Origin of the sequence: Oceanicella actignis, assembly GCF_900111545.1 — a bacterium.
GTDB lineage: Bacteria > Pseudomonadota > Alphaproteobacteria > Rhodobacterales > Rhodobacteraceae > Oceanicella > Oceanicella actignis.
On the sequence record NZ_FOHL01000008.1, the window covers coordinates 113,821 to 171,491 of the forward strand.

At 67.6% G+C, this 57,671-nt stretch carries 48 protein-coding genes and 1 tRNA gene (2 of these 49 only partly in view); 21 read left to right on the forward strand and 28 right to left on the reverse strand.

Features of this window, described 5'->3' with window-relative positions; translation table 11 throughout:
* From rpsI to BMW67_RS12595, 3 genes are all read left to right on the forward strand, one after another.
* A protein-coding gene (rpsI, locus tag BMW67_RS12585; protein ID WP_072747898.1) for a 30S ribosomal protein S9 crosses the window boundary here: on the forward strand, positions 1-483 show its 3' portion. It extends 9 nt beyond the left edge of the window; the window shows 483 of its 492 coding nt (coding positions 10-492); its start codon lies beyond the left edge, outside the window; it ends in the stop codon at positions 481-483.
* A 207-nt stretch (positions 484-690) separates the two neighbouring features.
* Positions 691-1,182 carry a CreA family protein gene (locus tag BMW67_RS12590; protein ID WP_072747899.1) on the forward strand — a complete coding sequence of 164 codons (492 nt, stop codon included), beginning with the start codon at positions 691-693 and terminating at the stop codon, positions 1,180-1,182.
* A 41-nt stretch (positions 1,183-1,223) separates the two neighbouring features.
* Positions 1,224-2,792 carry a DNA recombination protein RmuC gene (locus BMW67_RS12595; RefSeq protein ID WP_072747900.1) on the forward strand — a complete coding sequence of 523 codons (1,569 nt, stop codon included), beginning with the start codon at positions 1,224-1,226 and terminating at the stop codon, positions 2,790-2,792.
* 153 nt (positions 2,793-2,945) lie between these two features.
* On the opposite strand, the gene BMW67_RS12600 is transcribed toward BMW67_RS12595, so the two are convergent.
* Entirely contained in the window at positions 2,946-4,139 is a 1,194-nt protein-coding gene (locus BMW67_RS12600; RefSeq protein WP_072747901.1) for a BaiN/RdsA family NAD(P)/FAD-dependent oxidoreductase, read from the reverse strand.
* An 86-nt stretch (positions 4,140-4,225) separates the two neighbouring features.
* Positions 4,226-4,312 (reverse strand) — tRNA-Leu (locus BMW67_RS12605).
* Between the two features lie 149 nt (positions 4,313-4,461).
* Here BMW67_RS12605 and lipB point away from each other — a divergent pair.
* The 4 genes from lipB to BMW67_RS12625 all read left to right on the forward strand — a co-directional run bounded on the left by lipB (position 4,462) and on the right by BMW67_RS12625 (position 7,997).
* Entirely contained in the window at positions 4,462-5,118 is a 657-nt protein-coding gene (gene lipB, locus BMW67_RS12610) for a lipoyl(octanoyl) transferase LipB (protein ID WP_072747902.1), read from the forward strand.
* A gap of 107 nt (positions 5,119-5,225) precedes the next feature.
* Complete coding sequence (locus BMW67_RS12615) at positions 5,226-5,645, forward strand: c-type cytochrome (protein ID WP_072747903.1); 420 nt, start codon at positions 5,226-5,228, stop codon at positions 5,643-5,645.
* Positions 5,646-5,812: 167 nt separating this feature from the next.
* Complete coding sequence (gene ctaD, locus BMW67_RS12620; RefSeq protein WP_072747904.1) at positions 5,813-7,459, forward strand: cytochrome c oxidase subunit I; 1,647 nt, start codon at positions 5,813-5,815, stop codon at positions 7,457-7,459.
* 4 nt (positions 7,460-7,463) lie between these two features.
* Positions 7,464-7,997 (forward strand): DUF2244 domain-containing protein, encoded by a 534-nt coding sequence (locus BMW67_RS12625; RefSeq protein ID WP_072747905.1) that lies wholly within the window; start codon positions 7,464-7,466, stop codon positions 7,995-7,997.
* Here BMW67_RS12625 and BMW67_RS12630 read toward each other — a convergent pair.
* Positions 7,985-8,410, reverse strand: a complete 426-nt coding sequence (locus BMW67_RS12630; protein WP_125459043.1) for a hypothetical protein — start codon at positions 8,408-8,410, stop codon at positions 7,985-7,987. The genes BMW67_RS12625 and BMW67_RS12630 overlap by 13 nt on opposite strands.
* A 233-nt stretch (positions 8,411-8,643) precedes the next feature.
* Here BMW67_RS12630 and mgtE point away from each other — a divergent pair, with 233 nt between their 5' ends.
* The 5 genes from mgtE (at position 8,644) to BMW67_RS16245 (ending at position 15,124) form a co-directional block, all read left to right on the forward strand.
* Positions 8,644-10,023, forward strand: a complete 1,380-nt coding sequence (gene mgtE / locus BMW67_RS12635) for a magnesium transporter (protein ID WP_072747907.1) — start codon at positions 8,644-8,646, stop codon at positions 10,021-10,023.
* Between the two features lie 129 nt (positions 10,024-10,152).
* On the forward strand, positions 10,153-11,025 hold the full coding sequence (locus BMW67_RS12640; RefSeq protein ID WP_245728528.1) for an AAA family ATPase: 873 nt from the start codon (positions 10,153-10,155) through the stop codon (positions 11,023-11,025).
* On the forward strand, positions 11,026-12,282 hold the full coding sequence (locus BMW67_RS12645) for a vWA domain-containing protein (RefSeq protein ID WP_072747909.1): 1,257 nt from the start codon (positions 11,026-11,028) through the stop codon (positions 12,280-12,282). It abuts the gene before it with no gap.
* A gap of 108 nt (positions 12,283-12,390) precedes the next feature.
* Positions 12,391-13,470, forward strand: coding sequence for an XdhC family protein (locus tag BMW67_RS12650; protein WP_072747910.1), 1,080 nt, complete (start codon positions 12,391-12,393; stop codon positions 13,468-13,470).
* A 10-nt stretch (positions 13,471-13,480) separates the two neighbouring features.
* Positions 13,481-15,124, forward strand: a complete 1,644-nt coding sequence (locus tag BMW67_RS16245) for an NTP transferase domain-containing protein (protein ID WP_072747911.1) — start codon at positions 13,481-13,483, stop codon at positions 15,122-15,124.
* A 439-nt stretch (positions 15,125-15,563) separates the two neighbouring features.
* Here BMW67_RS16245 and BMW67_RS12660 read toward each other — a convergent pair whose 3' ends face one another.
* Positions 15,564-16,634, reverse strand: coding sequence for an alcohol dehydrogenase family protein (locus BMW67_RS12660; protein WP_072747912.1), 1,071 nt, complete (start codon positions 16,632-16,634; stop codon positions 15,564-15,566).
* A 696-nt stretch (positions 16,635-17,330) separates the two neighbouring features.
* Here BMW67_RS12660 and BMW67_RS12665 point away from each other — a divergent pair.
* Positions 17,331-18,515, forward strand: coding sequence for a M24 family metallopeptidase (locus tag BMW67_RS12665; RefSeq protein ID WP_091764253.1), 1,185 nt, complete (start codon positions 17,331-17,333; stop codon positions 18,513-18,515).
* Positions 18,516-18,817: 302 nt separating this feature from the next.
* Positions 18,818-19,984 carry an acetylornithine deacetylase gene (gene argE / locus BMW67_RS12670; protein WP_072747914.1) on the forward strand — a complete coding sequence of 389 codons (1,167 nt, stop codon included), beginning with the start codon at positions 18,818-18,820 and terminating at the stop codon, positions 19,982-19,984.
* Positions 19,985-20,382: 398 nt separating this feature from the next.
* Here the strand turns inward: argE and BMW67_RS12675 are convergent, their stop codons facing one another.
* Positions 20,383-21,822, reverse strand: coding sequence for a DUF6880 family protein (locus tag BMW67_RS12675; RefSeq protein ID WP_072747915.1), 1,440 nt, complete (start codon positions 21,820-21,822; stop codon positions 20,383-20,385).
* A gap of 219 nt (positions 21,823-22,041) precedes the next feature.
* On the opposite strand from BMW67_RS12675, the gene BMW67_RS12680 reads away from it, so the two are divergent.
* From BMW67_RS12680 to mcrC, 7 genes are all read left to right on the forward strand, one after another.
* Positions 22,042-23,196 (forward strand): tyrosine-type recombinase/integrase, encoded by a 1,155-nt coding sequence (locus BMW67_RS12680; RefSeq protein WP_072747916.1) that lies wholly within the window; start codon positions 22,042-22,044, stop codon positions 23,194-23,196.
* A 120-nt stretch (positions 23,197-23,316) separates the two neighbouring features.
* On the forward strand, positions 23,317-24,228 hold the full coding sequence (locus BMW67_RS12685; RefSeq protein WP_072747917.1) for a BrxR family helix-turn-helix transcriptional regulator: 912 nt from the start codon (positions 23,317-23,319) through the stop codon (positions 24,226-24,228).
* On the forward strand, positions 24,225-27,074 hold the full coding sequence (locus BMW67_RS12690; RefSeq protein WP_072747918.1) for an SNF2-related protein: 2,850 nt from the start codon (positions 24,225-24,227) through the stop codon (positions 27,072-27,074). Before BMW67_RS12685 ends, BMW67_RS12690 begins: the two co-directional genes overlap by 4 nt.
* 29 nt (positions 27,075-27,103) lie before the next feature.
* The gene (locus BMW67_RS12695) at positions 27,104-30,346 is read left to right on the forward strand and encodes a DNA methyltransferase (protein WP_072747919.1); all 3,243 of its coding nucleotides are present in this window, start codon (positions 27,104-27,106) and stop codon (positions 30,344-30,346) included.
* 3 nt (positions 30,347-30,349) lie between these two features.
* Complete coding sequence (locus BMW67_RS12700; RefSeq protein WP_072747920.1) at positions 30,350-33,604, forward strand: DEAD/DEAH box helicase family protein; 3,255 nt, start codon at positions 30,350-30,352, stop codon at positions 33,602-33,604.
* A gap of 15 nt (positions 33,605-33,619) precedes the next feature.
* A complete protein-coding gene (locus tag BMW67_RS12705) occupies positions 33,620-35,824 on the forward strand; it encodes an McrB family protein (RefSeq protein ID WP_072747921.1) in 2,205 nt (734 codons plus the stop codon).
* Complete coding sequence (gene mcrC, locus BMW67_RS12710; protein ID WP_072747922.1) at positions 35,818-36,969, forward strand: 5-methylcytosine-specific restriction endonuclease system specificity protein McrC; 1,152 nt, start codon at positions 35,818-35,820, stop codon at positions 36,967-36,969. The genes BMW67_RS12705 and mcrC overlap by 7 nt, the downstream gene beginning before the upstream one ends.
* A gap of 43 nt (positions 36,970-37,012) precedes the next feature.
* Here the strand turns inward: mcrC and BMW67_RS12715 are convergent, their stop codons facing one another.
* The 23 genes from BMW67_RS12715 to BMW67_RS12810 form a co-directional block, all read right to left on the reverse strand.
* Positions 37,013-38,089: a DUF2793 domain-containing protein gene (locus BMW67_RS12715; protein ID WP_072747923.1), complete on the reverse strand. Its 1,077-nt coding sequence runs from the start codon at positions 38,087-38,089 to the stop codon at positions 37,013-37,015.
* 10 nt (positions 38,090-38,099) lie between these two features.
* Positions 38,100-42,065, reverse strand: coding sequence for a baseplate multidomain protein megatron (locus BMW67_RS12720; RefSeq protein WP_072747924.1), 3,966 nt, complete (start codon positions 42,063-42,065; stop codon positions 38,100-38,102).
* A gap of 9 nt (positions 42,066-42,074) precedes the next feature.
* Positions 42,075-42,509: an NlpC/P60 family protein gene (locus BMW67_RS12725; protein ID WP_072747925.1), complete on the reverse strand. Its 435-nt coding sequence runs from the start codon at positions 42,507-42,509 to the stop codon at positions 42,075-42,077.
* Positions 42,506-43,390, reverse strand: a complete 885-nt coding sequence (locus BMW67_RS12730; protein ID WP_072747926.1) for a DUF2163 domain-containing protein — start codon at positions 43,388-43,390, stop codon at positions 42,506-42,508. The genes BMW67_RS12725 and BMW67_RS12730 overlap by 4 nt, the downstream gene beginning before the upstream one ends.
* Before the next feature lie 126 nt (positions 43,391-43,516).
* The gene (locus tag BMW67_RS15540) at positions 43,517-43,747 is read right to left on the reverse strand and encodes a hypothetical protein (protein ID WP_125459044.1); all 231 of its coding nucleotides are present in this window, start codon (positions 43,745-43,747) and stop codon (positions 43,517-43,519) included.
* Positions 43,740-43,970: a hypothetical protein gene (locus tag BMW67_RS12735; protein WP_072747927.1), complete on the reverse strand. Its 231-nt coding sequence runs from the start codon at positions 43,968-43,970 to the stop codon at positions 43,740-43,742. Before BMW67_RS12735 ends, BMW67_RS15540 begins: the two co-directional genes overlap by 8 nt.
* A 3-nt stretch (positions 43,971-43,973) precedes the next feature.
* Positions 43,974-44,633: a lysozyme gene (locus tag BMW67_RS12740; protein WP_072747928.1), complete on the reverse strand. Its 660-nt coding sequence runs from the start codon at positions 44,631-44,633 to the stop codon at positions 43,974-43,976.
* A gap of 4 nt (positions 44,634-44,637) precedes the next feature.
* Positions 44,638-44,769, reverse strand: coding sequence for a hypothetical protein (locus tag BMW67_RS16185; RefSeq protein WP_256598395.1), 132 nt, complete (start codon positions 44,767-44,769; stop codon positions 44,638-44,640).
* Positions 44,762-45,109 (reverse strand): hypothetical protein, encoded by a 348-nt coding sequence (locus BMW67_RS12745; RefSeq protein WP_072747929.1) that lies wholly within the window; start codon positions 45,107-45,109, stop codon positions 44,762-44,764. Before BMW67_RS12745 ends, BMW67_RS16185 begins: the two co-directional genes overlap by 8 nt.
* Positions 45,106-45,732: a DUF2460 domain-containing protein gene (locus tag BMW67_RS12750; RefSeq protein WP_072747930.1), complete on the reverse strand. Its 627-nt coding sequence runs from the start codon at positions 45,730-45,732 to the stop codon at positions 45,106-45,108. The genes BMW67_RS12745 and BMW67_RS12750 overlap by 4 nt, the downstream gene beginning before the upstream one ends.
* Complete coding sequence (locus BMW67_RS12755) at positions 45,732-48,149, reverse strand: phage tail tape measure C-terminal domain-containing protein (RefSeq protein WP_072747931.1); 2,418 nt, start codon at positions 48,147-48,149, stop codon at positions 45,732-45,734. Before BMW67_RS12755 ends, BMW67_RS12750 begins: the two co-directional genes overlap by 1 nt.
* Positions 48,130-48,270 (reverse strand): DUF7697 family protein, encoded by a 141-nt coding sequence (locus BMW67_RS16255; RefSeq protein ID WP_023851451.1) that lies wholly within the window; start codon positions 48,268-48,270, stop codon positions 48,130-48,132. The genes BMW67_RS12755 and BMW67_RS16255 overlap by 20 nt, the downstream gene beginning before the upstream one ends.
* Positions 48,271-48,368: 98 nt before the next feature.
* Entirely contained in the window at positions 48,369-48,806 is a 438-nt protein-coding gene (locus tag BMW67_RS12760) for a hypothetical protein (RefSeq protein ID WP_072747932.1), read from the reverse strand.
* Positions 48,806-49,750, reverse strand: coding sequence for a phage tail tube protein (locus BMW67_RS12765; protein ID WP_072747933.1), 945 nt, complete (start codon positions 49,748-49,750; stop codon positions 48,806-48,808). Before BMW67_RS12765 ends, BMW67_RS12760 begins: the two co-directional genes overlap by 1 nt.
* Before the next feature lie 24 nt (positions 49,751-49,774).
* The gene (locus tag BMW67_RS12770; protein WP_072747934.1) at positions 49,775-50,194 is read right to left on the reverse strand and encodes an acyl-CoA transferase; all 420 of its coding nucleotides are present in this window, start codon (positions 50,192-50,194) and stop codon (positions 49,775-49,777) included.
* Between the two features lie 74 nt (positions 50,195-50,268).
* Positions 50,269-50,862, reverse strand: coding sequence for a hypothetical protein (locus BMW67_RS12775; protein WP_072747935.1), 594 nt, complete (start codon positions 50,860-50,862; stop codon positions 50,269-50,271).
* A gap of 77 nt (positions 50,863-50,939) precedes the next feature.
* Positions 50,940-51,572: a DUF6441 family protein gene (locus BMW67_RS12780; RefSeq protein WP_072747936.1), complete on the reverse strand. Its 633-nt coding sequence runs from the start codon at positions 51,570-51,572 to the stop codon at positions 50,940-50,942.
* Between the two features lie 5 nt (positions 51,573-51,577).
* Positions 51,578-51,889, reverse strand: coding sequence for a head-tail joining protein (locus BMW67_RS12785; protein WP_072747937.1), 312 nt, complete (start codon positions 51,887-51,889; stop codon positions 51,578-51,580).
* Positions 51,889-52,224 carry a DUF2190 family protein gene (locus BMW67_RS12790; RefSeq protein WP_072747938.1) on the reverse strand — a complete coding sequence of 112 codons (336 nt, stop codon included), beginning with the start codon at positions 52,222-52,224 and terminating at the stop codon, positions 51,889-51,891. Before BMW67_RS12790 ends, BMW67_RS12785 begins: the two co-directional genes overlap by 1 nt.
* 76 nt (positions 52,225-52,300) lie before the next feature.
* On the reverse strand, positions 52,301-54,364 hold the full coding sequence (locus BMW67_RS12795; protein ID WP_072747939.1) for a prohead protease/major capsid protein fusion protein: 2,064 nt from the start codon (positions 54,362-54,364) through the stop codon (positions 52,301-52,303).
* A gap of 13 nt (positions 54,365-54,377) precedes the next feature.
* Positions 54,378-55,889 (reverse strand): phage portal protein, encoded by a 1,512-nt coding sequence (locus BMW67_RS12800; RefSeq protein WP_072747940.1) that lies wholly within the window; start codon positions 55,887-55,889, stop codon positions 54,378-54,380.
* On the reverse strand, positions 55,889-56,092 hold the full coding sequence (locus BMW67_RS12805; protein ID WP_072747941.1) for a phage head-tail joining protein: 204 nt from the start codon (positions 56,090-56,092) through the stop codon (positions 55,889-55,891). The genes BMW67_RS12800 and BMW67_RS12805 overlap by 1 nt, the downstream gene beginning before the upstream one ends.
* A gap of 83 nt (positions 56,093-56,175) precedes the next feature.
* Positions 56,176-57,671, reverse strand: the 3' portion of a protein-coding gene (locus BMW67_RS12810; protein WP_072747942.1) for a phage terminase large subunit family protein. 499 nt of this gene lie beyond the right edge of the window; the window shows 1,496 of its 1,995 coding nt (coding positions 500-1,995); its start codon lies off the right edge, out of view; it ends in the stop codon at positions 56,176-56,178.

The window sequence follows — 57,671 nt, forward strand, 5'->3', positions numbered from 1 at the left end:
GAGATCAAATCGCTCGACGAGCTGAAGGACGCCGTCGCCGGCGCCGAGGCCCCGGCCCAGGCCGCTCCGACCCCGCGCGAGCCCGTGCGCGACGAGCTGGGCCGCTCCTACGCCACCGGCAAGCGCAAGGACGCCGTGGCCCGCGTCTGGGTCCGCCCCGGCTCGGGCAAGGTGGTGGTCAACGGCAAGCCCATGGACGTCTATTTCGCGCGCCCGGTGCTGCAGATGGTCATCCGCCAGGCCTTCCAGGTGGCCAATGTGGACGGCCAGTTCGACGTGATGGCCACCGTCAAGGGCGGCGGCCTGTCGGGCCAGGCCGGCGCGGTCAAGCACGGCATCTCGAAGGCGCTGTCGCTGTATGACCCGGCGCTGCGCCCCGCGCTCAAGGCCGCGGGCTTCCTGACCCGCGACCCGCGCGTGGTCGAGCGCAAGAAGTATGGCAAGCGCAAGGCCCGCCGCAGCTTCCAGTTCTCGAAGCGCTGACGGCCCGAACAGGCGGCCATCGGATGCAGGGGCGCGGCTTCGGCTGCGCCCCTTTTCGTCGCGCCGACGCGCTCTTGCGCGACATCCCGGGCGCGGGCGCCGGCGCGGGCGAGCCGGGGCGCGCGGCGCCCCTTGCCTCGGGACCGCGCCTCTGCTTCAACCGGGGCGGGCGCCGCTGCCGGGCGTCCGCAGCCGGGAGGCCTTGCCATGCGTCGCGCCGCTCTTGCCCTCGCCGCCCTGACCTGCGCCGCCGCGGGCGCGCGCGCCGAGCAGATCGGCGAGGTCTCGACCGCCTTCAAGCTGATCGGGCCCAATCACAAGGTGGTGGTCGAGGCCTTCGACGATCCCAAGGTCCAGGGGGTCAGCTGCTTCGTCTCGCGCGCGCGCAAGGGCGGGCTGTCCGGCGCGCTGGGCGTGGCCGAGGACACCTCGGACGCCTCGATCGCCTGCCGTCAGACGGGGCCGATCCGCTATCTTGCGCCGCTCGAGGCGGGCGAGCAGGTGTTCCGCAAGCGCACCTCGCTGGTCTTCAAGACGCTGCAGGTGGTGCGATTCTACGATCCGGCGCGCAATACGCTGGTATATCTGACATATTCCGACCGGCTGATCGACGGCTCGCCCAAGAACGCGATCTCGGCCGTGGTCGCGGCGCCATGGGGGGCCGAACCCGCGCCCCCGCCGCCCGAGTATCGGGAGTGACGCCGGGATTTTCTGAAGTTCGTCCCTCAAGGCTCTGAAATATGCAGGAAGTTCTTGTTCTCGTCACCATTCTCGCCCTTCTCGGCCTGCTGGCCGCGCTGTTCTGGGCGCGCGGGCGCGCGAACGAGCCGGGCGAGCTGCGCGCGCGGCTCGGCCAGCTCGAGGCCGCGCATGAGGTCGCGCAGGCCGAGCTGCGCCGCCTGGCGCAGGCCGAGACCGAGGCCGCCGAGCTGCGCGAAAGGCTGAGCGAGTCGCGCGCCGAGGCCGCCGCCGCCGCCGCCGCGGTCGAGCGGCTGACCGAAGAGCGCGCGCGCGCCGAAGCCGACCAGGCCCAGCGCCGCGCCGAGCTGGCCGAGCGCCTGGCCGCCGCCGAGACCCGCGTCGACGAGCTGCGCGCCGAGCTCGAGGCGGCGCGGCGCGAGCTGGCCGCCCAGCGCGCCGCCGCCGAGCAGGAGCGCCTTGCCGCGCAGGAAAAGCTGACCCTGCTGCAGCAGGCGCGCGACGCCATGACCAAGGAGTTCAAGCTGCTGGCCGAGCAGGTGGTGCGCGCCCAGGGCGAGGATCTGACGCGCGCGCATCAGGAGCGCCTCGAGGCCGTGCTGGCGCCGCTGCGGCAGAATCTGGGCGCCTTCGAGAAGCAGCTGCGCGAGGCCCATGGCGACGCCGCCAAGGAGCGCGCGGCCCTCGCCGCCGAGATCCGCTCGCTGACCGCGCGTTCGGAAAAGGTGTCGAAAGAGGCCGAGAACCTGGCCCGCGCGCTCAAGGGCGACAACCGCGCCGCCGGCGCCTGGGGCGAGATGGTGCTGTCCTCGCTGCTCGAACGCTCGGGTCTGCGCGAGGGCGAGGAATACCTGCTCCAGCCCGGCCATCGCGACGACGAGGGCCGCGCCCTGCGCCCGGACGTGGTGGTGCTGCTGCCCGGCGACCGGCGCCTGGTGATCGACAGCAAGGTTTCGCTGCTGGCCTATGAGCGCGCCATGTCGGCCGAGGACGAGGCCGAGCGCAAGAAGGCGCTGGACGCGCACGCGGCCTCGATCCGCCGGCATGTGGATCTGCTCTCGTCCAAGGAATACCACGCGCTGGACGATGGCGCGGCGAATTACGTGGTGATGTTCATGCCCGTCGAGGGGGCGCTGGCCGAGGCGTTGCGCGCGCGCCCCGACCTGACCGCCTACGCGGCGGAAAAGCACGTGATGATCGCCACGCCCACCACGCTGATGATGACGCTGCGAACGGTCGAGAACGTCTGGCAGGCCGAGCGGCGCAACCGCAACGCGGACGAGATCGCCCGCCGCGCCGGGCTGCTCTACGACAAGCTGGCCGGCTTCGTCGAGGATCTGAAGAAGGTCGGCGCGCATCTGGACAAGGCGCAGGCGGCGCATGGGCAGGCGCTGGACAAGCTGGCGCGCGGCCGCGGCAATGCGCTGGGGCAGATCGACAAGCTCAAGGAGCTGGGCGCGCGCACGCAGAAATCGCTCGGCCTCGATTACGACGAGCTTCCCGACGCGCTGCCCGGCCGTCCGGCCGCGGGCGCGCTGCCGCCGGCGTCCGAGCCCTCGGCCGAGGCGGAAGAGGGGGCCGCCCCCGGCGCGGCGCGCGCGCGCGGCTGACTGCGGGGCTGGCTGCGCGGGCGGGCGCGGCCGGCGCCTTCGCGCCCTCGCCGCCTCGGGCCGTCGCCCCGACCTGTCGCCCTCGGCCAGTCGCGCTTGGCCAGTCGCCCTCGGGCGATCGCGCGTGGCCAGGCGCCCCCCGGCCGATCGCCCTCACACGGCCTGGCCCGCGGCCCAGCCGCTGGACCAGGCCCACTGAAAGTTGTAGCCGCCCAGCCAGCCGGTGACGTCGGCCGCCTCGCCGATCACATGCAGGCCGGGGACGGCGCGCGCCTCCATGGTGCGCGAGTCGAGATCGCGGGTGTCGACGCCGCCCAGCATCACCTCGGCCGTGCGCCAGCCTTCCGAGCCGACCGGCTTGACGCGCCAGGCGTGGACCGCCTCGGCCAGCGCGCGCAGGCTGCGGTCGGGCAGGGCGGCGAGCGGCGCCTCGGCCAGGCCGGCGCCTTCGGCGACGAAGCGCGCAAGGCGGCGGGGCATGTGCTCGGCCAGGACCGCCGCGGCGCTGCGCCGCCCGCCCTGCGCGCGGGCCTGGCGCAGCGCGTCGAACAGCTCGGCGCCGGGGGCGAGGTCGATGCGCAGCGCGTCGCCCTCGCGCCAGTAGGACGAGATCTGCAGGATCGCCGGGCCGCTGAGGCCGCGATGGGTGAAGAGCAGCGCCTCGCGAAAGGCGGTCTTGCCGCAGGCGGCCTCGGCCTCGACCGAGACCCCGGACAGGGGCGCCGTCCGGGCCAGCGCGGCGGCATCGAAGGTCAGCGGAACCAGCCCCGGCCGCGTGGGCGTGACGCGCAGCCCGAAGCGCCGCGCCAGGCGCAGGGCGAAATCGGTGGCGCCCATCTTGGGGATCGACTTGCCGCCGCAGGCCAGCACCAGGCGCCGCGCGCGCAGCTCCTGCCCGTCGACCTGCAGGACGAAGCCGCCCTCGACCGCCCGCGCGTCGCCGACCTGCGCGCCAAGGCGCAGCTCGGCGCCGGCCTCGCGCATGTCGTCGGTCAGCATCGCGACGATGTCGCGCGCGCTGCGGTCGCAGAACAGCTGGCCCAGCTTCTTCTCGTGCCAGGGGATGCCGCGCCGGTTGACGCGCGCGACGAAGTCGCGGGCGGTGAAGCGGCGCAGCGCCGAGACGCAAAAGCGCGGGTTCTCGGACAGATAGGCGTGCGGCGCGGCGTTGAGATTCGTGAAGTTGCAGCGCCCGCCGCCCGAGATGCGGATCTTCTCGCCCGGGGCGCGGGCGTGATCCAGCGCCAGCGTGCGCCGGCCGCGCCGCGCCGCCTCGATCGCGCACATCATTCCCGCCGCGCCTGCGCCCAGAATGACGACGTCCCAGCTTTGCGTCGGCCGGTTCATCGGCGGGCGCCCTCGCATTGGTTCGAGTGAAAAGCAAAAACGCCCCGAAGCGGGGCGTTTTCACGGGTTTCCCGCCTTGCGGGAGATGGTGCGGTCGAGAAGACTCGAACTTCCACGGGTTTTACCCCACAGCGACCTCAACGCTGCGCGTCTACCAATTCCGCCACGACCGCATCGTGCCGTGGGGCGCGATATATCAAGGCGACTCGGCTTTGTGAAGAGGCGCGCCGCGCCTTGCGGGCATTTTCCGCGCGGTCTTGAATCGCGCCCGCGCGGGGGCTAGCACGCATGGAGGCTGCGGGGGCCGCGCGAAGGGGACGAGATGGTCGAGTGGCGCATATCTGACGAGCCGGTTCCCTATCAGGAGGCGCTGGAATTCATGGAGGCGCGCGCCGCGGCGATTCGGGATCGGGGCGCGCCCGAATGCGTGTGGCTGCTCGAGCATCCGCCGCTCTACACCGCCGGGACCAGCGCCCGCCCCGAGGATCTGATCGCCCCGGACCGTTTTCCGGTGCACCAGGTGCGCCGCGGGGGCCAATACACCTATCACGGGCCGGGCCAGCGGGTGGCCTATGCGATGCTGGACCTCGACCGGCGCGGGCGCGACGTGCGCCGATTCGTCTGGTCGCTGGAGGAGTGGCTGATTCGCACCCTCGCCGCCTTCAACGTGGTCGGAGAGCGGCGCGAGGGCCGCGTCGGCGTGTGGGTGCGCCGGCCCGACAAGGCGCCCGGCCCCGACGGCGCCCCGGCCGAGGACAAGATCGCCGCCATCGGCGTGCGCCTGCGCCGCTGGGTCTCGTATCACGGGGCGGCGCTGAACGTGGACCCGGACCTGTCGCATTTCGAGGGCATCGTGCCCTGCGGCATCCGCGGCCACGGGGTGACCAGCCTTTGGGACCTGGGCGTGTGCGTCGGCATGGCCGAGGTGGACATGGCCCTGCGCGACGCCTTCGCGCAGGTGTTCGGCGCCGAGGCGTGACGAAACGTCCCTGCCATTTTTCGCGCGCCGCGTTATCATTCTTTGGCGCAACGAATATCGAAACCAGCCCCGGCGCCCGCGCGGCGCCGGCCGACAAGGAGAGACAGATGAGCTTTCGCGTTCTGACCGCCCTGGCGGGCCTCGCGCTTTCGGCCTCGCTCGGCACGGCCGCTCTGGCCGGCGACCCCGCCGCGGGCGAGAAGCTGTACAAGAAGTGCAAGGCCTGCCACGCCATCTCCAATGGGGACGAGGTGATCCAGAAGGGCGGCAAGACCGGCCCCAACCTTTACGGCGTGATCGGGCGCAAGGCGGGCTCGGTCGAGGGCTTCCGCTATGGCGACGATCTGAAGGCCGCGGGCGAGAAGGGCCTGGTCTGGGACGAGGCGCTGCTGGCCCAGTATGTGGCGGACCCCAAGGGCTTCCTTCAGGAGTATCTGGGCGACAAGTCGGCCAAGTCGAAGATGTCGTTCAAGCTCAGCAAGGGCGGCGAGGACATCGCGGCCTATCTGGCCTCGGTCGCCAAGTGACGCCGGCCGGCCCCGCCCCGAGGCGGGCGGGGCCTTTGGCCGCATGAAGGGTTTCGGATGCGAACGGTTGTTGTCCGAAACCCTGCGGGCGGTTAAACCCAGACCACGAAGCCCCGCCGCCGCCCGGCGTCGGGGCGTGCACGTTCAGATGCGGCAGGAGTGCAGACATGGCCGACGCAGCGGTTCATGCGCATGACGAACACCCCAGGCCGGGGTTCTTCACGCGCTGGTTCCTATCGACGAACCACAAGGACATCGGAATTCTTTACCTGATCACCTCGGCGGTGCTGGGGCTGATCTCGGTGGCGTTCACCATGTACATGCGGCTCGAGCTCATGGAGCCGGGCGTGCAGTACATGCTGATGGAAGACGGGGTGACCCCGAACGGCCACCTGTGGAACGTGATGATCACCGCGCACGGCATCCTGATGATGTTCTTCGTGGTGATCCCGGCGCTTTTCGGCGGCTTCGGCAACTACTTCATGCCGCTGATGATCGGCGCGCCGGACATGGCGTTCCCGCGCATGAACAACCTCAGCTACTGGATGTACGTCGCCGGCTCGACCCTGGCGGTGCTGTCGGTGGTCAGCCCCGGCGGCAACGACCAGCTGGGCTCGGGCGTGGGCTGGGTGCTGTATGCGCCGCTGTCCACGCTTGAGGGCGGCTACTCGATGGATCTGGCGATCTTCGCGGTGCACGTCTCGGGCGCCTCGTCGATCCTGGGGGCGATCAACATGATCACCACCTTCCTGAACATGCGCGCCCCGGGCATGACGCTGCACAAGACGCCGCTCTTCGCCTGGTCGATCTTCGTCACCGCCTGGCTGATCCTGCTGTCGCTGCCCGTTCTGGCCGGCGCCATCACCATGCTGCTGACGGACCGCAATTTCGGCACCACCTTCTTCGACCCGGCGGGCGGCGGCGATCCGATCCTGTATCAGCACCTGTTGTGGTTCTTCGGCCACCCCGAGGTCTACATGATCATCGTGCCGGGCTTCGGCGTCATCAGCCACGTGATCTCGACCTTCTCGAAGAAGCCGATCTTCGGCTACCTGGCGATGGTCTACGCGATGGTGGCGATCGGCGTGCTGGGCTTCGTCGTGTGGGCGCACCACATGTACACCGTCGGCATGAGCCACACCCAGCAGGCCTACTTCATGCTGGCGACCATGGTCATCGCCGTGCCCACGGGCATCAAGATCTTCTCGTGGATCGCGACCATGTGGGGCGGCTCGATCAGCTTCAAGACGCCCATGCTCTTCGCCATGGGCTTCCTGTTCCTGTTCACCGTCGGCGGCGTGACGGGCGTGGTGCTCAGCCAGGCGGGCGTGGACCGCTACTATCACGACACCTACTACGTGGTGGCCCACTTCCACTACGTGATGAGCCTGGGCGCGGTGTTCTGCATCTTCGCCGGCATCTACTACTGGATCGGCAAGATGTCGGGCCGCCAGTATCCGGAATGGGCCGGCAAGCTGCACTTCTGGCTGATGTTCATCGGCGCGAACCTGACCTTCTTCCCGCAGCACTTCCTGGGCCGGGACGGCATGCCGCGCCGCTACATCGACTACCCCGAGGCCTACGCCCTGTGGAACGAGGTGTCTTCCTACGGCGCCTTCCTGTCGGGCCTGTCCTTCGTGTTCTTCTTCGGCGTCGTCATCTACACCGTGTTCTACGGCAAGCGGGTGACCGAGAAGGCCTATTGGGGCGAGCATGCCGACACGCTCGAGTGGACGCTGCCCAACCCGCCGCCCGAGCACACCTTCGAGACGCTGCCCACCCCCGACATGTGGGACAAGCAGCACGCGCACTGACGCCATGGCGCGACAGAGCCCAATTCATGCGGCGGCCGGGGATTCCCCGGCCGTTCGCCGTCAGGACCCCCCGCTTTACGAGGCGCGGCTGTGGCCCAACCGCTCGCTCTCGTCCCGCGGCTTCCGCTGGGTGATGGGGGGCGCGGCGGCGATGATGGCGCTGCCCTTCATCCCGCTGGCGGGCACGCCCGTGGCGGCGGGGCTGGCGCCCTTCGCGCTGGGCGCGCTGGCGCTGCTGTGGCTGATGATCCGGCGCAACTACCGCGACGGGCGGCTGACCGAGACGTTGCGCCTGTGGCCCGAGCTGATCGAGGTCGAGCGCCGCGAGCCCGACGGGCGCGTGCTGCGCTGGAGCGCCAATCCCTACTGGGTCAAGCTGCGCCTGCACCCCGAGGGGCGCCCCGAGAATTACCTGACGCTGGAAGGGGGCGGCCGCGTGATCGAGCTTGGCGGCTTTCTCAGCCCCGAAGAGCGGGTTGCGCTGGCGGCCCAGATCGAGGATGCGCTGGCGCGCGCGCGGCGCGCTCAGCCGCGGTAGAACTTGCCGATGCCGGGGCCGGCGCCGGCCAGTTCGTCGGCGCGCCGGATCAGCTCGGCGCGCCGGTCGCGCAGCGCCAGCGCGGCGCGCGCCAGGGCCACGAAGCCGGCTCCGAAATCGCCGCGCGCGTCGAAGGCGCGCAGGTCGTTCTCCAGCTCCCACAGATCCTCGTTCACCTCGCGCAGCTCGGCGATCAGCGCCTCGATCTCGGGCGTGTCGGGCAGGGCGGCGTGGCGCGCCTCGGTCAGCGCGGCCAGCCGGCGCCCGGCCACGGCGCGCTGGGCGGCGCCGGGCAGGCGCGCGGCGCGCAGCTCGTGAATCGTCATCCTGTCGAGCAGCTCGCCGGGCGACAGCTCCGCCAGGACCGCGCCCGGCGCGGCCCGCCGGTCGCTTGCCATCCGCTCACCGTTCATGTTCCGCATCTCCCCTTGCGCTTCGGGCGCGATCGGCGCGCCCCAGCGAACCGCCCTTTCGACCGATAACATGACCGGCGCGCCCTTGCAGTCGTGTAAATCCGCCCCTGGGGCGGCGCGCGCGCTTTTCAAGAGGGGCCGGGCTGCGTTATCCGTGGTCGGCGCGAAGCGGCCCGGCGCCGCGGCGCCGTCCGATTCTCCACCGCCCCGCACAACGACGAAAGGACCGGACCATGGCAGCCGACGACGCGCAGGACCACGAGGGCGCCTCGGCCTTCGAGCTTGACGCCGATCTTGTCCAGGCGGTGCGCGAGGCGCTGGAGCAGGGCGCGCGCGAGCGCGTTCTGGAACTGGTCGAGCCGCTGCACGAGGCCGACCTTGCCGACCTGCTCGAGCAGCTGGACGCGGACGAGCGCGCGATGCTGGTGCGCGTGCTGGGCCGCGATCTGGACCCCTACGCCCTGACCGAGCTGGAAGAGGGCGTGCGCGACGAGGTGCTCGAGGCCATGGCGCCCGAGGATCTGGCCGCCGCGGTCAAGGAGCTGGACGCCGACGACGTCGTCTACCTGGTCGAGGATCTGGACGAGGACGAGAAGGCGCGCGTCCTGCAGGCGCTGGACCCGGTCGAGCGCGTGGCGGTCGAGAAGTCGCTGACCTATCCCGAGGACACGGCCGGCCGCCTTGCGCGGCACGAGATCGTCACCGCGCCGCCCTTCTGGACGGTCGGGCAGATGATCGACGCCATGCGCGAGGCCGAGGAGCTGCCCGACGATTTCCACGACGTGGTTCTGATCGATCCCAAGGTCGAGCCGGTGGGCCTGGTGCCGCTGTCGCGCATCATGGCCGCCCCGCGCGCGACCCGCCTCGAGGACATCAAGCGCGAGGAGATGCACGTCCTCAGGGCCGACACCTCGGTCGAGGACGTGGCCTACGCCTTCCAGAAATACCGCATGCTGACCGCGCCGGTGGTCGATGCGGACGGCCGCCTTGTGGGCGTGATCGAGTTCGAGGACGCGGCCGAGCTGATCGACGATGAGGCCGAGGAGGACCTCAAGCTGCTAGCCGGCGTCGGCGACGAGGAGCTGTCCGACAGCGTGTTCGAAACCGCCAAGGCGCGCTTTCCGTGGCTGTTCGTCAACCTACTCACGGCCATTCTCGCCTCGATCGTGATCGCGCAGTTCGACCGGGTGATCGAGCAGATCGTGGCGCTGGCGGTGCTCATGCCCATCGTCGCCTCGATGGGCGGCAACGCGGGCACGCAGACGCTGACGGTGGCGGTGCGCGCGCTGGCCACGCGCGACCTGACGCCGGCTAACGCATGGCGAATCATTCGCCGCGAGGCGCTGGTGGGCCTGGCCAACGGCCTTGCCTTCGCGGTCATCGTCTCGGGGGTGGGGCTGATCTGGTATGGCGATCCGACGCTGGGGCTGGTGCTGGCGGCGGCGATGGTCATCAACCTGGTGGCGGCGGCGCTGGCGGGCATCCTGATCCCGATCGGGCTCGACAAGCTGGGCGCCGACCCGGCCCTGGCCTCGGGCACCTTCGTCACCACGGTGACGGACGTGGTGGGCTTCTTCGCCTTCCTGGGGCTTGCGGGCGCGCTCATGCTCTGACGTCGACCGGCGCCTTGGCAGGGGTTGATTTTGCGCCGGCAAGCCCTTCCATTGTGTGCACGCATGAACAAGGAGCCCGCCGTGACCAAGGCCGCCGCACTTCCCGCCTCGATCGACGAAACCCAGCGCATGCTGGCCGAGGTCGGCTACGTCGCCGACCGGGCGCTGAGCACCGTGGTGTTCCTGGCGCTGAAGCTGGGGCGGCCGCTCCTGCTCGAGGGCGAGGCGGGCGTGGGCAAGACCGAGATCGCCAAGGCCCTGTCGGCGGCGCTCGAGCGCCGGCTCATCCGCCTGCAGTGCTACGAGGGGCTGGATGCGGCCTCGGCGGTCTACGAGTGGAACTTTCCCGCGCAGATGGTCGCCATCCGCACCGCCGAGGCGGTGGGGACCGAGGATCGCGAGGCGCTGACCGAAGAGCTGTTCTCGTCCCGGTTCCTGATCGAGCGGCCGCTGCTTCAGGCCATGCGCCCGCAGCCGGGCGGCGCGCCGGTGCTGCTGATCGACGAGCTCGACCGCACGGACGAGCCCTTCGAGGCCTTCCTGCTCGAGGCGCTGTCGGATTTCCAGGTCACGATCCCCGAGCTGGGCACGATCAAGGCCGAGACGCCGCCCATCGTCATCCTGACCTCGAACCGCACGCGCGAGATCCACGACGCGCTCAAGCGACGCTGCCTTTATCACTGGGTGGACTATCCCGATTTCGAGCGCGAGCTGCAGATCCTGCGCGCCCGCGCGCCCGAGGCGCAGGAAGAGCTGTCGCGCCAGGTGGTGGCCTTCATCCAGACGCTGCGCACCGAGGATCTGTTCAAGAAGCCCGGCGTGGCCGAGACCATCGACTGGGCCAAGGCGCTGGTGGCGCTGGACGTGGTGGCGCTGAGCCCGCAGGTCATCTCGGACACGCTGGGCACGATCCTCAAGTATCAGGACGACATCGCCAGGATCCAGGGATCCGAGGCGCAGCGCCTGCTGGACGAGGCCAAGCGCAAGCTGGAGCCGGCGTAAGTGGCGACCTACGCGGATCTGCCGCTGCCCGAGGACGGCAAGCTGGCGCACAACATCCTGCATTTCGCGCGGGCGCTGCGCGCGGCGGGCGTGCCGGTGGGGCCGGGCCGCGTGGTGGACGCGGTGCGCGCCGTCGAGGCGGCGGGCTTCTCGAGCCGCGCCGATTTCTTCTGGACGCTGCACGCCTGCTTCGTCAGCCGCCCCGAGCACCGACAGGTCTTCGCGCAGACCTTCCGCCTGTTCTGGCGCGACCCGCAGTTTCTCGAGCACATGATGTCGCTGCTCATGCCCATGGTCCGCGGGGCGGCCGAGCCGCACAAGCCCAGGGACGCCGAGCGCCGCGCCGCCGAGGCGCTGCTGGCCGGCGCCGAGGCGCCGCCGCCGCCGGCCGTCGATGAGAAGGACGAGGCCGAGATCCAGATCGACGCGCGCCTGACCTTCTCGGCCGACGAGAAGCTGCGGCAGATGGATTTCGAGCAGATGACCGCCGCCGAGCAGGCGCGCGCGCGCGCGGCCATCGCGCGGCTCGAACTGCCGGTCAAGCCGCTGGCCTCGCGGCGCACGCGGCCCTCGGCGCGCGGGCGCGGGCCCGACTGGCGCGCGACCATGCGCGACGCGATGCGCCATGGCGGCGACGTGCGCGCGCTGAAGATGCGCGCGCGCCGCACGCGCTGGCCCAATCTGGTGGCGCTGTGCGACATCTCGGGCTCGATGTCCTCCTACAGCCGCATGTTGCTGCACTTTCTCCACGCGGCCTCGAACGCGCGCGGCGCCGGCTGGGCCAAGGTGCACAGCTTCACCTTCGGCACGCGGCTGACCAACATCACCCGCCACCTGCGCCAGCGCGACGTGGACGCGGCGCTGAACGCCGCCGGCGCCGAGGCCCGGGATTGGGAGGGCGGCACGCGCATCGGCGAGTGTCTGCACGCCTTCAACCGCGACTGGTCGCGCCGCGTTCTGGGGCAGGGGGCGGTGGTGCTGCTGATCACCGACGGGCTGGACCGCGACGATCCCGACCGCCTGGCGCGCGAGGCCGAGCGGCTGCGCCTGTCGTGCCGCAAGCTGATCTGGCTCAACCCGCTGCTGCGCTGGGAGGGCTTTGCGCCCAAGGCCGGCGGCGTGCGTGCGCTGCTGCCGCATGTGGACAGCTTCCGCGCCTGCCACAATCTCGACAGCCTGACCGACCTTGCCGACGCGCTGACGCGCGCCGACGACCAGGGCGACAAGCGGCGGCTGATGAAGCTGCTGCAGGACTGATCGCGGCCCGCGCGCCATCGGCCTTTGTGAGGGGTGGAAACGGCTCGGCGCCGGGGCCATAGTGAAGGTGGGCGCAAGGATGCGCGCCGCAACGCGAGGATCGGGCCAATGTCCGCCAGCCATGACGACATCATCGAAGCGGCGCTGGGCTGGATCGACGCCGGCAAGGGCGCCGCGCTGGCCACCGTGATCGAGACCTGGGGCAGCGCGCCGCGCCCGGTGGGCAGCCAGCTGGCCGTCTCTTCCGAGGCCGAGCTGATGGGCTCGGTCTCGGGCGGCTGCGTCGAGGGGGCGGTCGCGGCCGAGGCGCTCGAGGCCATGCAGGACGGCCGCTGCCGGGTGCTGGAGTTCGGCGTCTCGGACGAGGACGCCTTCGCCGTCGGCCTGGCCTGCGGCGGAACGATCCGCGTTCTGGTCGAGCCGATCGGCGTGGGGCAGGGGCCCGACGCGGCGCTGCTGCGCGATCTGGCCGCGGCGCGGGCGGCGCGCCGGCCGATCGCCTATGTGGTGGCCCCTTCGGACTGGAGCCGCCTTCTGCTCGACGCGGCCTGCGGCACGCCGCTGGGCGAGGCGGTGCGCGAGGGGATGCGCGCCGACCGCTCGGGCTTCGCCGTCGTCGAGGGCGAGGAGTGGTTCATCAACATCCACAACCCGCCGCTGCGCATGATCGTGGTCGGCGCGGTGCACATCGCCCAGGCCCTGGCGCCGATGGCGCGGCTGGCCGGCTATGACGTGACCCTGATCGACCCGCGCGACGCCTTCGCCGCCGAGGCCCGCTTTCCGGGCGAGCGGATCGTGCGCGCCTGGCCCGACGAGGCGATCGACGCGCTGGGGCTCGATGCGCGCACGGCGGTGGTGACGCTGACGCACGATCCCAAGCTGGACGATCCCGCGATCCGCCGCGCGCTGCGCTCGGATGTGTTCTATCTGGGCTGCCTCGGCTCGCGCAAAACCCATGCCAAGCGCGTCGAGCGCCTGCGCGCGGCGGGCTTCTCGGATGACGAGATCGCACGCATCGACGCGCCCGTGGGCCTTGACGTGGGCGCGCGCACCCCGGCCGAGATCGCCGTCGCGGCGCTGGCCCAGGCGACCGAGCGCCTGCGCCGCCCGCACACCCGGCCCGGCGCGGCGCATGCGTCCGGCCCCGAGGGCGCCGCGCGCGCGCCCGCCCCGGCCGAGACGGCATAGGAGGGCGGGCGTGCAATTCGGCCCGATACCGCTTGACCAGGCGCGGGGCTGCATCCTGGCCCATTCGATGAATGTGGGCGGCCGGCGCCTGCGCAAGGGGGCGCCGCTGAGCGACGACGACCTGGCCGCCTTGCGCGCGGCGGGCCACGAACGGGTCGTGGCCGCGCGGCTTGGCCCCGAGGACATGCCCGAGGACGCCGCCGCCGCGCGCGTGGCCGCGGCGCTTGCGCCCAATCCGACCGCGGCGGGGCTGAGCGTCTCGGCGCCCTTCACCGGGCGGGCGAACCTTTACGCGCTCACGGGCGGCGTGCTGCGGGTGGATGCGGCGCGCATCCACGCGCTCAACGCCGTGCATGAATCGGTCACCGTCGCGACCTTGCCCGACATGACGCGGGTCGAGCCGCGGCAGATGGTGGCGACGGTCAAGATCATTCCCTACGCCGCCCCGCGCGCGGCGGTCGAGGCGGCCTGCGCCGCGCTTGGTGGGGGCGGGGCGCTGCGGCTGCATCCGCCGCGCATCGGCTCGGCCTCGCTGATCCTGACGCGCACGCCGGGCATGAAGGAAAGCCTGATCGGCAAGGGCGCAGAGGCGGTGCGCCGGCGCCTTGCGGCGCTTGGGGTGAGCGAGCTGGAGGTGACGAGCGTTCCGCACGAGGTCGCGCCCCTGGCCGAGGCGCTGCGCGCCGCGCGCGGCGAGCTGGCGCTGATCCTGGGCGGCTCGGCCACCTCGGACCGGCGCGACGTGGGCCCCGCCGCCGTCGAGGCCGTGGGCGGCGAGATCGAGCGTTTCGGCATGCCGGTTGATCCGGGCAACCTGCTGTTCCTGGCGCGCCTGGCCGACGGCCGGCCGGCGCTGGGCCTGCCGGGCTGCGTGCGCGCGCCCGCGCTCAACGGGGCCGACTGGGTGCTCGAGCGGCTGGTCTGCGCCGTGCCCATCGGCGCCGAGGACATCGCGCGCATGGGGGTCGGGGGGCTCTTGAAGGAGATCCCCTCGCGCCCGCAGCCGCGCGCGGGCGGCGCGCGCGCGGCGGCGCGGCCGGTGGTCTCGGCGGTGGTGCTGGCGGCCGGGGCGGGGCGGCGCATGGGCGGGCGCGACAAGCTGCTCGAGCGCGTCGGCGCCGAGCCCCTCTTGCGGCGCATCGTGCGCGCGATGCTCGATTCGGACGCGGACGAGACGATCGTGGTCCTGCGCCCCGAGGACGAGGCGCGACGCAAGGCGCTGGAGGGATTGGACGTGCGCATCGTCGAGAACCCGGTGGCGGCCGAGGGCATGGCCTCGTCGATCCGGGCCGGGCTGCGCGCGCTGCGCCCCGACGCCGACGCGGTTGCGCTGGCGCTTGCGGACATGCCCGAGATCGGGCCGGCGCACATGAACGCGCTCATCGCCGCCTTCGATCCCGACGAGGGGCGGGCGATCGTGCGCGCGGCCGACGAGGACGGCCGCCCCGGCCATCCGGTGCTGTTCGGCCGCCGCTTCTTCGAAAGCCTGTCGCGGCTGACGGGGGACGAGGGCGCGCGCGAGGTCCTGCGCGAGAACGCCGATTTCGTCCTGGCCGTGCGCACGCCGGGCCATGGCGCGCGCATCGACCTGGACACGCCCGAGGCATGGGCCGCCTGGCGCGCCGACGCCGCGCCGCCGCTGGCCGGAGGGTGACGCGCGCAGCCCGCGGCGGATGGCGGGGCGCGCCTGCCGCCGCCGCATCGGCCGCAATGCGCCTCGAAGGCGAAGATCGCGCCTTCGTCGTCTCGGCTGCGGCGCGCGGCCAGGGCAGGGAGGCGCGATGGGCCATCGCTCATGAGGAGGGCGGAGGCCATAGCGGTTCGGCGCCGGCGCCCTGTCCAAGCCCGCCCGCGGCCAAGGCGGCGCGTCCTTGCCAGCGCCTTGCGCATCGGCGCCAAGGCGGTGGCCGTGCCACGCGGCGGCGATCGGCGCCGGGTCGCATGCGCGATCGGGCCGGGCGCGTCAGGGGGCCATGGCGCGTTGGCTGGTCGATGGCCGAGGGAACCGGCGTTGCGCTCGGCCTTCCAGCAATTCGCCCGTCCGCAACGCCCGTGCGGGCCCTTCGGGGCGTTTTCGCAAGCCGCCGCCGTCCCTAGGGAATCGAGAGGGCGATCTTTCCGATATGGCCTTTCTTCAGAAACGCCTCCTGCGCGCTTCGGATCTTGGACAATGGATGGACGTCGCCCACAACCGGGCGAATTTCGCCGCGTTCGACATAGGCGACCAGATCGGTGAAGACCCGCGGGTCCTGCCGGGTGCTGCCGATCAGGGTCTGATCCTTCAGATACAGCGTCCGCAGGTCCAGCTCGACGATCGGCCCGGCGATGGCCCCGGAGGTCACATAGCGCCCCCGCACCCTCAGCGCCTCGAGCAGTTCGGGCCAGCGCGGCCCGCCCACCAGGTCGAGCACCACATCGAATGAGTCCGTAGGAAGCGCGTCCTCGCGCCCCAGTATGGCGTCGGCGCCAAGTTCGCGCAGGGCCTCGGCCTTCGACGGGGAGGTGACCGCGGTCACATGGGCGCCGCGCCGTTTGGCCAGCTGGATCGCCGCCGATCCCACCCCGCCGGAAGCGCCGGTGATCAGAACCCTTTCGGGCCCGAGATCGGCGCGCTGGATTGTGCCCTCGGCGGTCGAGAACGCGCAGGGAAAGGAGGCCAGCTCGACGTCCGTCAGCGGGCTGTCGATCGCCACGGCATGCTCGGTCTCGATGACCGTGAACTGCGCGAAGGCGCCGTCGCGCTCCGAGCCGAAGGTATGAAGCGCATGGGGATCCTCGCTGCCGGCTGGGCGGTGGATGGGGCGGACCAGCACCCGTTGGCCCACGCGGCCGGCGTCGACGCCTTCGCCCACCGCGACGATCTCGCCGCAACAATCCGCGCCCTGGATGCGGGGAAACGAAAGAGCGCCCGACCAGGCGCCATCGGCGTCCGACGCGCCGCCGCAGCCCGTCGTTGCGGCGGAATTCGTGTCGCCGCGCACGGCCTTGGAATACCAGCCCGTCCTCGTGTTCACGTCGGTGTTGTTCACGGCCGAGGCGCGCACGCGGATCAGCACCTCGCCGGGTCCCGGCCGCGGCACGGGGACGTCCTCGCGATAGACCAGCTTCTCGAGGCCGCCATGGCCGGTCAGAAGGACGGTTTTCATCGTGGCGGGCAGGGTCATGTCGGTCCTTTGGCGAGTTGTGGCGAACGATCGGCATGGTTGCGGCGGAACGTTGTGCCGGCTCGCGCAGGATCAAAAGCGAAAAGGGATCGCCGCCGCGCCCATGCGGCGCATCCGCTTCGGCATGAACGCCGCGGCCGCCGATGGCGGCATTTTCCACGAGGCGACGGCGGAGCCGACGATGCCTTGCGCGCCTGCGCCTCCGGCCGGCGACGGCGGCCTCACGGGGCAGAGATCCGATGTCGGGATCGCGCGCGGTCGGCGTCGGTCAGGGCGCGGACGGCCCGCATGAAACGGGCGCCGAAGGCCGCATGGCGCGTGCGCCGGGCGAAGATCTCCTTGGCGGCAAGGCGGCCCTGATCCGACATGGCCGGCGCGAGGCCGCCAGGCGGCGCCTGCGCTTGCTTGGCTCGGTCCGCGCATCGGCGGCGGCAAGGAAGCGCCCGATCCGGGCGGTCGCGGAGAAGGGCAGGGGGGCCGCAACGCCCACCCAAGCGCAATCTCCTCATGGGCCTCGATGGCGGTCGCGAGCAGGCGAAGGCTTGCGGCGGCGCGGTCCGCATGCCGTCGAAGGCGAAGTCCTCGACATGCAGGACAGAGGCGGCGGCGCCGATCGCGCCGGGCGAGGCGCGCATGTCTGTTGACCGCGCCCATCGTTCGATCCTACCGTCAAAAGGCCCTTCCGCGGAGTTGGCCATGCTCCAACGCGCCCTTCCTTTCGGCCTTGAGGAATACGCCGACCGTCTGGCGCGGACCCGCGCGTCGATGGCGGCGCGCGGCATCGATCTGCTGATCGTCGTCGATCCGGCCAACATGGCCTGGCTGACGGGCTATGACGGCTGGTCCTTCTACGTGCACCAGGGCGTGATCGTTCCCATGGACGGCGACCCGATCTGGTGGGGCCGCGGGATCGACGAAAACGGCGCGCGCCTGACCACCTGGCTTGCCGACGACAACATCCGCGCCTACGCCGACGACTTCGTGCAGTCGCGCGAACGCCACCCGATGGAGGATCTTTCGCGCCTGATCGCGGCCGAGGGCTGGGACAAGGGGCGCATCGGCGTCGAGATGGACTGCTTCCAGTTCCCGGCCGCCGCCTTCGCGGCCCTCAGGCGCGGCTTGCCCGACGCGCGCTTCGTGGACGCCGGCGGGTTGGTGAACTGGCTGCGCAGCGTCAAGTCGGCGCAGGAGATCGCCTTCATGCGCAAGGCGGCGCGGATCGTCGAGTCCATGTATGACGTCATCTTCGCGCGCGCCCGCCCGGGGCTGAGAAAGAACGAGCTGGTGGGCGATCTGGTGCGCGCGGGCATCGTCGGAACGGACGCCTTCGGCGGCGATTATCCGGCGATCGCGCCGATCGTGCCGTCGGGCGAAGAGGCCTCGACCTCGCATCTGACCTGGAACGACAAGCCGTTGCGAAAGGGCGAAGCGACCTATTTCGAGATCGCCGGCTGTCATCGGCGCTACCACGCGCCGCTGTGCCGGACGATCCATCTGGGCAAGCCGCCCGCGCATGTCCTGAACGCCGAAGCCGCGCTGCTGGATGGGCTCGCCGCCGGGATCGAGGCCGCGCGGGCGGGCAATCGCGCCTGCGACGTGGCCGCGGCGCTCTTCGCCGTCTTCGAGCGGGCGGGGATCGCGAAGGATTCGCGCTGCGGCTATTCGGTGGGGCTGGGCTATCCGCCGGACTGGGGCGAACGCACGATTTCCTTCCGCCGTTCGGACGAAACCGAGTTGAAGCCCGGCATGACCTTTCATTTCATGCCCGGCATCTGGGCCGATGGCTGGGGCGTCGCGATCACCGAAACCATCCTGATCCGCGAAACCGGCGCGGCCGAGCCCCTTGCCGACGTGCCGCGCGCGATCTGCGTGATCGAGTAGAGAAGGGGGCGCGATCCGATGCAGCGCGTGCGGGGACGGCTTGCGGCGCCAGGGGCGCGGAGCCCGGATGCAGGCGCATCGCGGCGCGCGACGGACCGGGGCCTCGGCCGCCGAAGCGCCGCCCGCAGGAGGGGCACGCGGCACGCCGCGCCCGCAAGCGGCGCCTGGGCGCGTGGGGCGGGGGCGCTCGGCCGCGGTCATGGCGTCGCATGGCCAAGCGCAAGCCATCGTTCCCGCCGGGGGCAGGGCGCCGAACATGACCGCCCCCACGCGCCACGACACGCATGAGCAAGGATCGCGACATGTCGCTCCCGGTCTCCGACGCCATCGCCATCCTGGCCGATCTTGTTCGGTTTCGAAGCCTTTCGGGGCGCTCGAATCTCGACATCATCGGCTACATGACGGACATCCTGCGCCGTCATGGCGTCGCCTTCTCGCTGGATTTCGACGACCAGCGCCGGCGCGCCAATCTGTTCGCGACGATCGGACCCAGAGTCGACGGCGGCGTCGCGCTGTCGGGGCATACCGACGTCGTGCCGGTCGAGGGCCAGGCCTGGACCCGCCCGCCCTTCGAACTGACGCGCGAGGGCGAACGCCTCTATGGTCGCGGGGCGACGGACATGAAGGGTTTTCTCGCCTGCGCGCTGGCGATGGTTCCGCGCTTTGCCCGCGCCGATCTTGCGCGCCCCGTGCACCTGGCCTTCACCTATGACGAAGAGCCGGGCTCGATCGGCGCGCCGGGGCTGGCCCGTCACATCATCGCGCATGGGCCGCGTCCGGCCGCGGTGATCGTCGGCGAGCCGACCGAGGGAAAGCTGGTCGTGGGCCACAAGGGCGGATTCGAGATGCGCACGCGCTTTCGCGGCGTTCCGGCCCATTCCTCGGATCCGGCGCGCGGCGTCAGCGCCATCCACTGGGCGGCGCGCTTCGTCGTCTATCTCGAGAAGCTGGGGCGGCGGATGGCGGCGGATGCGGATCCGGCCAGCGCCTTTCGCCCGCCCTGCAACACGGTGAACGTCGGCGTCATGCGAGGCGGCGCCGGACGCTCGATCATCGCCGAGGACTGCGCGCTGGATTGGGAGCTGCGCGTGACGCCGCCCGATGACGGCCGCGCGGCCATGGCCCGGATCATGCGATGGCTCGCGCGGGCCGAGGCCGAGATGCAGGCCGCATGCCCGCGGGCCGCGATCATGACGGAAACGATTTCCCGCTACCCCGGCCTCGCCTTCGATCCGACATCGCCCGCCCTGGCGATCGTGCGGGCGGCGAGCGGCGTTGACGCATGCGAAACCGTCCCCTTCGGCGCCGATGCCGGCTGCTTCGCCCGCGAGGGTCTGCCGGCGGTCCTGTTCGGCCCGGGCAGCATCCGGCAGGCCCATGTTCCGGACGAGCATATCGAGATCGCCGAGATCGCGTCGTGCCTTCGTTTTCTCGAACGGCTCGGCGAAAGGCTCGCCGCAAGCGCGTGAAACGGCGGCCTGCGCGCCCCCCGCTTCTTCGCTGTCGATGATTGTATCATGAGTTGCTCCTCCTTTCCCCCGGGCGCACGGAAAGAAGGTTAAGTGAACACACGAGCGCGGAGCACAACAGGCCTCCCGTTCGGGAGGCTCTTAAGTGGCTGTATTCTTGGAAGTATTTGGTTGCGGGGGCAGGATTTCAATCTGCGACCTTCAGGTTATGAGTCGTGTCGAACGAACCATGAACAATCACTCGGAACCGCGAGTTCTTGCGCAGTTTCCGACACTTGGCGATCCCGGAGCCGAGGCCCCGCTGCGCACGATCTGTCGGGATTGCGCAGTGTTTTTCGGCCGCGTGCTTCCATAATGCTTCCAACGGGCCGAGAGCTGATTTTCCGGTAGCACGACCATCAGGCGGCGGTGAGCGACCAGAAGCCGAACTTTCTGCCGTGCTCCTCCTTCAGCCGGGCGACATACGCGTCGTGCGTCTCGAATGTTCCGAAGTCCGAGATGTCGCCCGCGAGCCGGGCGCAGGAGACCAAGTGCTCGGCGGCATAGCGATACCGCTTCGCACGGGATCTGGTGAGCGTGAAGTCGATCATCGCGCGGAGCACCAGCGTCGCAGCAAGCGGATGACGTTCTGACAGGGCCTCCGCCGCGGGGGCAAGATACTCGTAGTGATCCCCGTCGATCTCATCGTGCCGGGCCACGAGGAGGTCTGCGGCGCGATCCAGCGCCGGCCAGTCGAGGAAGAACTGCAGGGCGTGAAGAAGGCTTGGATAAGCCGTGGCGTGCGCCATCGCCCGATTCTCGGCCTCGATGTCGTCGAAGTCGGGAAGCCGCTTGAGATAGGCCCGCAGGTAGCTGTCGGAGAGCGTGCGTTCGAAGCAGTCCCACCGGAACGCCTGCGCCTCCTCACCGCGACCCAGCGCCTCCAGCGTCTGCAGGCGGATATCCTGCCAGGCCAGCGGAACCCGCAAGCCGTCGCCGAGTTCCGCGCGCTCGAGGAACCCCAGCGCCTCGCCGGCCCTGCCGGCCGCGAGCAGACGCTGTGCGATCTCCGCCGCGATCTGCGGCACCTTGCGGGTCTTCGGATCGTACTGGGCGATGAAGCCGTCGACGTCGCCCTGTGCATCGGCGATGTCCTTGAGCGCCATGGCGACCGTGCTCGTGCGCTCGCGCGCCCGAATCTCGTGCTCGTAGGTGGTGCCGCCCGGGCCCCAGCCCACCGCCTTCCATTGGTCCTTCGACGGCACCGGCACGGGCGAGCGACCGAGGTCCTCCGCCATCGCTTTCAGGGCCGCGAGCCCCTCGTCGCCAAGCGCCGGGGCCATGATGCCGATCAGGCCGTCATACTGGCCATAGCCGTTGTCCTGGAGCGCATCGAGAACAGTGCCGGCGAGCGCGTGCGGATCAGGCCGGACCGTTGCCGCGAGCTGCCCCAGATCGGCACAGGCCTGGTGGAAGATGCCGATGACGGTGCCGCTAGAGTCGTCGCAGCGCTCGAACACCGGCGTGGCGAGCGCGATGAACCGCCACATTAGCGCCAGCGCCTCATCCGGATCGGCGGGCGCGATCTGCTCGACGATGGCGCGCCGCTGGGTTTCGAGATCCGTGACCAGCGCCTTGCGGTTCTTCCAGGTGATGAAGCTGCGGGCGCGGGCGATGCTGGTCAGCCGCTTGGTGATCTCCCGCGCCGCCTCCCTCGGGCTCTGGGCCCCGGCCAGCGCGAGCCGCAGCTTGCGCTTGGCGGCCGCGTTGCCGGTGCTGACCTCGATCAGCAATTGCGCCAGGCGCTCTGCGCCCAGCGCTTCGAGGTTCTTCGCATTGAGGGTGGTCTTGGAAGCCATCGGATCGCCCGTTTCTTTTCCCCGAGCCTAACAGCAGCCCGCGGGCACCGGAACCTGCGTTCTGATTCGCGCGGCTCGTCGATTTCCCGCATCAGCGCACCGAAACGCCTTGCGCGGAACCGCGCGCCACTTCCTTTTTATTCGCGATTTCAATGTGTTCGTTGACTGTCGCCCGCGCTTCAGCACTGTGGAACGGCGAAAGAACCACCGAAGAGTGCCATGCCCAAGATCACCAAACGCCTCGTCGACGCTGCTGAAGTCCGCCCCGCAGAATACTTCATCTGGGACAGCGAGATCCCTGGCTTCGGGCTGCGCGTGCTGCCGAGCGGACGCAAGGGCTACGTGGTCCAGTATCGCGCCGGACGCCGATCCCGGCGGATCAGCCTCGGGCCCAGCACGGTCCTAACCTGCGAGCAGGCCCGCAACCGCGCCATCTCCATTGTCGCCGCCGCGCGCAATGGCGCGGACCCCGCCGCCGAGCGGGACGCGGGGCGCAAGGCGATCACGGTGAAGGAGCTGGCGGAGCGGTTCGACAGGGAACACATCGCGATCCGCGTGAAGGCCAGCACGGCCAAGGAGTACCGCCGGAACCTCGAACGCTTCATCCTGCCCGCGCTCGGCCAGCTCACGGTCACCGGCATTACCCGGGCGGACGTGGCGAAGTTCCACCACGACCTCCGCCACATCCCCTATCAGGCGAACCGCTGCCTCGAAGTCGTCTCGAAGATGTTCGGCCTCGCCGAGATGTGGGGGCTGCGTCCGGACGGCACCAACCCGCGAAAGCACATCCGTAAGTACCCCGAGGAGAAGCGCGAGCGCTTCCTCAGCGCGGCGGAACTGCGCCGCATCGGCGAGGTGCTGCGCGAGATGGAGGCGGAGGGGATCGAACTGCCATCGGCCATCCTCGCCGCCCGCCTGTTGATCCTTACCGGCTGCCGGCTCAACGAGATCATGACGTTGAAGTGGGAATACTTCGATCTGGCCGAGCGCGTCCTGCGCCTGCCGGATTCGAAGTCGGGCGCCAAGGTCGTCCATCTTGGTCAGCCTGCTGTCGAGCTGCTCCGCGACGCTCCGCGCATCGAAGGCAACCCTTGGGTCATCCCCGGCACCCTGCCCGGCAAGCGCCTGAGCGATCTCCAGCCCTTCTGGCAGCGCGCCCGCGCCCGCGCCGGATTGAAGGATGTCCGTATCCACGACCTTCGCCACACATTCGCATCGACGGCCGTCGCCTCGGGTCAAGGCCTGCCGATGATTGGCAAGCTGCTCGGCCATACGCAGGTCCAGACCACGGCGCGCTACGCCCATCTGGCGGCCGAGCCGGTGCGGATGGCTGCCGATGCGGTGGCGCAGAACCTCAGGCAATCCTTGGGATAATCGCGCCCCGACGCGCCCCTTTTCGATTGATTGCGCAATCCCTCACGGCTACGGTCCAAGAAAGCCCAGAAATTGGGCGCGCACAGTTCGCGTGCGCGCAGGGCTGGGCAGGAGCGCAACGTGGACCGGGACAAGGCCGAACTTCGCTGGGGGATTGAGCAGCGCCTCGAGTTCATCGAGTTCCGTCTGTTCTGGGAGGGACACGTCAATCGTATCGACGTGATGCAGCAGTTCGGCGTCTCGGTGAACCAGGCATCCTCGGACCTGAACCGCTACATCGCGCTGGCACCGGACAACATGGTCTACGACAAGAGCGCGCGGACCTACGTCCGCGGCCCAGACTTCGGCTGCAAGTTCCGTCCGCCAGACGCCGCGCACTACCTCTCGCAGCTCCGCCTGGTTGCCGACGACGTGCTGGAGCGCGAAGATTGCTGGATCCCTGACCTGCCACCCTACGCATTCGCCCCGACGCCTGTGCGCGGCATCGATCCGGTGACGCTCCGCTCGGTCGTCGGCGCCATCCGCCGGTCCGAGGCGATCGAGGTGAAGTACCAGTCCCTGTCGAGCCCGGAGCCGCGCTGGCGCTGGATTGCCCCGCACGCCATCGGTTTCGACGGGTTTCGCTGGCATACGCGGGCGTTCTGTCTGACCGACGAGTGCTTCAAGGACTTCCTGCTCTCACGGATCCTCGACATCCGCGGATCGCGGGAGAGCGCCACATCAGCCGACGACGACAGCGATTGGCATTCCGAGGTCACCCTGGAGGTCGGCCCCCACCCTGATCTCTCGGAGACGCAGGCGAAGGTCATCGCGCTCGACTACGGGATGCGGGGCGGCAAGGCGAAGATCAAGGTGAGGCGCGCGCTCCTCTACTACGCGCTGAGGCGGCTTGGGCTCGATACGGACCCGGCAGCTAGGAGGCCGCAGGATCAGCAGATCGTGCTCCTCAATCGAGAGCACATAGGTCGCCTCACCCCCTCCGTTGGTAATGCCTCCGATCCCGCAAAAACAGGTTCCGGAGAGCTGAATTGATTACGGAATATCACGCCAAACTATTTGCGTACGAATTGAGCAAACGGCATTCAGTTGCCGACACTGAGAAACTCGCTGGCGCATTGCTGGACGCGCAGGTGGACCTCAATCCTCACCAGGTTGAGGCTGCACTGTTCGCGTTCAAGTCGCCGCTCTCGAAAGGGGCGATTCTGGCTGACGAGGTGGGTCTCGGAAAAACAATTGAAGCCGGATTGGTCCTTGCCCAGAAATGGGCTGAGGGGAAGCGTCGCATCCTGATCATCACGCCAGCCAACCTGCGGAAGCAGTGGTCGCAGGAAGTTGAGGAAAAATTCTTCCTCCCCACACTCATCCTCGAAGCAAAAAACTACAACAAGTTGTCCAAGGACGGGGTGCGTAGCCCGTTCGATCAGAAGCGCCTTGTGATCTGCTCTTTTCAATTTGCGGCTCGGCACGCCGAGGCTTTGATGGTCATCCCTTGGGACTTGGTGGTAATTGACGAGGCACATCGCCTGCGGAACGTGTACCGACCAGACAATCGGATCGGACGCACTCTGAAGGGCGCACTCATGAACGCGCCCAAGATCCTGTTGACAGCTACGCCCCTGCAGAACTCGCTGATGGAGTTGTACGGACTCGTCAGCCTGATCGATGACTTCACCTTCGGTGACGCAAAGAGCTTTCGGGCCAAGTACGCGCGGCTCACCGGTGATGATCAGTTCGACGAACTGAAGCAGCGACTGCAAGCTGTCTGCCATCGAACGCTCCGTCGCCAGGTGCTCGAATACATACGCTACACAAATCGCATTCCGATCACGCAGGAGTTCGTGCCAACCGAGGCAGAGCAGGCTCTTTACGACATGGTATCAGATTACCTCCGGAGGCCTTCTCTGCACGCGTTGCCGTCATCGCAGCGAACCCTCATGACGCTGATCATGCGGAAGCTGCTCGCATCCTCGACTTTCGCCATCGCAGGCGCTCTCGACACCCTTGCGCGGAAGCTTGAGCGGCAACTCAAGCAAGACACTGACCTGCGGAGCAAGCTCGAGGAGGAACTAGCGGAAGACTACGAGGAGTTCGATGAACTTGCAGACGAGTGGCCAGAAGGCAATGACCAGCCCGAATTGCTGTCCCCAGAAGACGTGAACGCGATCACGAAGGAAATCTCCGACCTACGCGAATTCCGCGACCTCGCTGTTTCGATTTCTGAGAACGCGAAGGGGCAAGCACTTCTCAGCGCGTTGAGTGCTGGTTTCGCGAAGACAGAAGAACTTGGTGCCGCCCAGAAAGCCATCATCTTCACAGAGTCGCGACGCACCCAAGAGTATCTTGTCCGCCTTTTGTCCGACAACGGCTACGGCGATCAGCTCGTTCTTTTCAACGGGTCCAACACCGACGCGCAATCCAAACAGATCTATGAAGCCTGGCTTGAGAAGCACAAAGGCAGTGATCGAATTACAGGCTCACGGACGGCTGACATACGCGCCGCGCTGGTGGATTACTTCCGCGAAAATGCGTCGATCATGATCGCAACAGAGGCCGCTGCTGAAGGCATAAACTTGCAATTCTGCTCTATCGTGGTGAACTATGATCTGCCTTGGAACCCCCAGCGAATCGAGCAACGCATTGGTCGTTGCCACCGCTACGGCCAGCTTTATGACGTTGTGGTTGTCAATTTCCTGAACAAAAACAATGCTGCGGACCAACGCGTTTACGAGCTTCTGGCCGAGAAGTTTCAGCTATTCTCCGGGGTATTCGGCGCTTCCGACGAGGTTCTGGGATCAATCGAGTCCGGTGTCGAATTCGAAAAGCGGATCGTCACCATCTACCAGACGTGCAGAACAACAGAAGAGATCGAGACCGAGTTCTCTCGACTTCGGGGCGAAATGGATGAGAACATCAGCGTCGCGATGGAGGACACTCGGCGGAAGCTGCTGGAGAACTTCGACGCCGAGGTGCATGACCGCCTGAAGATCAATCTCGACAAGAGCAAGGAGTACATCGGGCGATACGAGAGGATGCTCTGGGCGGCGACGCGGCATGAGCTCCGCGACCGAGCTCAGTTCGATGACGAACACCTCACCTTCACGCTGAAGGAGCCGCCAGGTGGGCTTGCTGTGCCTGCTGGAGGCTACGGGATCGCCAAGAACGGTCTGAGCGAACACAGATACCGTTTGGGTCACCCGCTGGCGCAGTATGTCATCGAGTGCGCCAAGGGCCGAACCCTCGAAGGAGCCTCTTTGGCATTCGATTACTCAGCATGGCCAGCCAAGGCCGTCAGCATTGAACCGCTTGTGGGGCGCGGCGGTATCCTCGCGGCACGGTGCCTCAGCTTCTCCGGCTTCGATGCGCAGGACCACATCCTGTTCGCGGCGATGACCGATGAGGGCGAGCTGATCGAAGAAGATGTCGTTCGGCGCCTTTTCGACATGCCCTGCCGCATCACAAGCGGGGTCTCAACCATCGAAAGCTCCCGATTACAGAGCCCGCTCGCTGCACGCGAACAAGCCGTGACCGACGCTCTGAAGCGCCAGAACGCGGAGTGGTTCTCGGCCGAGAGTCAGAAGCTCGAAAGGTGGGCCGAAGACAAGGTCTTCGCCGCCGAAAAGGAATTGCAGGACGCGAAGGCGCGGATCCTTGAGCTCAAGCGGGAGGCGCGAACGGCCCAGTCTCCCGAACAGCAGCATCGCATCCAGACGCAGATCCAGGAGCTGGAAAAGTCCAAGCGCCGGCTGCGCCAGCGAATCTTTGAGGTGGAGGACGAGATCATCGAGGAACGAGATCAGATGATCGCCGACCTGGAAGCCCGTCTTAAACAAGACATCAGCAAACAAGAGCTCTTCACCGTCCGCTGGGCGGTCGTGTGAGCCAACAGAACGCAGGAGAATCCCGTCACATGCCGAACGTCGAGAAACAACGAGATCGCCTGATCAGCCTGCTGAAGGAGCTGTTCCAGCTCGACCAGCCGGACCTGGACTTTGGCTTTTATCGCATCATGCATGCGAAGGCGGGCCAGGTGACCAAGTTTCTCGAAAAGGACCTGCTGAGCATCATCCGGGATGCATTCGGCGAGGCGGATGGCGCCCGGGTCGAGCAAGCGAAAGCTGCCTACGAGGCCGCGCGCAAGCAGGCCGAGGAATTCGGCGCACCCGATCCGGATGCCGCTCCGAAAGTGAAGGAAGCCAAGGCGGCCTGGGATGCGGCCAAGGACAGCGGCAGCAACGAAGGCGACGTCTACGATCACCTCTACCGCTTCTTCGAGCGCTACTATGACAACGGCGACTTCATGAGCCGCCGCTATTTCGCGCGCGAGACGGACGGCAAGGCGGCACCCTATGCTGTCCCCTATGACGGGCGCGAGGTCTATCTGCACTGGGCCAACCGTGACCAGTACTACATCAAGACGTCCGAGTACCTGACCAACTTCACGTTCGATCCGACGCAGGCGAAGGAGTTCCAGGCGCATCACGGCGCGCTGGTCGAGCAGAAGCCCCTCAAGGTCCATTGCCGCATCGTCTCGGCCACCGAGGGCGAGCACAACAACGTCAAGGCATCGGAGCAAACCGAACGCTACTTCATCATCCACGAGCCGGAACCGGTGAAGCTCGAAATTGGCGAAACCGGTGAGCCGGAGCTGGTGATCCAATTCCAGTACCGCGCCGATCCGGAAAAGACTGGCCAGGAAGGTACGTGGCGCAAGAAACGTCTGGACGAAGCTGCAGAGACGGTGAAGTCGCGGCTACCCGAGCTGGATGGCGCAGGCGACTATGTGACCGCGCTGATGACACCAGCACCAACCGAGAAGGAAAAAGGGCGCACCCTGCTGGAGAAGTACCTAATCAAGTACACTGCCCGAAACACGATGGACTACTTCATTCACAAGGATCTGGGCGGATTCCTGCGGCGCGAGCTGGACTTTTACATCAAGAACGAGGTCATGCGGCTCGACGACATCGAGTCCGCCGACGCGCCGCGCGTGGAAACGTACCTTGCCAAGATCAAAGTGCTGCGGCGCATCGCGCAGCACCTGATCGACTTCCTCGCTCAGCTCGAGGACTTCCAGAAGCGGCTATGGCTGAAGAAGAAGTTCGTTGTAGACACCCAGTACTGCATCACCCTCGACCGCATCCCGGAGGAATTCTACGCGGAGATTGCGGCCAACGAGGCGCAGCGGGAGGCTTGGGCGCGACTGTACGCAATAGACGAACTCGACGGCTACAGTGTTCCCCTGACGAAGGAGTTCTTGACGAAGAACGCCACCTTGCTCGTCGACACAGGCCTCTTTACTCCAGATTTCCGAGATCGACTGATCTCGGAATTAGAAGGCCTTGACGAAAGAACCGGTGGGCTACTCGTCCACTCGGAAAACTTCCAAGCCATCAATGCGCTGGCATGCAAGACAGAGAAGTCAGCTAAGTGTATATACATTGACCCCCCCTACAACGCCGCAACAAGCGAAATTCTCTATAAGAATTCGTACAAGCATGCTAGCTGGATAACCTTGATGCGAGACCGCATCATCGCGGCCCAAAAGATCATGGCCTCTGATGGATCGATGGTGATTGCTATCGATGAGAACGAAGTCGAGCGCCTTGGCTTGCTGATTGACGATGCCTTCCCGGGCTACAAGCGGACATGTGTCTCGGTAATCCACAACAAGAAGGGCATTCAGGGGACATTCTTCTCATATAACAACGAATTTGCTTACTTCATCATGCCCCCCAGCCTTAAGGGCCTGAATGAAGTTGAAATATCAAAGGATGATTGGGAGTACTCGAACCTACGAAACTGGGGAACCGAGTCTTTGAGAACCGACGCTCGGAATTGCTTTTACCCCATTTTCGTTAAAGACGGGACGATTGTTGGAGTCGGAAAAGTCTGTCCAGACGATTTTCACCCCGAGAGCGCAAATATCGTACAGGAAGACGGCACGATAGCAGTATATCCAATCGACAAAGAGGGTATCGAACGGAAGTGGAGGTATGCGCAGGATACTGTAGGCCGAATTATAGATACACTCAAAGTGGAGACGAATTCAAAGGGACTTATTCAAATCAAGAAACCAAAGACCCATGACAAATTCAAAACCGTCTGGGACCGCAATGAGTACATCGCAGGTGACTTTGGGACCAAAGTGCTGACCAATATGGGATTTCCCAGCGGTGCATTTGATTTCCCGAAATCCGTTTACACTGTGCGGGATTCCGTATTTGCCGTTTCTGGGGATGGCGACCTCACACTCGATTTCTTTGCCGGTTCAGGCACTACCGCTCAGGCGATCATGATGCTGAACAGGGAAGATGGCGGAAACAGGCGTTATGCACTAGTCGAGATGGGGGACTACTTCGATAAGGTTACACTGCCTCGTGTTCAAAAGGCACAATACTCATCTGAGTGGAAAGACGGAAAGCCGATCAGCATAGATGGGATTAGCCACGCATTCAAATACGTTCGACTGGAGACATATGAGGACTGCCTCAACAATCTTACGCTGAAAGAGGCCCCCGCCTTGGGAGCTACAAAACCAGGGTTTGCGCGCGACTACATGCTCCGCTACTGGCTCGACTTCGAGACCAAGGGCAGCCCGTCGCTCCTGAACATCGAATGGTTCGACGATCCGACGGCCTACAAGCTGAAGATCAAGAAGCCCGGCACGGACGAGTATGTCGAGAAGGCGGTGGATCTGGTCGAGACGTTCAACTGGCTGATCGGCCTGCATGTCGAGCATCTGGACCGCTGGCGCGGCTATGACGCCGCCTTCAAGCGCGAGGTCGATCCCGAGCTGCCGGAGGACACGAACACGCGGCTGATGCTCGACGGCGCGCTGAAGGAGACGGATGACGGCGCCTGGCGCTTCCGCAAGGTCGAGGGCTACACCCTGCGGACCCCGGGCGATCACAACGACCGGGAGAAGGCGCTGGTCGTCTGGCGCAAGCTGACCGGCGATCTTGAGCAGGACAACCTGATGCTGGACGAGTGGTTCCGGAAGTATCGCCTCTCCGCGCAGGACACCGAGTTCGACGTGATCTACGTGAACGGCTCCAACAACCTGCCCAACCTCCGCCGGGACGAGGAGACCTGGAAGGTGCGCCTGATCGAGGAAGCCTTCCATCAGGCGATGTGGGATGTGGAGGGCTGAGCGATGGCGAGAAAGCCCAAATCCAAGATCAAGCCGCTCCCCTTCGGCCACAAGCTGGTGCTGAACCAGTGGATCGTCAGCCTGTTCGGATTCGACCCGCTGAAGGACCACAAGGACGGCAAGCGCACCCTGCGGCCGGTACAGCCGCTGGCCAAGACGGTGAAGGACGCACCGGAGGGCATGACGGCCGAGAACCTGCACCACTTCTACAAGGCGCTGGACGTTCACCTGCAGGCGGGCGCCCAGATCACGCGGGCCGACCTGCTGCGCTACGAGCACAACATCGTCAGCCACACGCTGGCGATCAACGAGAAGCGTGACCGGCCGATCGTCTGGAAGTACTACCAGTGGCTCTCGCTGCTGTTCGCCGAGATCTATCTCGACCGGTTCTTCGCCGACCGCGCGGCGCTGCTGGATTCGCTGAACGCCTACGTCGAAAGCTTCAACGAGTACTGGACCGATGAGGGATACGAGACGGGGATCACGCCCTACGAGCTCGACGATCTTAACAAGCTCTGCCTGCAGAACGCCACCGGCTCGGGGAAGACGCTGCTGATGCACGTCAACTTCCTGCAATTCCGGCACTACGCTTCGAAGTCGCCACTCAAGCACGACCTGACGCGGACGGTGCTGATCACTCCGAACGAGCAACTTTCCCTGCAGCACGCGCGCGAGATGAAGGGCAGCAACATCGTTGCGTCGCGCCTGCTCACCGACAGCGGCGACCTGCTGTCCTCGGGCAAGAACGGGCTGCGCCAGGTGGACTTCACCGAGGTGACCAAGCTCGGAGACACCGACGGGCCCAACGTCATCGCGACGCGCAATCTGGGCGACCAAAACCTGCTGCTTGTCGACGAAGCTCATCGCGGGATGGGAAGCCAGGAAGAGCGCGGCTGGTTCCGAAGCCGCGCCCGCCTGTCGGAGAAGGGTTTCGTCTTCGAGTATTCGGCGACGCTGAAGGAGGCTGTCACTGCCGCAAAGCGCTCCGACATCGAGGCATCCTACGCGAAGACGATCCTGTTCGACTATTCGTATCGGTATTTCTACGAGGACGGCTACGGCAAGGATTACCGCATCTTCAACCTTCCGCGGACCTTCTCCCAGCTTGAGTTCTCCTACCTCACGGCGTGCCTCCTGAGCTTCTATCAGCAGCTGAAGCTCTACGAGGACAAGCAGACACTCTATTCCCCTTACAACATCGAAAAGCCTCTCTGGGTTTTCGTCGGTTCCAGCGTGACCAAGGCCACCGGATCCAAGGCCGAGAAGGCCACAGTTTCTGACGTAGGCAAGATCCTCGCCTTCATCGCGAAGTTCCTTAAGAGCGAGGGTACGTCGGCCGCCGAAATCGAGCGGATCCTCACCGGTAAAGCTCAGGAGACCGGTCTCCTGGATGAGAACGGCGGCGACATCTTCGCCGGCGGTTTCGTCTACCTGCAGCAGCTCATGCGTCGGGAGGGCTGGAAGCCCGGCGACCTGTTCCGCGACATCCTCGAAAAGCTCTTTCAGAACCGGGCCGGTGGTGAGTTGTTGATTGCCCGGATCAAGGGCGACGAGAACGAGATTATGCTACGCGTCGGACAGGCCGAGAAGCCGTTCGGGCTCATCAACGTCGGCGACGCATCTGGCTTGGCGACCCATATTGCTGAGCAGGAGTTCGACAACGTCGCGGTCTTGGAATCCGAGTTTGCCGAGACGATGTTCGGGCAAATCAACCTGTCCAGTTCCCCGGTCAATCTGCTCATCGGTTCCAAACGCTTTGTCGAGGGCTGGGATTGCTGGCGCGTCAGCACCCTTGGTCTGATGCATGTCGGCAAGAGCGAAGGTGCGCAGATTATCCAGCTTTTCGGGCGTGGCGTCCGCCTAAAAGGGTATGACTGGTCGCTCCAGCGCAGTGGCTTCGCCACCCCCACCCATCAACCGGAACTCATACAGTACGTCGAGACCCTGAATGTCTTCGGGATCGAGGCTGACTTCATGGAGCGGTTCCGGAAGTTCCTCGAAGAAGAAGAGCTGCCCCGCAACGATCAGAAGCAGGTCTTCACAGTTCCGCTGACGGTCACCTACGACTTCGGGCGGCGTCTCAAGGTGCTGCGCCCCCGAAAGAAGCGCGGTGACGGTCGCGAGTATGATTTCAAGAGGGATGGCGCTGTGCCGGCCCTGACGTTGGTCCCGGAAAAGATACGCCAAAAGGGCGTCACGATAGATTGGTACCCCCGCATCCAGTCTCTCGAGTCCAAGAGGGACAGCAAGCTGGGCACCAAAGAGGAGACCGTTTTCGAAGATGGCCACCTGGACTTCTTGGACTACGATGATCTTTTCTTCCGTCTTGAGAAATTCAAGCGTGAGCGCACATGGCACAATCTCAACATTTCCAAGTCCATGATCAGGACGCTGCTCATTGACCGGACCTGGTACAAGGTCATCGTGCCTTCGGGTAAGATGGAGTTCTCGGATTTTGGAAACGTCACGCTCTGGCAGGAGATGGCGGCGGAGCTGCTGCAGAAATTCTCGGAAGAGTACTACAACTATTGCAAGGCAGCCTTCATCGAGCCACGCCTTGAACTCCGTGAGATCGAAGCCGGTGACGGAAGCCTGCCTGAAGCGGACGAATACCAGCTAATCGTCGATGCCAGCGAAACCGCGCTCATTAAAGACATCCAGAACCTCATCGGCGAGATATCCGCTCGAAAAGCCGGAGTGTTGCGTGCTGGCGACTTGAAAGGCTGCCTGTTTGGCACGCATCTCTACGAGCCCGTGCTTCATGCGGCCAAGGGAAGCAGAATCCAGATTGCACCGGTTTCATTGAATGAGAGTGAATTCCAGTTCCTGGATGATATGCGCCTCTTCATCGAAAAGGATCAAGCACGGCTGGCGGCGGAAGGAATTGAATTATTCTTGCTTCGCAATGAGAGCCGCGGGCGCGGGGTGGGCTTCTTTGAGGCAGGAAATTTCTATCCTGACTTCCTTCTATGGCTTGTGAAGGACGGCAGACAGCACTTGGCTTTCGTCGAGCCACATGGCCTCCAGCATGAAGGCCCTGGCCACAAGAAGATTGAGTTCCATCAGGTCATCAAGGGCATCCAGGCAAGGCTCGCCAGCGACAACGTCATACTGAACAGCTTTATCGTCACACCAACACGGTTCGGTAAGCTGAACTGGGGCAAGACGATCCATGAATTGGAGGATATGCATGTTCTGTTCATGGAGGATCGAAAAGACACCTATGTCGCTTGGATAATAAATCGCATGGCGGCGTAGACAGGATTTTGGGGAATGTCGGAAACCTTAAACATCAGGCCCAGCTGGTTTGTCGGCGCCGCGTATAATCGTACCGAGGACCAGACGCCTAGATTTCTCGCCGAAGGCGTCTGGGAAAACGGCTACGAAGACGGCAAGTATGGCGATCTCGTGCGCGCGATGCGGCCGGGCGACCGGATCGCGATCAAATCATCCTATACCCGCAAGCGTGAGCTGCCGTTCGACAACCGCGGCGCCACCGTCTCAGTGATGGCAATCAAGGCGGTCGGCACGATCACTGCAAATCTCGACGACGGTAAGCGTGTGCAGGTCGACTGGACGCCGGTCTCGCCGCCCCGCGAATGGTACTTCTACACGAACCGCGCAACGGTTTGGCGGGTCAAGCCTGGCGGCTGGATGGAGGATGGCCTCCTCGCCTTCGCGTTCGACGGCCGGCCGCAAGACCTCGACCGGTTCCGGAACGAACCGTTCTGGCGGGAGCGGTTCGGCGACGCGGACGGCGAGCAGCGTTTCCGCTGGACAGTCTTCTACAGCGCTGTTGCAGCAAAGCTTCTGGATTATCGGGCAGACCGTAAGCCCTTAATCGAAGGCATACATGCAATCGCGCAAGAGATGGCGGGGCTAGGGTATCTCCAGGACCGCTACCCGGAAGGTGGTACTGGTCCACTGCGCGACATTTGCCCTTTCACAGCGATGGGCACGTTCAACCGATCCATGACCGACGCCAATCGGCGCGCGATAGCGGGAGCGCTGGCCAAGCTGATCGGCGTGGAGGAGGAGCCGCCGAACTCCTTCGAGGGCATTCCGGTCCTCAACAACCAGCGGTCCTGGTTCTTCAGATACGGCGACAAGCGCGGCGAAGGCGACATCGACAAGCTATGGGACCTGTTCGCTGCCGCGGCAGCGCTGGTGGAATCTGATCAGCCCGATCAGCGGGACCAATTCATCGCTGGCTACGACGCGGCGATCGACGTTTGGGGCGCCTCATGGAACCTCTCGACCGGGCTCTACTGGTCGCATCCGTGGGAGTTCCCAACCCTCGACAGCAACTCGCGCTCGTTCCTCACCGGCCGGCTGCAGATGCGGATTCCGACGATAGGGCCGCAGAAACCGTGCAGTGGCGCGACCTATCTCAAGCTGGTGGACGACCTGAAGGCGCGCTTTTCTGAGGACAGCTATCCGGTCCACAGCTTCCCCGAACTGTCGCTGGCCGCATGGCACTACAAGGGGCCTGAAGATTCTAAGGCCGAAGCTGACCAAGACGGTGCGGCGACCAATGAGGACGAAGAAGATGCGGCTGTCGTCGATCCGGTCCAGACGCCAGCGCCAGCTGTGCCATACGATGTTGACGACATCCTGCGCGAGGGCTGTTTTCTGGAGCGCGGGGAGATCGACCGCCTGCTGGAGCGCTTGAGCACGCGCAAGAACCTGATTCTGCAGGGATCGCCGGGAACGGGCAAGACTTGGATGGCCAAGCGCCTCGCCTTCGCACTGATGGGGGAACGCGACGAGGCGCGCGTCCGCGCGGTCCAGTTTCACCCAAACCTCTCCTACGAGGATTTCGTGCGCGGATGGCGTCCGAGCGGCGATGGCAAGCTGACCCTTGCCGACGGCGTCTTCATGGAGGCTATCCGCGCGGCGCTGAGCCGGCCAGAAGCCCGCTTCGTCGTAATCATCGAAGAGATCAACCGCGGAAACCCCGCGCAGATCTTCGGCGAGCTGCTGACCCTGCTTGAGGCGGGCAAACGCACGCCGCGCGAGGCGCTCGAGCTCTGCTATCCCGATGCCGACGGCATCCGCCGCCCGGTCCATGTCCCCGAGAATCTCTTTGTCATCGGCACGATGAACATCGCCGACCGCTCGCTGGCGCTGGTCGATCTCGCGTTCCGCAGGCGCTTTGCCTTCGTCGGGCTTGAGCCGAGGCTCGGGCCTGCCTGGCGGCGATGGGTGACAGAGAAGGGTGGCGTCGACCCCGCCCTTGTCGATGACATCGAGCGGCGCATCCTCGCGCTGAACGCGCAGATTGCCGAGGCGTTCGGCCGCCAGTTCGAGATCGGGCACAGCTACGTCACGCCGACGGCGAAGCTGGAACCGGGCGCCACGCGCGAATGGTTCCGCCAGGTCGCGGAGACAGAAATCGGTCCGCTGCTCGACGAATACTGGTTCGACGCCCCGAAATCAGCACGCGAGGCTCTCGACCGGCTTTTGCAGGGATGGTGATCGCCGTCGCCGACGTTGCGGCCGAGACCGCTGCGGCAGGATTCATCGGTCGCATCCCGGTACGCAACATCTGGCTCCTGATGCTTTACGCCTCGGACCTGTTCCGGACATCGGGCCGCACACGTGTCGACGTCGAGCGCAACCCGGACGAGATCGCCGATCTCGTCGCCGAGCTATTGGCGCAGGCAGTCGAGGAGCGCCAACGTCGACAGCTGAGCCTCGGCTACCGTCAGCGCTGCGCCGATCTCTCCCGGGTCCGAGGTCGGATCGACATCCTGCGCACCGAGCGCCGACAGCTGCTTGCGCGAGGCGCCGTGGCGTGCCGTTTCAACGAGCTCAGCGTCGACACGCCCCGCAACCGCTTCGTTCGAGGCGCGCTCGAGGCGGTGGCGCGACTAGTCGCACGCCCCGAGCTCCGCCATCGCTGCCGACGGCTGGCGGCGGACATGCAGGCGATCGGCGTCGCTGGAGCGATGCCGTCGCGAGCCGAGCTCAGCGCCGATCGCATCGGCCGCCATGACGCCGCAGATCAACAGATGCTGGCGGCCGCGATCCTCGCTATGGACCTTGTTTTGCCGACTGAACGGGCGGGTCCACGGCCCCTGCCGATGCCGGATCGAGAGGAGCAGTGGGCGCGGCGACTGTTCGAACGTGCAGTCGGCGGGTTCTACCGGACTGTCTTGCCGCCAGAGCGATGGCATGTGCGAACTGGCAGCCTCCTCGACTGGCCGCTCGATTGGTGCAGCGGGGGCGCGCGGGACATTCTGCCGGGCATGCAGACCGATATTGTGCTCGACGATGTGGTGGCGGCGCGGCGCATCGTAATCGATACCAAGTTCACCGGGATCGTAACTGCGGGCTGGCGGCGCGAGGCGACGCTGCGAAGCGGATACATTTACCAAGTCTACGCTTATCTCCGTTCCCAGACAGGTCGGGGCGATGCGCTGGCGGACCGCGCCGAGGGCGTGCTGCTGCACCCAGCGATCGGCGAAGCGATGGACGAAGCCATTTCTGTGCACGGACATCTCATTCGTTTCGCCACAGTGGATCTCGCAGCAGACGGCGCGGCCTTTCGTCGGCAACTTCTCAGACTTACTGGTCAGTTCGAGGGCCAGACGCCCCCTGATGAAACGCCAGCACGCTAGCGGCGTGCAGCTTGCCGCAGAGAACAAAGTCTGCGTGCCTCCCTCAGCCGATCTTGCAGCCCCAAAAGGACGTCTGGTCGGCGGCGAAGTACCCATCCGCCGCGCGGAAATTGCCCTGCAGCTCGACCGTGTCGCCGGCGGTGAGCGCGGCCACCGTCTGAAGCCAGAGCGCCGTCGCCTCGGAGACATGCGCGCCGCTGATCTCGCCGGACGAGCCACGGATCTCAGTCGTGCCGTTCAGGACAAGCCGCCCACTCATCCGCGCCGAGGTGCTGGCGTTCACCTTGTAGAGCAGCGTCGCGCCGAAGAGGTAGGTGCCGTCCACGGGCGCCACGAAATGGTTGTTCGCCGCGTCAAACCCGCCTTGGTCGTTGTAGTCGGTGTTGTTCAGACCGATCTTCGTCCAGGTTCCGACGCCGACATAGTTGTCGTAGTTGGTGTAGGCCTTGAACCGGGGCAGCCGGGGCTGGTCGACGATGCCAGTGGCGTTGTCCACGCTCAGCCCGTCGAAGAAGGTGCTGCCGTCGGCGGAGACTGCGAGGCGGAACCGGTCGGAGCCAAAGAGGCCCAGCAGCGCCTTGGTCACGAAGCCGGTCTGCAGCGTCAGCCCGAGATCGTCGCCAGCGGCCTCCTTGTTCATGGTGTAGAACAGATCGCCGGTGCCGCCCTCGGCCACGGTCTTCGCGGTCCAGAGCGCGGCGTTGAGCTTGGCCGAGAACGGGTTCGACGCATCTGCGGTGGTCCCGAGCCCCAGCAGCGCGAGGTTCTGCAGCGCGTCCGGCGTGGTCCCGACCCAGCCGGACCCGTCGTAGACCAGCAACAGGCCCTCGTCCTCGACCCACGCCCGCCAGCCGGTCCGTGGCGGCAGGCGCAGCCACGCGCCGTCCGTGAACAGCGCCACGTTCAGGTCCCAGCCCGCCCAGTCGCCCGTCGCGCCCGAGGCGACGATGTAGCGATCGCCATCGGCGGGACTGCCGGGCGGTGCCGTCAGGTCGCGGTCGAGGACCGAGAGCTGGACGAGTCCGTCGAGGATCCGCAGCGCCTCGTTGTGGGTGACGTGCTTCTGGGCCTGCGCCGCCAGGATGTAGGGCAGCAGGAGATGGGTCGTGGCGTCGGACATGGGATGGCCTTCAGAGTATCAGCGTGACGGTCTTGGGCGCGCCCCGCCCCACGAGGGCGGAGAGCTGGAAGATGCGGACGGTCAGCGTGTCGCCAGACCCGAGCGGCGCGCCCCAGTCTGCGGACTGCTGGGCGGCGGTGTAGACCACGCTGGTGCTGGCGGCGGCCAAGGTTCGCTTGACGGCCGGGCCGTCGAGGATCTCGACCTCATAGGCTTCGACCTCCTCGGCGAGCGGCACCTCGCCGGCGCCCCAGTTGTCGGCCGAGAGGGATCGCGAACGGCGCGTCCAGTGGATCGTGAGATCGCCCGGCGTCTGGGGCTTTCGCCATGGCTGCTCGACATGAGCGACCGAGAACGGCCGGAGCCCCACGCCCTCGGGCGTGAAGCTCGTGGCAACATAGGTCTCATCGCTGACCGGTCGGCTTGCCGGGCCGATGCGCCAGTTCCAGGGAATCCCGAGATCGGCTTCGGCGATCGGCAGCGATGCGAGGCTCTCGTCCAGCACCATCACCCGCGCGCCAGCGGGCGCCGGATTGCCCATGGCGCCTTCCGTTCCGCGCTGCCCGCGCAAGAGCCGGGTCAGACGATACCGGCCGGGCGCTAGCAACTCGGCCGCCCCCGCCTGCACGATTTCCCAGATGCCTGGTGCGCTCTCGACGGCGAGTGCATTGGCGCCGCCGAACAGCGCCAGATCGGTGACGCTCTCCAGCGTGCCCGAAAGCAGGTCTACCACCAGCACGTTGCCGAGATCGAAGCGTGAGGTCGGTCCCGGCCAGAAATCCGAAACCAGGACGCCGATCCGTGCCCGACCGCCGAAGGTGGTCAGCAGCTCGAAGCCATCGGACGAGCCGCTGCGGAACACCGCCATCTCGCCGGGCCATGGAACGGCATGGGCTGCGACGAAGGGACGATGCGCAGGCTGATCCTCACTCAGTTGCGGCAGGTCCAGCAGCACGACCTCGGGCGCGCCGAACACCACGGCCTTCGACAACGACGTGGGTCGCGGCTCCCCCGGCGGCAGGTCATAGGCCTCGCGGTCCTGGCGCACCGCCTCAATACCACGCGCGTCGGCATCTGCGATTGAGGTGAGCCGCAGCGTGATGGACCGGCCGTCATGTTCCAGCGTCACCACATCGGCAGGATCGAGCGCCAACCGCGACGGTGGCAGGCGGAAGGTGGCACTCTCGCGGCCCGTCCAAGCTTCCATCAGCGCACGACGGCAGCGGCGTTCCGCCTCTTCGGGCGGCACCGCCATCGGAAAGCTCTCCGATGTGATCCGCGTCGTGTCGACCGTGATGCGCTGCGCCTCGACCAGTGCGGCGTCGTAGTCCTCGTCGGCGCGGGCCAGCTGCCACTTCAGCGCCTGCGGCAGCTCGGTTTCCTGGCTGCGGGTCAGTTCCAGCACGTCACCCTCGCGGGTAGCTACGAGGTGATCGGGGTCGATGGTCGAGACCGACGCCCGGCCACGCATCACGAAACGAATGATCCCTTCGGTCTCCACGGCGTCGAAACCAAAATGCCGCGACAGCGTGGTGATGGAGGCGCGTGGGCTTTCCAGTGCGCCGATGACATATCCCTCGACCGCGCCCCAGAGCCCGGAGACATCAATCCGATCCTCGGGCATGCCTGCCCGCAGGCAGAGGTGCCGCACGAGGGCGGCCAGCGAGACCGCGCCAAGGCGTCCGGTCAGCCAGTGGCCGAGCCGCCAGTTCGGACCGTCGGTCCAGACGCCGGTCAGTTCCGGGAAGAACGGATAGGGCCGTGCATCCCAGGTCCAGGCGGCGCATTCCGGGACATGAACCATCCGGTCGCCATAGACTGAGGACACCGGATTGTTCGCAGCCTCGCCCCACCAGAGATAGCTCGCCTCGAGATAGGCGCGCTGGATCGCATCGTCGCGCCAGCCCCGTGAGAAATGTGGCGTGAAGCTCTCGGAGGACTTCGGATCGAAGAAGACGTTGGGCTGGTTGGTGCCACGATCGATGGCGGGGCAGCCGAGTTCGGTGAACCGGATCGGCTTCGACTGCGGGACCCATGCCGTCGGCGTCGCGCTCTCCACCCCGCCCGGGCGGTTGTAATGCTGGTTCGACCACCAGGCGCGCAGATCCTTGTAGCGGAAGACCCACGGCTTTCCCGCTGCACCATCGGTGATCGGCGTTCGCACCTGAGCCGACCGATCGGCGGCGCTGGCGTAGAACCAGTCGAAGCCTTCGCCACCCGCGATGTTCGCCTGCAGATACGCCCGATCGTAGATCGCGGGCCAGCTATCGGCGGCGTCGAGATGGTCGAACCCGTCCCGCCAGTCCGACAGCGGCATGTAGTTGTCGATCCCGACAAAATCGATCTCCGGATCGGCCCAGAGCGGATCGAGGTGAAAGAACACGTCGCCCGATCCGTCACCCGGCTGGTGCCCGAAATACTCGCTCCAGTCGGCGGCATAGCCGATCTTCGTGCCGGACCCGAGGATCGAGCGCACATCCGCGAGCAGATCCCGATAGGCCTGCACGGCCGGATAGGTGGATACGCCCGAGCGGATGGTGGTGAGCCCCGGCATCTCGGTGCCGATCAGGAAGGCGTCCACGCCGCCTGCGGCCACGCAGAGGTGGGCGTAATGCAGCACCATCCGCCGCAGGCCCCAATCGCCCGATTGGCCGGTCCAGATGACCGACTGGCCGGAGACGCTGAAGTTCGCGGGCGTCGCCGTGCCGAACAGTGCCGAAACCTGCGCCGTGGCGGCGGCCGTCTTGTCCACAGTTCCGGCATGGCCCGCCGCGGGCGAACAGGTGATCCGGCCGCGCCAAGGGAATGCGGGCTGGCCGGTCTCGGCGGCGTTGTCGGAATACGGGTTCGGCAGCGAGTTGCCGGGCGGCACATCCATCAGGATAAAGGGATAGAAGGTCACCCGCAGCCCGCGCGCCTTCATCTCCTGGATCGACTGCACGACGGCGAAGTCCGACGGCGTGCCGCCATAGACCGGGCGATCCTGATCGTCGCGGCTGACGAGGAAGGCATTGACGCGGCTGACACCGTTGACCGACCAGGACATAGGCGTGGTCGATTTGGCGGACACCTCGACGCCCGGCCGCACCTTGCAGGATCCCGCACGCAGATCGTCGCCGAACCAGGCGACGACGAGGCTGACGCTCTCGACCGCTGGAACCATCGCCTGCAGCCGGTCGAGCGCCACCACGATGTCGGTGGCATCCGGCAGCGCGTTCAGGTTCTCGGGCACCGTCGCGCCGCCATCGGTCTTGCGGATGGCCTGCGTGGCATAGGTGAACTCGCCCGAGGCCGGGATCATGGTGACGGCCTGCGTCAAGCCCTCGGCCGTGTCGGGGTCGGCGAGCGGCCGGAACACCTCGAAGGAGAGCTGCGGCAGGCGGTTGCCGTAGGTCGAGAGCGCCAGCTCCTCGAAGACCACATAGGCGGTGCCCCGATAGGCGGGGGTGTTGGCCGCGCCCATCCTGGCCGCGATGAACGGGTCCGCCGTCTGCGCCTCGTCGCCCGGATACCAGCGCCAGGTGACGCCAGAGAGGTCCATTGGCTTGCCGTCGGCCCAGATGCGGCCGATCCCGGTGATCGGACCCTCGCAGAGCGCGACCGCGAAGCTCGCGTAGTAGAGATACTCGGTTGTCTTGACCTTGCCGCCCCCGCCGCCCTTGCCGCCGCCTTGGGTGGTGGTCGTGGTCTCCTCGCGGAAATCGGTCGCCCAGATGATGTTGCCGCCCATCCGCATGCGACCGTAGAGCCGCGGGATCACCGCGCCCTCGGTGGCCGAGGTGATGCGCAGCGTGTCGAGACGCGCGCCCTCGATGCGCTGCGTGGGCGCCAGCGACGAGATGATCCAGCTGTCGACCACCGAGCCGATGCTGGAGCCGATGAAGCCGCCGATGGTCGCGGCGCTGACGCCAAGGATCGCGCCGCCGATCGAACCGCCAATGGCGGCGCCAGCGGCACCGAGGACGAGCGTTGCCATGGTCGGGCCTCAGCGTTGGGGAAACAGGAAGGCGAAGGCGATGCGTCGCCGCCAGGATGGGGTGAGCGGTTCCTCGATCACGCCGAGCCGCTCATAGGCGTGGAGGAAGATGTCGGGCGCAGTGAGGATCCCGACATGCTTTGCGATAGCGCGTGGCCTCATGCGGAAGAGCACCAGCGCGCCGGGGCCAGCGTCGGCAGGCGGCGCCTCGATCATCATGGCGCGCGCGCCCTCGGCCAGAACCTCGCGCGGTCCGGTCTCGCCCCAGTCCCGGCTGTAGGGCGGGATCGGGAACGGTTCGGGGCCCACGGCCTCGCGCCAGACGCCCCGGGCCAGTCCGAGGCAGTCGCAGCCCACGCCGCGCAGGCTGGCCTGGTCGTGATAGGGCGTGCCGAGCCACGACCGCGCCGCCGCGATCACCCGCTCCGGATCGGCGGCTCTCACAGCACGCTCCCGTCGTGCCCGCCGTCCTTCGTCGCGTAACGGAGAACGGCATCCTGGCCGGGGATATGCGGGAAGCCCCGGAAACTGGCGACATTGGCGAACTTCGTGCCACAGGTCTCAATGCGCTTGTCGCAGCCCGCGCGGACGATAAGACCATCTCCCCCGGCGATGGGCCTCACTGGCGCTTCGAGCAGCGTCAGCACGGCGATGCCGTCGGTCAGGTCATGCGCGACGATCTCTGCACGCCGCCCGGCATTGGCGCCGCTGGTCCATTCGATGGTCCCGAAGGTGAACCAGCCGGCCTCGAACCCGCCTAGGCCCGAAGCGGTGAAGGCCCGGTCGCGCAAGAGATCGATGACGGCGCCCGTCCCTTTGTAGGCCGGGTCCTCCAGATCGACACCGCAGCGTGCATCGCCGAGTGCTGCATCGCAGGTTGCCTGGAAGGTCCGCCCGACCGTCTGGCCCAGCACATGGGCGAGCGAGCGCACCTCGGCGACGAAGGCGAGCCGCCCGCGCCGGATCTGGCCGATGGCACCGCGCCGCATCAGCACGCGCTGGCCCTTGTCGGCCCAGTTCACCCGCCAGACCTCGACCTCCGCGTTGTCCCAGCGGCCATCGAGGATGTCGGTCTCGGTGATCCGGTCGGAGGTCAGCACCCCCTCGGCGTCCTGCGCATCGACCGAGAGGTCCGATCCCGAGCGGACTTCTGAGGCGGTCAGGCCGCTTTCCGGCTCAAAGTCGGTGCCATCGAAGCTCAGCGTCCGGTCGTGGTCGGTGAAGCCGAACACCTGGCCGTCCGCGCGGGTGATCCGCCACACCCAGGCGAGCGTGGTCGTGCCCTCGTCGAGATGGGCCTGCAGTTCCGGAGAGAGGGATTTCATCGGCAGGTTCCCGTCATGCGGTCGTCGAGATCGGCGACCCAGCCTGCCCATGTGGCGGGCATTTCGACCACCGTCTCCACAGGCGGTCGGGCAAGGCACGCCTCGACATAGGAGGCGCAGCCCGCGTCACCAGAGACCGTCGTTGCGCCGCAGCCGGTCAGCAGGATCGCCAGCGCCGCGGCCGTCGCGCACCGCCTCGCGCCCGCGTTCCATCCGCTTTGTCTGATTGCGTTGTGCATCGCGTTCCGCCTCCCGTTTACCTGCGCGCTTCCCTTCCAGCCGCCCCCAGAGGCGGCCGAGGACAGTCCCGCCCAAAGCCGCCAGCGCGCCTATTCCCCAGATCAGAATTTCAGTCATCCCCGCGGAACCCGCGCTCGATCCGGTCGCGCAGGCCGATCAGGCCAAGACCGAGGAACATGAGCCCCGCGGGCGAGGCATCGCCGGAGCCGGCAAGCAGCGCGACGAGCCGGGGCAGTTCCCCGAGCGGTCCGGTGGCGGGCATCGCGAGCGAGGCGATGCCGGTGAGCAAGGCGAGCAGTCCCGCCCACCAGGTCAAGGAGTTGGGGCGAATGTAGCGCATGGATCAGGTCCTCCGGATCAAGCTGGAGACAAGGGTGATCAGGCGGGCGAGCCATCTGGTCGGTTTTTCAGAGGTGGGTGCGGAACTGGGCGGTGGCACAGTCTTTGCCGGGTGCAGCAGCGCCAGCGCTTGCGTCTCGGTCAGTCGGCGGATCGGTTGCGAGAAGTCCACCCGGCCCGCGCAGTCCACCGACCAGACCGGGATCGTGCCGCCGGGATAGCGGCCATGGCGGAACAGGTCGCGCTCAGCCTCGCGGCGCGGGATGATCGAGGCTGGCCGCCGCCAGTTCAGAAACGCGTTGGCGGCTGCAACGCGATTGCCGGCATTGAGGTGCCGGGTCAGTGCCGCGCGGGCGATGCCGCCGGTGTTGTAGTGAAACGAGACCAGCGCATCGAACTCATGCGGCTTGAGCGGCACCGTCACGGCGCGCCGGACATCCGCCTCGTAGTGCGCAAGATCGGCGCGGAAGACCCGGAACGCCTCGCGGATCCCTGCCTCCAGATCGTCGGGCATACCGCGCGGCATCGCACCCGGATCGGGCGGCCTGGCTGCGGCCGTGTGGCCGATGCCGAAGGTCCAGGTGCCGGTGGCATCGCGGTAGGGTCCGGGCACGATGCCTTCGTGCCGGGCAAGGGCCACGAGGCCCCGGTCTGTCATCTGCATGGGATTACCTCAGGAGCGAGAGGATCAGGATCAGCGCCGCCACCGCGAGGCCGATGCGCAGGCGGTGGGTGAAGGCCTCGCGCGGGTCGTCGGTCAGCCGGCGAAGGCCGCGCAGAACGCGGGTGAGCTCAGTCATCGCGCCCCTCCCGCGCCGCGCGCAGCCGCGCAAGCACCAGCTCGATCACCGCCGGGCCGAAGACGCCCACCAGGTAGGCCGCCGACCCCGCCGCGCCCCCGGCCGGGATCGCTTGCGGAGGCAGGTTAAGCCAGGAGGTGATGACAGCCATCGAGAGGCTGCCCATCCCGGCCGCGATCAGCCCGCCGAGCAGGATGTGGCGCAGCGCGTCGCGCAGGCGCATCTTCGTGGTCAGCGCGTTGGTCGCACCGCCAAGCGCGCCCCAGGCGGCGAGGATCACCGCCGTCGAGGCAGCAAGCTCGCGCAACACGGCCGCGACAAAGCTGCCGGTATCGTTCATCGCCGGATCTCCAGAAGCGGAATGGAGGTGATCGAGCCGAGCCGCTCGAGGTCGAGCGTCACGTCCAGCGCGTCGGTGTCGAAGCGGACGGGCACGTCGAACTCGAACCCCGCGGTGATGGCGACGCCCGATCCCGGCGCGGTGCTGAAGGTGACCACGCCGGTCGTGGTGTCGACCGACCAGCCGGAGAGCTGCTCGACGCCCGCCAGCGCGATGCGCACGGTCCCGGCGACCGGCTTGGCGATGGCGCGCGTCCAGGTTTGCGCGCCTGAGGTGTAGCGCTTCACCAGCTGGAAGGCGCTCGTCGTGCCGTCGCCGGTGCCGATCGCCTGATCGGTCGGCGCTGGCGTCTGGGACGGCAGGCAGGACTTGTGATCGCCCCAGTCCTTGAACCGGAAGCCATGCAGCCGCCCATTCCGTGCCTCGAAGAAGGCGACGACGGCGGCGAGATCATCGGCGCGGCGGATGCCATAGGCGACGTCGTAGTGGCGGCGCGAATTGGCCCAACTGGCGTTGCGTTCCTCGTCGCCCGAGGCGAGCTCGACGATCTGCGTGCGCCGCTCGGGCCCGCCCCGCGCGCCGCGGCTGATATTGTCGGGAAAACGGACCTCGTGGAACGCCATCACATGCCCCTCCGCCCGAGCGAGACGGCGCGGGCGATGTCGGCCGCCACCTGCGTTCGCGATTGCCGGAAGCTCTCGGCGTCGCGGGCCATGATGGTGACGTTGACCCCGCCGCCTCCGCCGTACGTCTGCGCCTCCCGCCGCGACAGAACCCGCTCGCCGCGCTGCAGGATCGCGGGCACTTCGTCGTGGCGTAGCCCCGCCATGCCGCCGCCATGCATCCGAGGCGCGGCGGCGAAGGCCATGGCCGGGACCATCCGCGAGGGTCCGGCCGATCCCACCATCCCGCCCGCATGCAGGACGTTGGCAAAGATACCGCCCGCCCCAGAAAACACGCCGGAGAGCGCATTGGCGATCGGCCCGAGGATGAACCGCCGCGCCGCGAGCTGAGCGAGGTCGGCGAGCAGCGAGGTGACAAGATCGCGGAAGTTCAGCTTGCCTGTCTTCACGAACTGGCCCACCGCGTTCTCCGCCGACTGGAAGGCGCCGACGAGGCTCTGGCCGATATCGCCGCCGATGTCGCGGGCCTTGCTGGCATAGTCGGAGAGCGCAGACGTGACCGCCTGCCAGCCGGTGACGGCAGCCTCAGTCGCGGGCTCCGCTGCCGCAGCTGCAGCCCCTGCAGCCGCACCGGCTCCCGCGGCGGCACGTCTGGCATCGCCGAGCGCCGTTTCCAGCCGCTCGGCCGCACCGGTGGCCTCGGTCAGCGCATCCGCGCTCGCCCCGTCGGTGCTGCGCACGGCATCGCGCAGGGCCTGCCAGCTTTCGAGGGGCGCGCGGGCCCCTTCGGCCAGATCGCGCGCCGCGCCGCGATAAAGGTTCGCGGACTCGAGCGCCCTGCTCGCCGCCTCGGTCAGACCGAGATCGGGCGCAGTGAGCGGGTTGTCCTCGAAGGCCCGGTCGAACGCCGCCTGCGCAGCTGTCGTGGCGGCATTGGCCGCGCCCTCGAAGCGGTTCTCGATCTCGCCGAGGTCGAGGTCGGGCACCAGCGAGATGCGGCGCTCCGACCCGAGCGCTTCGAGCCCTTGATTGATGCCGCCGATGAAGCCGTTGATGCGCGAGACCACGCCGTTCAGCATCGCCTCGACGCCGTCGACCAGGCTGTTGGCCGCCTGGAACGCCAGATCGCCGATGGCGGCGGGCAGCAGGCCCCAGATCGCCTTGATCGCCTCATAGGCGCCCTCGAACGTGTTCGCGGCCGTGTTGCCGAAACCCACCATGCTCTCGATGGCGCTCTGCATGCCCGAGGCGGCGTCGGCCTTCAGGTCGAAGAACATCGCCGTGGCCGCAGCGCCCGCCGCCGCCGCGCCCATGCGGATCCGCTCCCAGACCTCGACCGCGAGGTCCTTCAGGAGCGACATCGCCTCGCCGAAACCGCCTGCGCCGGAGACGAGACGGGTGAACTGGTAGACGAGTTCGCCCGCGCCCACGATCAGCGCCCCGATGCCGGTCCGGATCAGCGCCCCGCGCAGCACGACGAGCGCGGTTGCGAACCCACGGACCGAGAACGCGGCAGCTGCCAGCCCGGCGACCCAGCGACCGGCGAGGAAAGCTGCAAAGGTCGCGGCATAGGTGGTCAGGCGGCCGATGTTGTCGAAGAGCCCGCGGATCGCGATGCCCAGCGGCCCGGTGCGGCTTGCAACAGACGCCATCGCATCTGCGACCGCTTCCAGTGCGGGTGCCGCAGCGACGGCCAGCTGGTTCGAGAGACCGCGCCAGATGAGGCCGAGGCGCGAGATCGCGTCGTTGGTCCGCTCGATCTGGTCGGCGTCCTGCTCCGACACGACGACGCCGAAGGCAAGAACGTCCTCCGTCGCCTGGCGCAGCGTCGCGGTGTCGATCCGCGACATGGCGATGGAGCCTTCCTCGCCGAAAAGCTGGCCTGCGACAGCCGCGCGTTCGGCGGCAGGCACGAAGCTCTCGATGGCGGCGTTGATCGCGCCGACGCGCTGGTCCAGCGGCAGGGCGATCAGGTCGGTGGCGGAAAGCCCCAGCCGGTCGAGCGCGTCGGCGGCCGGTCCGGTCCCGGCGGCCGCCTGGCTGAGACGGCGGGTCAGATCCTTGGTGGCCTGTTCGATCCCGGACATGGAAACACCCGCCAGTTCGCCCGCGCGCTCGAGCGTCTGGATCGAGGCGACCGTAGTGCCGAGCGACTGCGCGAGCTTCGCCTGCGCATCGACGGTCTGGAGTCCGGAGCGCACCATGGCCACCCCGGCGGCGGTGGCAGCGGCGACGGCGGCCGCGGCGGCCACGCGAACCCGGCGCGAGAAGGCCGCGAGCCGGGCATTAGCCGCCTCCATCTCGCGGCTGAGCCGTCCGAAGCCGCGCGACCCGGCCTCGCCCACGCCTTCCAACTCGGCGCGCACCTGCCGTCCGCCCACGGCCGCGAGGCGGACGCTAACCCGTTTTTCCGCCATGAGAGTGATCCATCTGTTCGTTGAGTTTGGCGACCATCACCGCTTCGATGACGGGCAGCAGTTCGGCCATGGCGAGCGGCGGCACGCCGAGGGCGTCACCGAGCGCTAGTGCCGCCGACATGTCCCAGCCGATCACCGCACCGGGCAGGACGCGCAGTTGGCCGCCGAGACGGCCGACCAGGTCCCAGACCTGCCAACCCTCCGGTGTTTCCGGACGGTTCAGCCGCGCCGGGCAGTCCGGGCAGGCTTTCGCGCAGGCTTCGCAGTATCGGTCGCCCCCGCCGAAGGACCATTCGGCGAGGGCGCGGAGGCGTTTTTTTCCTGTTCCAGCAGCAGGCCCTTCGAGACATAGGTCAGCTGGAACGCCTCGAAGATCGGCCAGACATCGAGAAGCGCGTCGATGGCCTCGGGGCTTGGCTCGATAGGTTTGCCGTCCGCGTCGCCGATGCCGTCCCAGGCGAGCACCGCCCGGCGCGCCAGCGCCTTGGCGAAGGCAACGGCGCGTTCCTCGTCGGAGGCGTCCTCGGGCACGGCTTCCACGGCCGGATCGCTGCGCGTCGCCACCATCAGCGCGGTGGTCAGCGGGCGCATCTGCACCCTCACGCCGGGCGAAAGCTCGTGCCAGCGCGGCGCGTTCGTCAGATCGAGCGTCAGCATCAATACGTCTCCACATCGTTCACGAGGGTGGCGGTGCACATCCGGCCGACCACGCTGTCGCGCGCGGCCTGCCAGTCGAAGGTGGCCTGCACGCCCTGCGGCCCGGAAATCTCGATGCGCGGGCGCGGCAGGTAGACGGCGTGCACGGTGAAGGTGAAGCTCTCGCCCGAGGGCAGCACGTAGGCGAACTCCATCTCGCAGGCCTCGCCGTTGATGGCCTGCGTGACCAGCGTCTGGTCGGCGAAGCGGACCTCGATCCGGCCGGTCAGCGCGGCGATGGAGGGGTCCGCACCGTCGATCCTGCCATCACTCCGGATCGTCTCGATCCGGTCGAGGTTGTTGGCATAGGTGATCTCGGCCGAGACCACGTTGCCGAGGGCGGAGCCATTCCGCGTGATCGACCCGTTGAAATGGCCGAAGCGCTTCAGTTCCAGCGCGGCGGGTGTCCCGGCGCTGGTGGTCGTGCCCACCGTCTCGCCCTGCGCGACCAGTCGCGCAGTTGCCGTCAGCAGGCCGGAGCGCTGCATCTGCCAGGTGATCTGGTCGAGCACGCAGCCGGAATACATCGCATAGCGCGGCACCTCCGGCATGCCGGTTTCGATCGACATGCTGGGCAGCGTCCACGACCCCGACTGGAACTCGTGCGTGAACGGCCCCGGAGCCGTGCCTGTCGTTGCAGGTGGCCCGAACGCGGCTTTCAGCCAGAATCCGAAGGCCCCGGCGTCGAGCGGCACGACGACGTCGCCATCGGCGGTCACCGCGTCCCTCACCGGGGCCAGCGGATCGCGGCCATAGCCGAGAAGCTCCGAGTTGAGCAGCGGCTGCTCCGCGCCGAGCGAGGTGCTGGCGAAGGGCATGCGGGTGAAGCCGCTCACGGGCGGCGTTCCATAGGTCGTCTCGAACGCAAGCGCCATCTGCGCCCGCGCCCCCTGGGCTCGTGCCATGGTGTTCTCCTGGGGTTGTCGGGGTCAGGCCAGCGGATCGGCCGTGGAATAATGCAGGACCACCGGGATCACGGCGGCTTTCAGGCTCGCCGCGCCCTCGATGGGCAAATCGACTGGCCTCGGCGCTTCCGCCTCCACCCAGTCGCAGAGCCCGCCAAGAGTGCGATCGGTGGCGAGCGCCGCGCCGATGCTGGCGGTCAACGTGTCGAAGGCGGCGTCACGGTCGGCACCCTGCACGACCGCCTCGATCTCGGCGCGGTGCTGGTAGTGATGGCGCAGCGGCGACAGCGTCACCTCCGGCTCCCCCGGAACCCCATCGCGCAGGATCAGCAGCCCCTCGGCCGGAACGCGCTCGGGCAGCACCTCGCCGCGGAGCGCAGTGGCGGGCAGCGCCGAGAGCCGCGCATGCAGCGCGGTGAGGATGGTTTCGCGAGGGGTTGGCATGGCATATTTCTCGAGGCAGAGCGCTCAGCGCCAGTTCCGCAGATAGGCGACCGGAAACCAGAGCGAGCGCAGGATCAATCGCTTTCGACAGCCTCGGGAAAATCCGTGGCGGAGCATCGGATGCCGTCAGCTCGCGTATAGAGCATGCTTCCCTCCACGCCCGCGAGGATGTCGCCATCCACCTCGAACTCGGGGAACTGACGCAGGAACGGCGTTGCACCGCAGCCCGGTACGGCGCATTCCGGCCGGGACTTCGGGCAACGATTGAAGTTACAGAGCCTGCCGAGATAGGCGTCGCTGCCCGGCTCGAACAGAAACACGTCGACCTGATGGTCTGCCACGCCGAAATCCTGTTGACGTTCGTGCTCGGCCCTCAGCGCCGCCGCCTTCGCGCGCCTCAACTCGCCGAGGACGGTCAGGTCGTCGAGCCACAGAGCGAGGTCGAGATCCTTGCACTCGTGCCAGAGTGGAATGCCACGGCGACGATACGGGGCGAAACGCGGCACCTCCTTCCACAGGGGCTTGGCAACCGATCCGATGACCGCGATCGCGACAACCTGCGGGAAGCTGCACCAGGCATTCGTGATCGCGTCCGCCGCACGCCGGAAGTGCCGTTGCGTCCGTAAAAGATGGGCGTTGTCCTGTTTCAGTCGGTCGGTTGATGGCATTGCATAGCTCGGCATGGTTCGGCGCCCAGTCTGACCTTGTCCGGCTGCCGGCGCCAGCACGTTTGCTTTTCAGGATCTCATCGAAGACGCCCCGCTATCCAGTTGGCCACGATCAACCCCGGCACGCTTTCCAACGCCCGGTCTGCATCCCGCGCGAGGTCCAGCCGCTTCGGCAACTTGACCTGCGGCACCAGCATGAAGATCGGCACCGTTGTGCGCCCACGGCCCGTCTTGGAGCGCGAAGCAACCCCGAGACCCCGACTGTTCAGTCGTCCCTCCGCGACAAGCAGGCTCGGGCCGCGGCGTCGGTAGACGAAGCGGAGGCGCAACCCACGGCGCCGCTCCCATTCGCCCGGGGTGATCCTGCCGCCGCGCATGCCCCGCCCGGCGGCTTCGGTCGGGATCGCCAGCCAGAACCCGTCCTTCGAGCGGATCAGCGGGCCGGTGTCGTGGGCGCCGACGATGACCGGGGCCTTCGACCAGACCAGAGCCGCGGCGTTCAGGCTCTCGCCGGCCTTCGGGTAGGTCTGGCTGCGGATCGAGTTCGCCAGCCGCCGTCCGAGCCCTGCGCCGGTGATCTGACCCCGCCAGGCGGTCTTGAGCCCGGTGCCGGCCTCGCGCATGGCGGCAGTCACGGCCTTTTCGCCGGCCTTCACCTCGGCGGCCATGGCGGCGACGAGATCGGGGGTGATGTCGAGCTTCAGCTTCATCGCGATCAGGCGGGGCGCAGGTCCACGGTCCAGACCAGCCGCTCGCGGTCACGGACAGGCTCGCCCTGGATGAGGAAGGCCTCGCCGTCGATCTCGATGCGATCGCCGGGGCGCGGGTTTGCGACCTCGGACACGCGCAAATCCAGTCGGGTGGTTTCCGACCAGATCCGCCCGTCGCCGAAGCCGGTGACATCGTCCGGCCGGCGCAGGATTGCGCGCACGAGCGACGGCGCCCCGCCCTCGGCGGTGTAGACCACGTCGCGCGCAAGATGCGCGTCGGCGAAGAGCGCGTCGAGAGCGGCAGCGAAGGCGGTCATCAGAACGCGCCGTTCAGCCGCACCCGGCCGATTGTGTCGCCTGCCCCGCCGGCGACCGCCTCGACCGCCACACCGATGAGCGTGTTGTCGGTGGCAACCGTGGTGCAGCGCTTGTTGGTGTCGTCCCAGTAGACCTTGTCGCCGACGGCCCATGCCTGGCTGCCGACCTTGGTGATGTCGAAGACGCCGACGAGCGCGGTCTCGATGGGATCGCCGAGGGCGGCGTCCCCGGCGGCGATGCCGAAGATGGAGCCGACGAGCAGGCCATCGCCGGAGGCGACGGCATAGGGCGCGGTCAGGGTGATGGTGTTGCCGGGCTGGACGTAGGTTTTCATGACGGGGTTCCTTTGGAAAGACGAAGGGCGGCCCGTCTGGACCGCCCGCGTGTCAGGGTTCAGCATTGGGTGCAGGTTACGCCCCAGGATTTTTGTAGAGGCCGCGCCAGTCGATGGCCTTGGCGCCGAAGTCGAGGCGGCACTTGATCTCGACGCCGTCGACGTCGAAACCGTTGCGGGTCTCGATATAGGCGCCCTGCTGGCCCTCGAGATAGGCGTATTCGATGGTGTCGATCTGGTTCGGCGAGGCCGCCAGGTACCAGGCCTTGTCGCTCGCCGCATCCAGCCGCGGCTCGGCAATCGGCGTGAGCGTGCGGATCGATTGCGGCACCACGTTGCCGCTCTGGGCGGGCACGAGGTTCTGGGCCACCAGCTGCTCGGCCTTCAGTTCCAGCGCCGCCGGGACGATCAGGAAGGCGGGCCGGATGTTCAGCACCGTCTTCTTGTCGAGCCCGGTCTGCTTGCGCATTGCCGCGCGCGCCGCGCCCACGCTGTCGACCCCGAGCGCCGTGCCGCTGCCGGCGAGGTTCTTGTGGGTCGAATGGAACAGCGCCGTGCCATCCGCCATGGCAGGGTTCGACGTCACGATGTCCCAGACCACGTCCGACTCCAGCTGGGCGATGGAGTTGCCGTACATCGCCGGGATCCGGGTGAAGGCGTCGAGGTCGTCGTTGATCAGCACCTGCCGGGTGATCGCGACGACGCGGCCGTAGGTCTCGATGCGGTAGCTCTCCTTGCTCTCGCCGAGCGTGCCGCGCTTGAACTCGCCGCTCTCGCCGACCTTGAGGAGCTGCGGCGCTTCGCCCAGCTGGACGCGGTGCATCGCCTTGAAGTCGGTGGCCAGCACCTGCCGGCAGAAGAGCGGGAAGGTCCGCGGATAGGCCTCGTAGGCCTGGCGCAGCGTCTTGTTGGTGACGGCTGCGAGGATCTCGGGGAAGTCCGAGGTCGAATGCAGCGCCCGCGTCGCCACCTCGTCGCGGGAGAGGCCGCGGGTGCTGACGCCCGCCGTCTCGAGGCTTTCGCGGGCGAGTTCCATCAGTGTCATGCCGCGATACTCGCGAGCCGCGTCCTCCAGCGGGAACAGCGTCGGGCTGTAGCGGTGCAGCAGCGCGTTCGAGATCGCCTCGCGCCGCGTGACCGTGGCGTCGCGCCCGCCGAGCGGGATCGAGACATGGGGAAAGGTCCGCGTCTCGTCGGCCTTGGCCGCAACCTGGTCGAGGATCAGCCGGCGCGCTTCGTCGATGGAGACGCCGCGCTTGATCAGGTCGTCGGCAAAGCCGCGCTCGAGCTGGAGCTTGTCGGCGAGGCCATGGATCGTGGAGACGCGCTCGCGCTCCTGCGCGCGGGCCTCGCTGACCAGAGCGTCGGTGTCAGCGCTGCGGCTGCGGTCCGCCGGCGCCGGGTCGGCCGCGGGCTTCGTCGCCTTGGGCCTGGTGTCGGCGGCGCGGGTCTGCGTGTCGGCAGCGCCGGTCTTGTCGTCGGTCATGCTCGTCTCCTCGGGCACTGCGGTGTCACTCGTCTGTTCGGCCGTCTCGGCCGTGGTCGCGGTCCTGTCGGTCATCGGGGATGCTCCTTCGCTGGTGGGGGCGTCCCGGCGGTGGAGGACGCATGTCTGGTGTTCGCGGTGCGCACGGAAGCCGGCGGCGGGATCGGCGCCGACCGGCACGGCGGAGATCTCGAAGGGCGTCCAGTCCACCGCCCGCCAGAGTTCGCGCTGGCCGTCAGGCTTCGAGATCTCGAAGCGGTGGACCTGGTAGCCGATGGAGACCGCGCGGATGTGCCCGGCCTCGATGTCGCGCCAGATGTCGCCGACGGCGTCGCGCTCCGAGAGGCGGATGCGGGCGATGCCTTGTCCGTTCTCGATCCGGGCCGAGCCTGGGACGACCGAGCCGATCACCGCGTCGAGATCGTGCGCCTCGTGCACCTTCAGGAATGGCGCGCCCGCGTTCAGCCGCTCGAGCCGCACATGCTCGGGCGCCATGCTGAGTTCCTCGTCATGCGGCTCGCCGAAGAGCGCGGCGCGCCGCACGCGGGCGCCGGTCGACCAGATCACCTCGACGCTGCGGGTCTCCGGGTCGATGCTGGCAGGCCGCAGCTCCGCCGACCGGCGGAACGCCGGCAGTTCGATCGTCTGCTCCATGAATGAATCCTCGTCAGGCCGCGTCAGTTTCCGGATCGTCCGGATCGGTCGCGGGGTCGGCCGGCACATTCGACTGCGCGCTGCCAGTCTTGGTGACGCGGCGCGGGTCGCTGTCGAGCACGAGACCCAGCTCGTCGAGCTTGGCGTTCGTGGCCGCGATCTCGGCCAGCACCGCGTCGGGGTTGCGGCCCTGCCGGGCGATGGCCTCGGCAAGCGTCTTGGTGCCAGAACGGATGGCGAGCAGGTCGGCCATCGCGTCCTTCTGCGGATCGACCGCCTCGAACTTCGGCGGCGACCACTCGACCGGCACCTCGGGCGTGGGAATGCGCCCCGCCGCCCATGCGGCCTCGGTGAACCAGCGCCAGACCGGCGCACAGAACATCGGGATGAAGAGCTGCCACTGCACCGCGTCGATCATCCGGCGGAACTCCACGAGGCCCGCCCGGATCGAGGAATAGTTCACCTGGCTGAGATCCCCGGTCAGCAGCTCGTAGGGCACGCGGAACCCGGCGGCGATGGTGTGCAGGCTGGCCCGCTTGTATTCGCCATAGCCGCCGGTGGCAGCCGGCTGGTTGAAGCGGATGTCCTTTCCGCCGCGTGCATAGGCGATGAGGCCGGGCTCAAACTGCTCGACCCGATTGCCGTCGGCATCGACCACCGCGGGCGCGATGCCCTGCTGCGCCTCCTCGTCGCCGAAGACGATGGCCGTGACGCAGGCTTCGGTCTTCTTGCGCACGATCTCCGCCACCTCGTAGTCGTCAAGGTCGCGCAGGGCCCGGATCACCGGCGCGCCCCAGGGCACGCCGCGCGCCTGCGTGCGCTGCTTCTCGTAGACATGGGCGATCTCGCTGGCCGGCACCGCGCGGCTGGTAAGCCCGCCCGTCAGGCTGAGCGTGGCATCGCCTGGATGGGCGCCGAAGAGCCAGTAGGCCCGGCGCCGGCCGAGTGCGTCGAACTCGATCCCTTGCACCGCCTGTCCAGACCCGAGCGCGCCGTTGCAGGTGGCGTCGAGGAAGTCGGCCTCGAGCAGTTGCAGCTGCACGGGTGGCATGACGCCGTCCCCCGGGCGCCGCGGGCGGCGGCGCACCAGCACCTCGCCGGCCTCGACCATCTCGCGGCAGGCGAGCGTCTGCAGCCCGTAGAAGTCGAGCTGGCCGTCGGCGTCGCAGGCCCGTGCCCAGATCTCGAACAGCCGGTCCACCTCGCGGTCGAGGGCCGCATCGCCGCTCGCGGCGCGCGGCATGATCCCGGCGCCGACGATGTTGTTGACCAGCACCGACACCGCCTTGGCGGCGTGCGGGTTGTTGCGCACCAGATCCCGCATCCGGTCCCGCAGAAGCGCTCCGGCCCGGCCGATCTCGGCATCCGCCGAGGATCCCGGCGCGTGCCAGCCGTCGGTGCGCCGGCCGCGGGCCGCACCCTCGTAGGAGCGGGCGAGCCCCTCGAAGGCCTGCCGCGCAAGCACGCGCCGCGTGGCCGTGCGCGGGGCGACCGAGGCGATGGCCCTGTCGAGCCAGGAGACCATCAGCGGTCCCCGCGCGAGAAGCCGGCGAAGCCCGCGATGGGCCGCGCCGTGGCGCCGGCGATCTGTCGTTCGATGGTGCGGATGCGCCCGAGCAGGTCCTCGGCCGAGCCGTAGTCCACGGTCTTGCCGTCATAGCTCACCCGTGTCGTCCCGCTCGCATAAGCGCGCCGCAGCGCCGCCAGTTCCGCTTCCGTCCAGGTCATGCCCTTCGCTCCCGCTCAGTGCGTTCGTCCCTCGCGACGCTCCACTGGAGCCTCGCGTCCGCTGCGCGGACCGGTCCTCACCATCAAAACCATCCTTCCCGCCGCCCGAGCCAATCGGAGCGGCGCTTGCCTTGCATGCACTGATCGGGCCGCCCGATCCGACCGGCCGGGCTGTCCATTCCACTCGGCACGCCGAGCTGCGCTTCCAGATCGGCCCATGTCGCCTCGGGCCAGCGGTCCGCCCCCGCGATCCAGGCCGCGGCACGAGCATAGACCCGGCAGTCCAGCGCCTCGTTACGCTCGCGGATCTTCTGCCATTCGAGCTTCGCGAAGCCGCGGCGATTGCGCACCGTCACCAGCTGCTCGGCCGTCAGCTGCCGGATCCACTCGGTGTCGGCCCAGCCGGGCAGATGCAACGTGCCCGGCGGGAACGCAGCACCTTCCTCCAGCTCTTCCGCGGTCGGCCGCGCCAGCCGCAGGAAGCGATAGGTCTCGGCCTTGAAGGTCGAGGTGGCCACGGTCCAGAGCCGGGCCCCACGGCGCAGGCGCTTCCCGCCGGCGGTCGCGTCCACGAAAGTCGGCCCCGAAACCGGGCTGGCCCGGTTGAAGCCCTCGAGCCCCTTCACGGGCGCCACCTGCGCGAAACCAACCGAGCGCGACCAGGCGTAAACGGCGGCCGTCTCATAGCCGGTGTCGATGGCCAGCTTTGCCAGGCCCAGTTCCGCGCCGCCGGCATGTCGCCAGTTGCGGCCCAGCAGATCGGTCAGCGCCTCCCAAGCCTCGGGCTGGGCCGGCCCGCCCTCGATCACGACATGATCGACGAGCCAGCTTTCCAGCCCACGACCCCAGGCCCAGACATCGACCTCGATCCGATCCTTCTGCACGTCGGCGCCGGCGGTCAGGAACAACCCACCAGCGGGAACTGTGCCCGCCGGCCAGTCCTCGCGCCGTTCGGCGATCCGCTGCCAGTCCGGCGCGTCGCCGGTCTCGATCCAGGTCTCGCCGAGCACGGTGTTGCGGAACACGCGCTCGGCCTCGTCGGACCCCGTCGCCGCCTCCTTGTCGCGCGCGATGTCGGCCCAGCTCTTCCACCCCGGCGGCGAATAGAGCGCCGAGAGATGAAACCCCACCGTCCGCGCATCACGAGCCTCGGCAGTCGCGCGCCATTCGCCTGCCGCCAGCATCGCCGGCTTGTGGTGTTCCTCGATCGCGGTCTCGCAGGCATCGCAATGATAGGCCGCCGTCTCCGGTTTGCCCTTCTGCCAGCGCAGCCGCTCGAACCGCAGCCACTGCATCGCGCCGCAATGCGGGCACGGCACGAAGAAGCGGCGCTGGTCGCTCGCCTCGTACTCCCGCTCGATCCGGCTGACGCCGCGGATCGTCGGCGTCGAGACCAGGAACACCTTCCGGCGGTGCGCGAAGGTCAGCGAGCGCGCCTCGGCGAGCCCGACCGGGTCGCCTTCCTCGTCGGCCGAGGCCGGATAGGCGTCGACCTCGTCGAGGAAGACGTAGCGCGCCGGCATCGAGCGCAGGCCCACGGCCGAGTTCGCGCCGGTCATCACCAGCACGCCGCCGGGGA

Bases quoted from the DNA above. Each gene is read 5' to 3' on its own strand.
- ctaD (WP_072747904.1), top strand. From the start codon at position 5,813: ATGGCCGACGCAGCGGTTCATGCGCATGACGAACACCCCAGGCCGGGG.
- BMW67_RS12600 (WP_072747901.1), bottom strand. From the start codon at position 4,139: ATGAACCGGCCGACGCAAAGCTGGGACGTCGTCATTCTGGGCGCAGGC.
- BMW67_RS12785 (WP_072747937.1), bottom strand. From the start codon at position 51,889: ATGACCGCCTTCGCTGCCGCTCTCGACGCGCTCTTCGCCGACGCGCAT.
- BMW67_RS16185 (WP_256598395.1), bottom strand. From the start codon at position 44,769: ATGACTGAGCTCACCCGCGTTCTGCGCGGCCTTCGCCGGCTGACCGAC.
- BMW67_RS12625 (WP_072747905.1), top strand. From the start codon at position 7,464: ATGGCGCGACAGAGCCCAATTCATGCGGCGGCCGGGGATTCCCCGGCC.
- BMW67_RS12640 (WP_245728528.1), top strand. From the start codon at position 10,153: ATGCTGGCCGAGGTCGGCTACGTCGCCGACCGGGCGCTGAGCACCGTG.
- BMW67_RS12720 (WP_072747924.1), bottom strand. From the start codon at position 42,065: ATGGCAACGCTCGTCCTCGGTGCCGCTGGCGCCGCCATTGGCGGTTCG.
- BMW67_RS12680 (WP_072747916.1), top strand. From the start codon at position 22,042: ATGCCCAAGATCACCAAACGCCTCGTCGACGCTGCTGAAGTCCGCCCC.
- argE (WP_072747914.1), top strand. From the start codon at position 18,818: ATGTCGCTCCCGGTCTCCGACGCCATCGCCATCCTGGCCGATCTTGTT.
- BMW67_RS12765 (WP_072747933.1), bottom strand. From the start codon at position 49,750: ATGGCACGAGCCCAGGGGGCGCGGGCGCAGATGGCGCTTGCGTTCGAG.
- BMW67_RS12735 (WP_072747927.1), bottom strand. From the start codon at position 43,970: ATGCGCTACATTCGCCCCAACTCCTTGACCTGGTGGGCGGGACTGCTC.
- BMW67_RS12790 (WP_072747938.1), bottom strand. From the start codon at position 52,224: ATGAAAACCTACGTCCAGCCCGGCAACACCATCACCCTGACCGCGCCC.
- BMW67_RS12775 (WP_072747935.1), bottom strand. From the start codon at position 50,862: ATGCCATCAACCGACCGACTGAAACAGGACAACGCCCATCTTTTACGG.
- BMW67_RS12755 (WP_072747931.1), bottom strand. From the start codon at position 48,149: ATGGCGGAAAAACGGGTTAGCGTCCGCCTCGCGGCCGTGGGCGGACGG.
- BMW67_RS12795 (WP_072747939.1), bottom strand. From the start codon at position 54,364: ATGGAGCAGACGATCGAACTGCCGGCGTTCCGCCGGTCGGCGGAGCTG.
- BMW67_RS12705 (WP_072747921.1), top strand. From the start codon at position 33,620: ATGTCGGAAACCTTAAACATCAGGCCCAGCTGGTTTGTCGGCGCCGCG.
- BMW67_RS12695 (WP_072747919.1), top strand. From the start codon at position 27,104: ATGCCGAACGTCGAGAAACAACGAGATCGCCTGATCAGCCTGCTGAAG.
- BMW67_RS12675 (WP_072747915.1), bottom strand. From the start codon at position 21,822: ATGGCTTCCAAGACCACCCTCAATGCGAAGAACCTCGAAGCGCTGGGC.
- BMW67_RS12750 (WP_072747930.1), bottom strand. From the start codon at position 45,732: ATGGCGTTCCACGAGGTCCGTTTTCCCGACAATATCAGCCGCGGCGCG.
- mcrC (WP_072747922.1), top strand. From the start codon at position 35,818: ATGGTGATCGCCGTCGCCGACGTTGCGGCCGAGACCGCTGCGGCAGGA.
- mgtE (WP_072747907.1), top strand. From the start codon at position 8,644: ATGGCAGCCGACGACGCGCAGGACCACGAGGGCGCCTCGGCCTTCGAG.
- BMW67_RS12780 (WP_072747936.1), bottom strand. From the start codon at position 51,572: ATGAAGCTGAAGCTCGACATCACCCCCGATCTCGTCGCCGCCATGGCC.
- BMW67_RS12800 (WP_072747940.1), bottom strand. From the start codon at position 55,889: ATGGTCTCCTGGCTCGACAGGGCCATCGCCTCGGTCGCCCCGCGCACG.
- BMW67_RS12595 (WP_072747900.1), top strand. From the start codon at position 1,224: ATGCAGGAAGTTCTTGTTCTCGTCACCATTCTCGCCCTTCTCGGCCTG.
- BMW67_RS12730 (WP_072747926.1), bottom strand. From the start codon at position 43,390: ATGAAATCCCTCTCTCCGGAACTGCAGGCCCATCTCGACGAGGGCACG.
- BMW67_RS12770 (WP_072747934.1), bottom strand. From the start codon at position 50,194: ATGCCAACCCCTCGCGAAACCATCCTCACCGCGCTGCATGCGCGGCTC.
- BMW67_RS12760 (WP_072747932.1), bottom strand. From the start codon at position 48,806: ATGCTGACGCTCGATCTGACGAACGCGCCGCGCTGGCACGAGCTTTCG.
- BMW67_RS12650 (WP_072747910.1), top strand. From the start codon at position 12,391: ATGTCCGCCAGCCATGACGACATCATCGAAGCGGCGCTGGGCTGGATC.
- BMW67_RS12805 (WP_072747941.1), bottom strand. From the start codon at position 56,092: ATGACCTGGACGGAAGCGGAACTGGCGGCGCTGCGGCGCGCTTATGCG.
- BMW67_RS12665 (WP_091764253.1), top strand. From the start codon at position 17,331: ATGCTCCAACGCGCCCTTCCTTTCGGCCTTGAGGAATACGCCGACCGT.
- BMW67_RS12740 (WP_072747928.1), bottom strand. From the start codon at position 44,633: ATGCAGATGACAGACCGGGGCCTCGTGGCCCTTGCCCGGCACGAAGGC.
- BMW67_RS12715 (WP_072747923.1), bottom strand. From the start codon at position 38,089: ATGTCCGACGCCACGACCCATCTCCTGCTGCCCTACATCCTGGCGGCG.
- BMW67_RS16255 (WP_023851451.1), bottom strand. From the start codon at position 48,270: ATGTCGGCGGCACTAGCGCTCGGTGACGCCCTCGGCGTGCCGCCGCTC.
- BMW67_RS12745 (WP_072747929.1), bottom strand. From the start codon at position 45,109: ATGAACGATACCGGCAGCTTTGTCGCGGCCGTGTTGCGCGAGCTTGCT.
- BMW67_RS12590 (WP_072747899.1), top strand. From the start codon at position 691: ATGCGTCGCGCCGCTCTTGCCCTCGCCGCCCTGACCTGCGCCGCCGCG.
- BMW67_RS12630 (WP_125459043.1), bottom strand. From the start codon at position 8,410: ATGAACGGTGAGCGGATGGCAAGCGACCGGCGGGCCGCGCCGGGCGCG.
- BMW67_RS12615 (WP_072747903.1), top strand. From the start codon at position 5,226: ATGAGCTTTCGCGTTCTGACCGCCCTGGCGGGCCTCGCGCTTTCGGCC.
- BMW67_RS12700 (WP_072747920.1), top strand. From the start codon at position 30,350: ATGGCGAGAAAGCCCAAATCCAAGATCAAGCCGCTCCCCTTCGGCCAC.
- BMW67_RS15540 (WP_125459044.1), bottom strand. From the start codon at position 43,747: ATGACTGAAATTCTGATCTGGGGAATAGGCGCGCTGGCGGCTTTGGGC.
- BMW67_RS12660 (WP_072747912.1), bottom strand. From the start codon at position 16,634: ATGACCCTGCCCGCCACGATGAAAACCGTCCTTCTGACCGGCCATGGC.
- lipB (WP_072747902.1), top strand. From the start codon at position 4,462: ATGGTCGAGTGGCGCATATCTGACGAGCCGGTTCCCTATCAGGAGGCG.